General features: G+C 72.1%; 53 protein-coding genes and 3 tRNA genes (1 of these 56 running past the window's edge). 31 read left to right on the top strand and 25 right to left on the bottom strand.

The genetic code is table 11. The features are described 5' to 3' along the window. Nucleotides 1–1,851, top strand: partial view of a bifunctional diguanylate cyclase/phosphodiesterase gene (locus ACIBSW_RS28535; protein WP_354718848.1) — the 3' portion only. It extends 927 nt beyond the left edge of the window; 1,851 of the gene's 2,778 nt are visible here — the last part of the coding sequence; the start codon falls outside the window, past its left edge; the stop codon is at nt 1,849–1,851. Between the two features lie 6 nt (nt 1,852–1,857). On the opposite strand, the gene ACIBSW_RS28530 is transcribed toward ACIBSW_RS28535, so the two are convergent. Then, on the bottom strand, nt 1,858–2,673 hold the full coding sequence (locus tag ACIBSW_RS28530; protein WP_354718961.1) for a DUF72 domain-containing protein: 816 nt from the start codon (nt 2,671–2,673) through the stop codon (nt 1,858–1,860). Between the two features lie 89 nt (nt 2,674–2,762). On the opposite strand from ACIBSW_RS28530, the gene ACIBSW_RS28525 reads away from it, so the two are divergent. The 7 genes from ACIBSW_RS28525 to ACIBSW_RS28495 all read left to right on the top strand — a co-directional run bounded on the left by ACIBSW_RS28525 (nt 2,763) and on the right by ACIBSW_RS28495 (nt 10,349). Continuing rightward, entirely contained in the window at nt 2,763–3,833 is a 1,071-nt protein-coding gene (locus ACIBSW_RS28525; protein WP_354718850.1) for a DUF3616 domain-containing protein, read from the top strand. 300 nt (nt 3,834–4,133) lie between these two features. Continuing rightward, the gene (locus ACIBSW_RS28520; RefSeq protein ID WP_354718852.1) at nt 4,134–5,879 is read left to right on the top strand and encodes a discoidin domain-containing protein; all 1,746 of its coding nucleotides are present in this window, start codon (nt 4,134–4,136) and stop codon (nt 5,877–5,879) included. 95 nt (nt 5,880–5,974) lie between these two features. Next, nucleotides 5,975–7,246 carry a DUF1996 domain-containing protein gene (locus ACIBSW_RS28515; protein WP_354718854.1) on the top strand — a complete coding sequence of 424 codons (1,272 nt, stop codon included), beginning with the start codon at nt 5,975–5,977 and terminating at the stop codon, nt 7,244–7,246. Between the two features lie 115 nt (nt 7,247–7,361). Then, nucleotides 7,362–8,408 carry a LacI family DNA-binding transcriptional regulator gene (locus ACIBSW_RS28510; RefSeq protein WP_354718856.1) on the top strand — a complete coding sequence of 349 codons (1,047 nt, stop codon included), beginning with the start codon at nt 7,362–7,364 and terminating at the stop codon, nt 8,406–8,408. A 42-nt stretch (nt 8,409–8,450) separates the two neighbouring features. Beyond that, nucleotides 8,451–9,200, top strand: a complete 750-nt coding sequence (locus tag ACIBSW_RS28505; RefSeq protein WP_354718858.1) for a hypothetical protein — start codon at nt 8,451–8,453, stop codon at nt 9,198–9,200. Between the two features lie 10 nt (nt 9,201–9,210). Next, nucleotides 9,211–9,918: a tetratricopeptide repeat protein gene (locus ACIBSW_RS28500; protein WP_354718860.1), complete on the top strand. Its 708-nt coding sequence runs from the start codon at nt 9,211–9,213 to the stop codon at nt 9,916–9,918. Next, on the top strand, nt 9,915–10,349 hold the full coding sequence (locus ACIBSW_RS28495; protein WP_354718862.1) for a TIGR03618 family F420-dependent PPOX class oxidoreductase: 435 nt from the start codon (nt 9,915–9,917) through the stop codon (nt 10,347–10,349). Before ACIBSW_RS28500 ends, ACIBSW_RS28495 begins: the two co-directional genes overlap by 4 nt. A 9-nt stretch (nt 10,350–10,358) precedes the next feature. Here the strand turns inward: ACIBSW_RS28495 and ACIBSW_RS28490 are convergent, their stop codons facing one another. Beyond that, nucleotides 10,359–11,306 (bottom strand): GNAT family N-acetyltransferase, encoded by a 948-nt coding sequence (locus ACIBSW_RS28490; protein WP_354718864.1) that lies wholly within the window; start codon nt 11,304–11,306, stop codon nt 10,359–10,361. Between the two features lie 217 nt (nt 11,307–11,523). On the opposite strand from ACIBSW_RS28490, the gene ACIBSW_RS28485 reads away from it, so the two are divergent. The 5 genes from ACIBSW_RS28485 (at nt 11,524) to dinB (ending at nt 15,906) form a co-directional block, all read left to right on the top strand. After that, complete coding sequence (locus tag ACIBSW_RS28485) at nt 11,524–12,384, top strand: hypothetical protein (protein ID WP_354718866.1); 861 nt, start codon at nt 11,524–11,526, stop codon at nt 12,382–12,384. A gap of 68 nt (nt 12,385–12,452) precedes the next feature. Beyond that, entirely contained in the window at nt 12,453–13,358 is a 906-nt protein-coding gene (locus ACIBSW_RS28480; protein WP_354718868.1) for a TIGR03619 family F420-dependent LLM class oxidoreductase, read from the top strand. A gap of 85 nt (nt 13,359–13,443) precedes the next feature. Beyond that, nucleotides 13,444–13,980 (top strand): DUF3558 family protein, encoded by a 537-nt coding sequence (locus tag ACIBSW_RS28475; protein WP_354718869.1) that lies wholly within the window; start codon nt 13,444–13,446, stop codon nt 13,978–13,980. A gap of 47 nt (nt 13,981–14,027) precedes the next feature. Beyond that, nucleotides 14,028–14,681, top strand: a complete 654-nt coding sequence (locus ACIBSW_RS28470; protein ID WP_354718871.1) for a carbohydrate-binding protein — start codon at nt 14,028–14,030, stop codon at nt 14,679–14,681. 34 nt (nt 14,682–14,715) lie between these two features. Beyond that, nucleotides 14,716–15,906 carry a DNA polymerase IV gene (dinB, locus tag ACIBSW_RS28465; RefSeq protein WP_354718873.1) on the top strand — a complete coding sequence of 397 codons (1,191 nt, stop codon included), beginning with the start codon at nt 14,716–14,718 and terminating at the stop codon, nt 15,904–15,906. Between the two features lie 43 nt (nt 15,907–15,949). Here the strand turns inward: dinB and ACIBSW_RS28460 are convergent, their stop codons facing one another. Further along, nucleotides 15,950–17,191 carry a YbiU family protein gene (locus ACIBSW_RS28460; RefSeq protein WP_354718875.1) on the bottom strand — a complete coding sequence of 414 codons (1,242 nt, stop codon included), beginning with the start codon at nt 17,189–17,191 and terminating at the stop codon, nt 15,950–15,952. A gap of 100 nt (nt 17,192–17,291) precedes the next feature. Here ACIBSW_RS28460 and ACIBSW_RS28455 point away from each other — a divergent pair, with 100 nt between their 5' ends. The 3 genes from ACIBSW_RS28455 to cobF all read left to right on the top strand — a co-directional run bounded on the left by ACIBSW_RS28455 (nt 17,292) and on the right by cobF (nt 20,010). Further along, nucleotides 17,292–18,398 (top strand): ROK family transcriptional regulator, encoded by a 1,107-nt coding sequence (locus tag ACIBSW_RS28455; protein WP_354718877.1) that lies wholly within the window; start codon nt 17,292–17,294, stop codon nt 18,396–18,398. Nucleotides 18,399–18,493: 95 nt separating this feature from the next. Continuing rightward, the gene (locus tag ACIBSW_RS28450) at nt 18,494–19,231 is read left to right on the top strand and encodes a VOC family protein (protein WP_354718879.1); all 738 of its coding nucleotides are present in this window, start codon (nt 18,494–18,496) and stop codon (nt 19,229–19,231) included. Nucleotides 19,232–19,266: 35 nt separating this feature from the next. Continuing rightward, nucleotides 19,267–20,010: a precorrin-6A synthase (deacetylating) gene (cobF, locus tag ACIBSW_RS28445; RefSeq protein WP_354718881.1), complete on the top strand. Its 744-nt coding sequence runs from the start codon at nt 19,267–19,269 to the stop codon at nt 20,008–20,010. Nucleotides 20,011–20,518: 508 nt separating this feature from the next. On the opposite strand, the gene ACIBSW_RS28440 is transcribed toward cobF, so the two are convergent. Then, nucleotides 20,519–20,971 (bottom strand): hypothetical protein, encoded by a 453-nt coding sequence (locus ACIBSW_RS28440; RefSeq protein WP_354718883.1) that lies wholly within the window; start codon nt 20,969–20,971, stop codon nt 20,519–20,521. Between the two features lie 204 nt (nt 20,972–21,175). Between ACIBSW_RS28440 and ACIBSW_RS28435 the strand changes: the two genes are divergently transcribed. From ACIBSW_RS28435 to ACIBSW_RS28420, 4 genes are all read left to right on the top strand, one after another. Beyond that, complete coding sequence (locus ACIBSW_RS28435) at nt 21,176–22,369, top strand: phosphatidylinositol-specific phospholipase C (protein WP_354718885.1); 1,194 nt, start codon at nt 21,176–21,178, stop codon at nt 22,367–22,369. A gap of 135 nt (nt 22,370–22,504) precedes the next feature. After that, entirely contained in the window at nt 22,505–24,118 is a 1,614-nt protein-coding gene (locus ACIBSW_RS28430) for a ferredoxin reductase family protein (protein ID WP_354718887.1), read from the top strand. An 89-nt stretch (nt 24,119–24,207) separates the two neighbouring features. Then, nucleotides 24,208–24,645, top strand: coding sequence for an FMN-binding protein (locus ACIBSW_RS28425; protein ID WP_354718889.1), 438 nt, complete (start codon nt 24,208–24,210; stop codon nt 24,643–24,645). A gap of 11 nt (nt 24,646–24,656) precedes the next feature. Beyond that, nucleotides 24,657–25,406 (top strand): FAD:protein FMN transferase, encoded by a 750-nt coding sequence (locus tag ACIBSW_RS28420; RefSeq protein WP_354718891.1) that lies wholly within the window; start codon nt 24,657–24,659, stop codon nt 25,404–25,406. 953 nt (nt 25,407–26,359) lie between these two features. On the opposite strand, the gene eis is transcribed toward ACIBSW_RS28420, so the two are convergent. After that, a complete protein-coding gene (eis, locus tag ACIBSW_RS28415; RefSeq protein ID WP_354718893.1) occupies nt 26,360–27,388 on the bottom strand; it encodes a GNAT family N-acetyltransferase in 1,029 nt (342 codons plus the stop codon). 156 nt (nt 27,389–27,544) lie between these two features. Here eis and ACIBSW_RS28410 point away from each other — a divergent pair. The 4 genes from ACIBSW_RS28410 (at nt 27,545) to ACIBSW_RS28395 (ending at nt 28,684) form a co-directional block, all read left to right on the top strand. Then, nucleotides 27,545–27,617 (top strand) — tRNA-Gly (locus tag ACIBSW_RS28410). A 37-nt stretch (nt 27,618–27,654) separates the two neighbouring features. Beyond that, nucleotides 27,655–27,725, top strand: a tRNA-Cys gene (locus ACIBSW_RS28405). A 15-nt stretch (nt 27,726–27,740) separates the two neighbouring features. Then, nucleotides 27,741–27,815: transfer RNA gene (locus ACIBSW_RS28400), tRNA-Val, on the top strand. Between the two features lie 377 nt (nt 27,816–28,192). Then, the gene (locus ACIBSW_RS28395; protein WP_354718895.1) at nt 28,193–28,684 is read left to right on the top strand and encodes a hypothetical protein; all 492 of its coding nucleotides are present in this window, start codon (nt 28,193–28,195) and stop codon (nt 28,682–28,684) included. 183 nt (nt 28,685–28,867) lie between these two features. On the opposite strand, the gene ACIBSW_RS28390 is transcribed toward ACIBSW_RS28395, so the two are convergent. Continuing rightward, complete coding sequence (locus ACIBSW_RS28390; protein WP_354718897.1) at nt 28,868–30,028, bottom strand: kelch repeat-containing protein; 1,161 nt, start codon at nt 30,026–30,028, stop codon at nt 28,868–28,870. An 86-nt stretch (nt 30,029–30,114) separates the two neighbouring features. Further along, nucleotides 30,115–30,729, bottom strand: a complete 615-nt coding sequence (locus tag ACIBSW_RS28385; protein ID WP_354718899.1) for a hypothetical protein — start codon at nt 30,727–30,729, stop codon at nt 30,115–30,117. 98 nt (nt 30,730–30,827) lie between these two features. Here ACIBSW_RS28385 and ACIBSW_RS28380 point away from each other — a divergent pair, with 98 nt between their 5' ends. Next, a complete protein-coding gene (locus ACIBSW_RS28380) occupies nt 30,828–31,772 on the top strand; it encodes an acyltransferase domain-containing protein (protein WP_354718901.1) in 945 nt (314 codons plus the stop codon). 3 nt (nt 31,773–31,775) lie between these two features. On the opposite strand, the gene ACIBSW_RS28375 is transcribed toward ACIBSW_RS28380, so the two are convergent. The 3 genes from ACIBSW_RS28375 to ACIBSW_RS28365 are packed head-to-tail and all read right to left on the bottom strand — an operon-like array spanning nt 31,776 to nt 34,740. Further along, nucleotides 31,776–33,281: a tripartite tricarboxylate transporter permease gene (locus tag ACIBSW_RS28375; protein WP_354718903.1), complete on the bottom strand. Its 1,506-nt coding sequence runs from the start codon at nt 33,279–33,281 to the stop codon at nt 31,776–31,778. A 3-nt stretch (nt 33,282–33,284) separates the two neighbouring features. Continuing rightward, nucleotides 33,285–33,734 (bottom strand): tripartite tricarboxylate transporter TctB family protein, encoded by a 450-nt coding sequence (locus ACIBSW_RS28370; RefSeq protein WP_354718905.1) that lies wholly within the window; start codon nt 33,732–33,734, stop codon nt 33,285–33,287. Between the two features lies 1 nt (nt 33,735). Then, nucleotides 33,736–34,740, bottom strand: coding sequence for a tripartite tricarboxylate transporter substrate-binding protein (locus ACIBSW_RS28365; protein ID WP_354718907.1), 1,005 nt, complete (start codon nt 34,738–34,740; stop codon nt 33,736–33,738). Nucleotides 34,741–34,838: 98 nt separating this feature from the next. Between ACIBSW_RS28365 and ACIBSW_RS28360 the strand changes: the two genes are divergently transcribed. Next, nucleotides 34,839–35,522, top strand: a complete 684-nt coding sequence (locus tag ACIBSW_RS28360) for a response regulator transcription factor (RefSeq protein ID WP_354718909.1) — start codon at nt 34,839–34,841, stop codon at nt 35,520–35,522. Between the two features lie 6 nt (nt 35,523–35,528). Continuing rightward, nucleotides 35,529–36,932: a HAMP domain-containing sensor histidine kinase gene (locus ACIBSW_RS28355; RefSeq protein WP_354718911.1), complete on the top strand. Its 1,404-nt coding sequence runs from the start codon at nt 35,529–35,531 to the stop codon at nt 36,930–36,932. 4 nt (nt 36,933–36,936) lie between these two features. On the opposite strand, the gene ACIBSW_RS28350 is transcribed toward ACIBSW_RS28355, so the two are convergent. The 4 genes from ACIBSW_RS28350 to ACIBSW_RS28335 are packed head-to-tail and all read right to left on the bottom strand — an operon-like array spanning nt 36,937 to nt 40,570. Next, entirely contained in the window at nt 36,937–37,884 is a 948-nt protein-coding gene (locus ACIBSW_RS28350) for a TAXI family TRAP transporter solute-binding subunit (protein ID WP_354718913.1), read from the bottom strand. Nucleotides 37,885–37,902: 18 nt separating this feature from the next. Beyond that, nucleotides 37,903–39,732, bottom strand: a complete 1,830-nt coding sequence (locus ACIBSW_RS28345) for an EAL domain-containing protein (protein ID WP_354718915.1) — start codon at nt 39,730–39,732, stop codon at nt 37,903–37,905. Continuing rightward, on the bottom strand, nt 39,729–40,304 hold the full coding sequence (locus tag ACIBSW_RS28340; protein WP_354718917.1) for an RNA polymerase sigma factor: 576 nt from the start codon (nt 40,302–40,304) through the stop codon (nt 39,729–39,731). The genes ACIBSW_RS28345 and ACIBSW_RS28340 overlap by 4 nt, the downstream gene beginning before the upstream one ends. Continuing rightward, on the bottom strand, nt 40,301–40,570 hold the full coding sequence (locus ACIBSW_RS28335; RefSeq protein WP_354718919.1) for a hypothetical protein: 270 nt from the start codon (nt 40,568–40,570) through the stop codon (nt 40,301–40,303). Before ACIBSW_RS28335 ends, ACIBSW_RS28340 begins: the two co-directional genes overlap by 4 nt. A gap of 306 nt (nt 40,571–40,876) precedes the next feature. Here ACIBSW_RS28335 and ACIBSW_RS28330 point away from each other — a divergent pair, with 306 nt between their 5' ends. Then, nucleotides 40,877–41,329, top strand: a complete 453-nt coding sequence (locus ACIBSW_RS28330) for a hypothetical protein (protein WP_354718921.1) — start codon at nt 40,877–40,879, stop codon at nt 41,327–41,329. A gap of 35 nt (nt 41,330–41,364) precedes the next feature. Here ACIBSW_RS28330 and ACIBSW_RS28325 read toward each other — a convergent pair whose 3' ends face one another. The 3 genes from ACIBSW_RS28325 to ACIBSW_RS28315 all read right to left on the bottom strand — a co-directional run bounded on the left by ACIBSW_RS28325 (nt 41,365) and on the right by ACIBSW_RS28315 (nt 45,618). Next, nucleotides 41,365–41,889 (bottom strand): hypothetical protein, encoded by a 525-nt coding sequence (locus ACIBSW_RS28325; RefSeq protein WP_354718923.1) that lies wholly within the window; start codon nt 41,887–41,889, stop codon nt 41,365–41,367. 110 nt (nt 41,890–41,999) lie between these two features. Next, nucleotides 42,000–44,837, bottom strand: a complete 2,838-nt coding sequence (locus ACIBSW_RS28320; RefSeq protein ID WP_354718925.1) for an AAA family ATPase — start codon at nt 44,835–44,837, stop codon at nt 42,000–42,002. Between the two features lie 193 nt (nt 44,838–45,030). Then, complete coding sequence (locus tag ACIBSW_RS28315) at nt 45,031–45,618, bottom strand: helix-turn-helix domain-containing protein (protein ID WP_354718927.1); 588 nt, start codon at nt 45,616–45,618, stop codon at nt 45,031–45,033. Between the two features lie 64 nt (nt 45,619–45,682). Between ACIBSW_RS28315 and ACIBSW_RS28310 the strand changes: the two genes are divergently transcribed. Further along, complete coding sequence (locus ACIBSW_RS28310; protein ID WP_354718929.1) at nt 45,683–46,633, top strand: LLM class F420-dependent oxidoreductase; 951 nt, start codon at nt 45,683–45,685, stop codon at nt 46,631–46,633. Here the strand turns inward: ACIBSW_RS28310 and ACIBSW_RS28305 are convergent. From ACIBSW_RS28305 to ACIBSW_RS28275, 7 genes are all read right to left on the bottom strand, one after another. Continuing rightward, the gene (locus tag ACIBSW_RS28305; RefSeq protein ID WP_354718931.1) at nt 46,617–47,678 is read right to left on the bottom strand and encodes a serine/threonine protein phosphatase; all 1,062 of its coding nucleotides are present in this window, start codon (nt 47,676–47,678) and stop codon (nt 46,617–46,619) included. The two genes, ACIBSW_RS28310 and ACIBSW_RS28305, sit on opposite strands and share 17 nt — an antisense overlap. A 22-nt stretch (nt 47,679–47,700) precedes the next feature. Beyond that, nucleotides 47,701–48,681, bottom strand: a complete 981-nt coding sequence (locus tag ACIBSW_RS28300) for an AraC family transcriptional regulator (protein WP_354718933.1) — start codon at nt 48,679–48,681, stop codon at nt 47,701–47,703. 246 nt (nt 48,682–48,927) lie between these two features. Then, complete coding sequence (locus tag ACIBSW_RS28295) at nt 48,928–49,311, bottom strand: STAS domain-containing protein (protein ID WP_354718935.1); 384 nt, start codon at nt 49,309–49,311, stop codon at nt 48,928–48,930. Between the two features lie 114 nt (nt 49,312–49,425). Next, a complete protein-coding gene (locus ACIBSW_RS28290; protein ID WP_354718937.1) occupies nt 49,426–50,259 on the bottom strand; it encodes a SigB/SigF/SigG family RNA polymerase sigma factor in 834 nt (277 codons plus the stop codon). A 72-nt stretch (nt 50,260–50,331) separates the two neighbouring features. After that, on the bottom strand, nt 50,332–51,039 hold the full coding sequence (locus ACIBSW_RS28285) for a GAF and ANTAR domain-containing protein (protein WP_354718939.1): 708 nt from the start codon (nt 51,037–51,039) through the stop codon (nt 50,332–50,334). A 214-nt stretch (nt 51,040–51,253) separates the two neighbouring features. Beyond that, a complete protein-coding gene (locus tag ACIBSW_RS28280; RefSeq protein ID WP_404799488.1) occupies nt 51,254–51,646 on the bottom strand; it encodes an STAS domain-containing protein in 393 nt (130 codons plus the stop codon). Between the two features lie 84 nt (nt 51,647–51,730). Beyond that, entirely contained in the window at nt 51,731–52,441 is a 711-nt protein-coding gene (locus ACIBSW_RS28275; protein ID WP_354718942.1) for a GAF and ANTAR domain-containing protein, read from the bottom strand. Between the two features lie 224 nt (nt 52,442–52,665). Between ACIBSW_RS28275 and ACIBSW_RS28270 the strand changes: the two genes are divergently transcribed. Both ACIBSW_RS28270 and ACIBSW_RS28265 read left to right on the top strand, forming a co-directional pair. After that, nucleotides 52,666–53,064, top strand: a complete 399-nt coding sequence (locus ACIBSW_RS28270) for a response regulator (RefSeq protein WP_354718944.1) — start codon at nt 52,666–52,668, stop codon at nt 53,062–53,064. Between the two features lie 76 nt (nt 53,065–53,140). Next, complete coding sequence (locus ACIBSW_RS28265) at nt 53,141–53,728, top strand: hypothetical protein (protein ID WP_354718946.1); 588 nt, start codon at nt 53,141–53,143, stop codon at nt 53,726–53,728. A gap of 52 nt (nt 53,729–53,780) precedes the next feature. On the opposite strand, the gene ACIBSW_RS28260 is transcribed toward ACIBSW_RS28265, so the two are convergent. Beyond that, nucleotides 53,781–55,595 (bottom strand): dynamin family protein, encoded by a 1,815-nt coding sequence (locus tag ACIBSW_RS28260; protein ID WP_354718948.1) that lies wholly within the window; start codon nt 55,593–55,595, stop codon nt 53,781–53,783. Between the last annotated feature and the right edge of the window lie 198 nt (nt 55,596–55,793).

The raw sequence follows: 55,793 nt of genomic DNA, 5'->3' as shown, positions 1-55,793 counted from the left end.
ACCGGGCAGAGCACGCCGTTCACCGCGTACGCCCGGTCGGCCCTGATCCTGCTGATCGTCGGCCGCCAGATGCTCACCCTGCTGGAGAACCGCAACCTCACCGGCAACCTGGAGGCCCGGGTGGCCGACCGCACCGCCGCGTTGTCCGCCAGCGAGCAGCGCTTCCACTCGCTGGTGCAGCACAGCTCGGACGTGGTGACCGTGGTCGGCACCGACGCCGAGGTGCTCTACCAGAGCGAGTCCGTGCAGCGGGTCTTCGGCTACTCGCCGGACGTGCTCACCGGGCGCCGGCTCATCAGCCTCCTCGACCCGGCCGCCGCCGGCCGGCTCTCCGACGCCCTGCGCTCGGTCAGCGACCAACCGCACTCGACCACGGTGATCGAGGTGACCCTGCCGCACAGCGACCGCCGGATGCGGCAGGCCGAGATCACCGTCACCAACCTGCTCGACGACCCGAACGTCGGCGGCCTGGTCCTGAACACCCGTGACATCAGCGAGCGCAAGGAGCTGCAGGATCAGCTGGTGCACGAGGCGTACCACGACGCGCTCACCCAGCTCGCCAACCGCGCCCTGTTCCGCGAGCGGGTCTCGACGGCCCTGGAACACCGCCGCGAGCAGGACGACGTCACCGTGCTCTTCCTCGACCTGGACGGGTTCAAGGAGGTCAACGACAGCCTCGGGCACCTGGCCGGCGACCGGCTCCTCGTGCAGGTCGCCGAGCGGCTGAAGACCTCGGTGCGCCAGGGCGACGTGGTGGCCCGCTTCGGCGGCGACGAGTTCGCCGTCCTGATCTCCTCGCCGCTCGGCGCGGGCGAGGCCGAGGTCGTCGCGCAGCGCATCGTCGACGGGCTGCACGACCCGTTCCTCGTCGACGAGCGCACCCTGCACGTGCGGGGCAGCATCGGGCTCGCCTCGTACACCACGCTCGCCGACGGCGAGGACGCCGGCAACGCCGAGCAGCTGATGCGCAACGCCGACCTCGCCATGTACAAGGCCAAGGCGACCGGGGGCAGCAGCTTCGCCAGCTACGACCCGCGGATGCTGGCCGGCCTGGTCGAGCGCCTCGAGCTCGAGGCCGACCTGCGCCTCGCGCTCGAGCGCGACGAGCTGCGGGTGCACTACCAGCCGACCATCGACATGACCGACAGCAGCATCGTCGGCTTCGAGGCGCTGGTGCGCTGGCAGCACCCGACCCGCGGCATGATCAGCCCGCTCGACTTCATCCCGATCGCCGAGGCGACCGGCCTCATCGTCCCGCTGGGCCGCTGGGTGCTCACCGAGGCGTGCCGGCAGGCCGTCGAGTGGGCCGAGCGCGACAACACGCGGCCGATCAAGATGGCCGTGAACGTCTCGGTGCGCCAGTTCGACCGCAGCGACCTGGCCACCGTCGTCCGCGAGGTGCTGACCGAGACCGGCATGCCGGCCGACCGGCTCTGCCTCGAGATGACCGAGAGCGTGCTGATGACCGACACCGAGGAGAACCTGGCCCAGCTGATCCGCCTCAAGGCGCTCGGCGTGACCCTGGCGATCGACGACTTCGGCACCGGCTACTCGTCGCTCGCCTACCTGCGCCGGTTCCCGGTCGACATGCTCAAGATCGACCGCTCGTTCATCGAGCGGCTCGGCGAGCAGACCGACGACACCGCGCTGGCCAGCACCATCGTCCAGCTCGGGCAGAGCCTCGGCATGACCACCGTCGCCGAGGGCATCGAGGAGTACGGCCAGCTCGCCGCGCTGCGCGAGATGGGCTGCACGTTCGCCCAGGGCTTCTACTTCTCCCGGCCGGTCGCGGCGGGCGAGGCCGGCCGGCTGATCCCGATCGCGCTGGCGGCCGACGCTCCGGTCGCCTGAGCGCCGTCAGAACAGAGTCGCGGGCCCGACCGGCTCCGGCTCGGGCAGCGGCTCGAGGCCGGGCACGCGCGCACGGACCTCCGCGTGGAAGCGGCGGGCGAGCGCGGGCGCGTCGGCGTTGTCCGGCGTGTGGATGAACATCGTCGGCGAGCGGCCCTCGGCCAGCCACCCGGCGACCACGTCCACCCAGTGCCGCCAGCCCTCGACCGTGCGCTCGGCGTCGTCGCGGCCGAGGTACCGCACGATCGGCCGCCGGGTCAGCGCGCGGGTTCTCAGCGGCAGGCGCGGCTTCTTGGTCCAGGCGTCCCGCTCGGCGTCGCTGGTCGGCGGGCTCGCGAAGAACGCGGTGGTGTCGAAGGGAATCCATTCGGCGTCCGCGGCGGCGAGCACGCCCTCCAGCTGCGCGGCCGCCCGGGGATCGTCGAAGAAAGCGGGATGGCGGACCTCGACGGCGTACGGGTGCGAGGCCGGCAGCCGGCGCAGGAAGCGGTCGAGCGCGGGCACGTCGGCGGGGCCGAACGATCCCGGCAGCTGGATCCAGAGGGCGTGCAGCCGCGGGCCGAGCGGCTCCATCGCGTGCAGGAAGGCCCGCAGCGCGTCGTCGACGTCGCCGAGGCGGCGCTCATGCGTGATCAATCGGGGCAGCTTCATCACGAACCGGAACTCATGCCCGGTCTGTGCCGCCCACGTCGCCACGGTGTCCCGGGCCGGCGTCGCGTAGAAGGTGGTGTTCCCCTCGACCGCGTCGCACCAGCCGGCGTAGGAGCGCAGGCGCTCGTCCGGCGCCAGCAAGCGCCCCGGCCAGGACTTGTGGGTCCACATGGCGCACCCCACGTGTAGACGCACCCCGCGAGGATAACCAACGCCTCAGCCGGTTCCCGATGCGGCGCCGGGGTGCCACGATGGTCGTCATGACCTTGGTACACACGGTCCGGCTGCGCTTCGGACAGCTCTCCCGGGCGGCGGCCACGCACACCAACCTGTCCGCGGTCCGCGTCGACGGCCGGGTGCTCTGGATCGCCGGCGACGAGACCGCGACCCTCGAACGGCTGGTGGCCGACGACCCGGCCGCGCCGTCGGAGTACTCCGACGAGCGCACGTTCCGGCTGGCCGACTTCGTCGACCTGCCCGGCGAGGACGCCGACGAGGAGGCCGACATCGAGGGGCTGGCCCGTACCGGGCACTTCCTCTGGGCGGTCGGCTCGCACAGCCTGCGGCGCAAGCAGATCAAGGAACGCCACGCGGGCGACAAGGCGCTGCGGCGGCTCGCCCGGGTGGAGGGCCAGGCCAACCGCCAGATCCTGGTACGGCTGCCGATCGTCGACGTGGACGGCCTGCCGACGCCCGTTGCTGAGATCGAGGTGGACGGCGAGCGGCACCGGGTGGCGCAGCTAGACCCCCGGGACAACCTGCGCGCGCTGCTGCGGCACGACGAACACCTGGCGCCGTTCCTGGCCATCCCCGGCAAGGACAACGGCCTGGACGTCGAGGGCATCGCGGTCAGCGGCGACCGGGTCTACCTGGGCCTGCGCGGCCCGGTGCTGCGCGGCTGGGCGTTCGTCATCGAGTTGCGGCCGTACGTGGACCCCGCCGACCCGGGCCGGCTGCGCCTGCGCGACTTCGAGGACGGCCGGCCCTACCGCAAGCACGTCCTCGACCTCGACGGTCTCGGGGTCCGCGACCTGTGCCCGTCCGGTGACGACCTGCTGGTGCTCGCCGGCCCGACGATGGACCTCGACGGCCCGGTGCGGATCTACCGCTGGCGCGGCGCCTTCCAGACGGGCATGCCGGCGATCGTGCGCGGCGAGCTGCTCTCCCGCGAGCTGGAGCTGACCTACGGCGAGGGCGACGACCACGCCGAGGGGCTCGGCCTGATCGGCCCGCCGGAGAACCGAACGGTGCTGGTGGTCTACGACAGCCCGGCCGCGGTCCGGCTGACCGACGACGGCGCCGTGGTCGCCGACGTGGTGCAGCTGCCCTGACCCTGCGCCGGGGTTAGTAAGCCCCGATGCCGAAGTTCCGGAACCGTGAGTTTGCGGCGTGGCCCTGATCGGGTGCCACGCCGCCCATCAGCGTGCCTACCTGCGGAGACGAGCGTCGATCTCCGGCGGATCCGCGTGCGCCCCCTGAGCGCGGGTTCGAGGAAGCGCTTCCCGGGCTCCTAGCAGGCATTGACACCTGTTAACCCGGGGTTCACAGTGACCTATCAAAGAGCGCTTTCTCGTCGCGTACATCCCCATCCCCTCCCCCACTTCTTGATTCCCCGCAAGGAGGACCCGTTCATGAGTTCAGCCGTTTTTCGAGGCGTCTCTCCGCCGAGGGCCGCCGCTCTCACGGCCGCGCTGCTCGGCCTGCTCGCCGCCTTCCTGGTCGTCACGGTCCGGGACGCCCGGGCGGCCGAGGTCATCGTCTCGCAGGGCAAGCCGACGACGGCCTCCTCAGTGGAGTGGGCCGGCACCCCCGCGTCGGCCGCCACCGACGGCAACACCGGCACCCGCTGGTCCAGCGCCTTCGCGCCCAGCCAGTGGCTACAGGTCGACCTCGGTGCCACCACGGCCGTCAGCAGCGTGAACCTGAACTGGGAGGCCGCGTACGCGACCGCCTTCACGGTGCAGTTCTCCACCAACGGCACGACCTTCACCAACGCCACCGGCACGCTGCGGGGCAACGTCGGCGCCCAGGCGGTCGCCGTCACGGGCAACGCCCGGTACGTGCGGCTCAACCTCACCGAGCGGGCGCTGTCGATCTACGGCTACTCGCTCTGGGAGTTCCAGGTCTTCTCCGGCGGAACCCCGCCGACGACGCCGCCGACAACGCCCCCGACGACGCCGCCCGGCGGCACCGCGACGCTGCTGTCGTACAACAAGCCGGGCGTGGCGTCGAGCGAGCAGAACGACGTCAACTGCAACCCGTGCACCGCCGGCAAGGCCTTCGACCTCGACCCGGCCAGCCGCTGGGCGACGAGCTCGACCACCGGCTGGGTGGACCCCGGCTGGATCTACGTCGACCTCGGCGCCACCGCGCAGATCAGCCGGGTGGAGTTGCAGTGGGACCCGGCGTACGCGACCGCGTACCGGATCCAGGTCTCCCCGAACGCGTCCGCCTGGACCGACATCTACTCGACCACGACCGGCCGGGGCTTCAAGGAGGTCCTGAACGTCTCCGGCACCGGCCGCTACGTCCGGATGTACGGCACCGCCCGCTCCGGCCCGTACGGCTACTCGCTGTACGACTTCAACGTCTACGGCACCGGCGGCGCGCCGAACACCCCGCCGGCCCAGCCCGCCGACCCGACGTTCCCGGCGACCAACCTGGTCTGGAGCGACGAGTTCAACGACCCGGCCGGCACCAAGCCGAGCACGGCCAAGTGGACCTACGACCCCGGCTTCCCGCAGAACGGCGAGATCCAGTACTACTCGGCGAACAGCAACAACGCGCAGATGGACGGCGGCGGCAACCTCGTCATCGAGGCGCGCAAGGAGGCCTCGAACGGCCGCGAGTACACCTCGGCCCGGATGAACACCGGCGGCAAGTTCACCGCGCAGTACGGCCGGGTCGAGGCCCGGATCAAGGTGCCGAAGGGCAACGGCCTCTGGCCCGCGTTCTGGATGATGGGCGCCGACTTCCTCACCGGCCGCCCGTGGCCGTACAACGGCGAGATCGACATCATGGAGGTCCTCGGCCGCAACACCACGGAGGGCTACTCGACCCTGCACGCGCCGCAGTACAACGGCGGCGGGGGCTACGGGCAGAAGTACACCGCGCCCGGCGCGGTCGACCTGTCCGCCGCGTTCCACGTCTGGACGGCCGAGTGGGACAGCAAGGGCATCCGGTTCCTGCTCGACGGCACACAGGTCTTCTACGCCAGCAAGGCGACCGTCGAGGCGACCCGCGGACCGTGGATCTTCGACCACCCGTTCTACATCATCCTCAACCTCGCGGTCGGCGGCGACTTCCCCGGCCCGATCGACGCCTCAACCCCGTTCCCCTCCCGGATGCTCGTCGACTACGTCCGCGTCTACAAGTGAGCTGACGGCCGCATCCAGCGCCGGGGCGGGGCCCCCATCCCCGCCCCGGCGCACCACCTCCCAGAAGTTCCACCGCCACTTTTGGAGGATCCCCGATGAAGAGAAGAACCCTGTCCATCGCGGCCGCGGTCGCGGCCGTCCTGACCACCTACGTCGTCGCCGCGCAGTCCAGCGCCAGCGCCGCGGACCCCCTGCTCTCGCAGGGCCGCCCGGCCACCGCGTCGTCGACCGAGTCCGCCGCCTTCCCCGCCGCCAACGCCGTCGACGGCAACGCGGGCACCCGCTGGTCCAGCGCGTTCAGCGACCCGCAGTGGCTGCAGGTCGACCTCGGCGGCACCGCGACGATCTCGTCGGTGGTGCTGGCCTGGGAGGCCGCGTACTCGAGGACGTTCAGCCTGCAGGTCTCCCCCAACGGCAGCGCGTGGACCACGATCAGAGCCAACATCGCCGGCACCGGCGGGCGGCAGACCGTCGCCGTCACCGGCTCCGGGCGCTACGTGCGCATGTTGTCGACGGCCCGCGCCACCCAGTGGGGCGTCTCGCTGACCGAGTTCGAGGTGTACGGCACCGGCGGCGGCCCGACCACCCCGCCGACCATCCCGCCGGGCGCCGTGCGGGTTGCCGAGTTCCTCGCCGACTGCCCGTACAGCCACCGGCTGCCGGACGACCCGATCGTGTTCCCCAACATGCCGGGCGCCTCGCACATGCACAGCTTCTTCGGCAGCACGGTGACCAACGCCCACTCGACCGTCAACGACCTGCTCAACGCGAACAGCAACTGCAATCCGTCGATCGACAAGTCCTCGTACTGGATCCCGACCTTCTACAACAACAACGTGCCGGTCGAGCCGACCACGGGCATCTTCTACTACCTGGGCGAGGGCGTCAGCGACGCGCTGATCGCGCAGACCCAGCCGCTGCCGCTCGGCCTGCGGATCGTGGCGGGCAACGCCAAGGCGACCGGGCCGGGCGACAACACCATCTCGCGCTGGTCCTGCCTGCACGCCGGGCAGGTCGGCTCGTCGCCGGACTTCGTGACCTGCCCGGCCGGCACGATGCTGGAGTCGTACCTCGACTTCCCGCACTGCTGGGACGGGGTGCACCTGGACTCGACCGATCACAAGAGCCATATGGCGTACCCGGTCGGCAACGCGTGCCCGACCAGCCACCCGGTGGTCGTGCCGAAGCTGCGCCAGGTCATGCGGTACCCGGTCAGCGGCAACCCGGCCGGCTTCCGGCTGGCGTCCGGGCCCGGCTATACGATGCACGGCGACTTCTTCAACGCCTGGCCGGAGGACGAGATGGCCCGCCGGGTCAACGACTGCATCCGGATCATCGTCAAGTGCGGCACCAACGGGCGGCCCTGAGATGACCGCCGCGGCCGCCGGGGCGCAAAAAGGCCCCGGCGGCCCGCGGAGACGGGCCAAATCGGTACAAGAAAGCGCTCTCAGACCGAAATATTCTGGTGCTATAACAGACGCCATGACAACCCGGCCCGCCCGCGGAGGGCAGCACCCGACGATGGACCAGGTCGCCGAGGCGGCCGGGGTCTCGCGGGCGACCGTATCCCGGGTGATCAACGGCGCACCCAGCGTAGATGCCAAGATCCGTGAGATCGTCCAGCGGGCCATCGCCGAGACCGGCTACGTGCCGAACGTCGCCGCCCGCTCGCTGGTCACCCGCAAGTCGAATTCGGTCGCGCTGGTCATCTCCGAGCCGGACCGGCCGTTCGACTCCTCGTTCCTCAACCGGATCTTCACGGACCCGTACTTCGGCCGGATCACCGCGGGCGCGACCGGCGCGCTGCGCCCGCACGACATCCACCTGGTGATCATTCCGACCGACTCGACGGACCACCACCACGTGCTCCGCTACCTGCGCCAGGGCCACGTCGACGGGGTGCTGCTGATCAGCAGCCACGAGCTGGACCCGCTGCCCCGCCAGGTGCACGAGCTGGGCATCCCCGCGGTCGTCTCGGCCCGGCCCGCCTCGCCGCTGGCCGTCAGCTTCGTCGACGTCGACCAGCGCCTCGGCGCCCGGCTCGCCGCCGAGCACCTGCTCGGCCGCGGCTGCCGCCGGCTCGCCACCATCAGCGGGCCGCTGGACATGCCCTCCAGCCAGGACCGGCTCGACGGCTTCCGGTCCTACCTGGCAGGCCGCGGCTTCGCGGACGTGCCCGCCGTCGAGGGCGACTTCACCCGGCACGGCGGCGAGTCGAGCGCCCGGCGGCTGCTCGGCGAGCACCCCGACGTCGACGGCCTCTTCGTCGCCAGCGACCTCATGGCCGAGGGCGCCCTGCTGGCGGTGCAGGACCTCGGCCGCCGGGTGCCCGACGACATCGCGGTGGTCGGCTTCGACGACAGCAGCGCCGCCCTCGACTGCCGGCCGCTGCTCACCACGATCCGCCAGCCGGTCGAGGAGATGGCCGCGGAGATGGCCGAGGTGCTGATGGCCCGCATCGCCGCGCCGAACCGGCTGCCGCGCTCGGTGACGTTCCAGCCGACCCTGGTGATCCGCGAATCCGCCTGATCCGCCGGGGCGACGGTCGACCCGATCGGCCATCATGACTGCGTGGGCGACCTCCTGATCAATCTTCTCGCCAGCGTCATCGCCGGCACCGCCGTCTGGCTCGCCGGGCACGTCCTGCGCCGCCGCCGGCTGGCCCGCGAACGCGCCTTCTTCGGCCTCACCGAGGGCGCGAGCTGCCTGCTCGTCGTCGCCCGGCACGCGTCGTCCCCGCGCGAGAACAGCGTCCACCGCCGCGACGTCGCGGCGCTGGTCGAGCTCGCCACGATCGCCCGCGAGTGCGGCGCCCGGGCCGACCGGGTCGGCGAGTCCGAACCCGCCGGGGAGATCGGCAGGCAGACGGAGTTCTGCGTCGGCGGGCCGCTCACCGCCAACCCCCGCAGCGGGGTGCACCTGCGCACGATCCTGCGCGGCGTGACCTTCGCGAGCGTCGATGCCGACGAGCCCCGGCTGGCCTTCACCGTCGGCGGCACGGAGTACGCCCGGACCCCGGACACGACCTATGTGGTGCTGGCGCGGTTCTGGGGGCCGGGCCGCGGCTGCCCCGTCTTCCTGCTCGGCGGCCTCACCGCGGGCGCCAATCTCGCGGCCGCCCGCTACCTCGCCGGCCGGCATCGGCAGCTCGAGCGCCAGTACGGCGCCGACCGGCCGTTCTGCCTGGTGCTGCGGATCGTCGAGCCGGCGGCGTACGGCACCGACTTCATCGACGTGGCGGCCGACGTGTCGGCCGTCGCGTTCGAGCCGGCGCCGGCCGCCGACCCGATCGGGCCGGCAGGGTCACCGCCCGGCCAGTAGCCTGCGAGGCATGGGGACGACGGGGCAGACACTGGCGGCGGGCAACGAGGCGATGCTCGAGGGCGCGTTCCGCACCGGCGACTACGGCGAGGCCGAGCAGACCTTCCAGGCTCTGCTGAGCCGGGCCCGGGCCGACGGCGACCGGGCCCTCGAGGCGGCCGCGCTGGACCGGCTCGGCATGCTCATGCATTTCCGGGCCCTGGAGGGCGACCTGGAGCAGGCCGACGCCGACGGCGAGGAGGCGCTCTTCCAGCAGGCCCTGGCGATCCGCCGCGACCTCGGCGACCCGGTGGGCACCGCCGAGTCGCTGTTCGGCGTCGGCCTGGTGCACCAGGTCCTGCGCCGGGACTGGGACGCCGCCATGCCGTGCTACCGGGAGGCCCTCGACCTGGCCGAGGCGCACGGCGACCTGCTGCTGCGCTCCGAGGTGCACCGGCACGTCGGCTTCTACTACGCGATGTCCGACCTGCGGTCCGACAAGGCGCTCGAGCACCTGCGGATCTCGCACGACCTGCGCGCCGAGCTGGGCGACCCGCGCTGGATCCCGGGCGGGACGATCGCGCTGGGCATCGCCGAGCTGGCCGACGGGCGGCGCGAGCGGGGGCTGGCCCGCGTCCGCGAGGCGGTGGCGCAGGCGCACGAGGCCGGCCTGGCCCCGCACCGCGTCGAGTGGATGGAGAACTTCCTGCGCGACGCCGAGGCCGAGGCCGCGCGGTGAGGCTCGACGAGGCCTGGAGCCTGGCCCGCGACGACAGCGGCCTGGCCATCGTGTCCACAGTGCGCACCGACGGGACGATCCAGTCGTCGCTGGTCAACACGGGCGTCCTGGCCCACCCGTCGACCGGGGAGCCGGTGCTGGGCTTCGTCACGTACGGGAAGGTCAAGATGGCCAACCTGCGGGCCCGGCCGCAGGTGACGGCGGCGTTCCGCAAGGGCTGGCAGTGGGCGGCCGTCGAGGGCCGCGCGGAGCTGGCCGGCCCGGGCGACCCGCGGCCCTGGCTGGACGCGGAGCGCCTGCGGCTGCTGCTGCGCGAGGTCTTCGCCGCCGCGGGCGGCACCCACGACGACTGGGCGGAGTACGACCGGGTGATGGCCGAGCAGGGGCGAACCGCGGTCCTGATCAGCCCGTCCCGGGTGTACGGCAGCTGACCGGCCGGATCACCGCAGGTCCTTGACCATCTGCTGGGCCAGCAGCCGGTAGCCCAGCCGCTCGACGAGGCGCCGGGCACCGTCGTTGCCGCCGTCGATGTTGAGGCCCAGGCTGTGCACCCCGCGGCGCGCCAGCTCGGCCTCGATCGCGGCGATCACCGCCGTGCCGTACCCCCGGCGGCGGAGGCCCTCGTCGATGCCGACGTGGTGCAGCCAGCCCAGGCCGGGCCGGGGCGGCGCCGGCATCGCGGCCCAGACCCAGCCGACCGGCCCACCCCGCGCGCACACCGTGCGCAGGATCGCGCCCTCGGTCCGGTCGCCCTGCGGTAGCAGCTCGGCCAGCCGCCGGGCCGAACGGGCTTCCGCCTCGCCGTGCCAGACGCCCTGCTGCCGCACCAGGCGCTGGGCGTACTCGGCGAAGTGCGCCTCGATGCGGCCCGCATAGTCGATCATCGGCACGAGCTCGATCCCGGCCGCGGGCGGCGGGCCGGCCGGCGAGCGGGACCACTGCTGCGCGGTCACGTCGAAGCCGAGCCGCTCGTAGAGGCGGCGGGCCGTGTCGTTGTCGCCGAAGACGTTCAGGCCGAGCCGCGACACGCCCAGCCCCGCCAGCTCGGCCTCGACGGCCTCGATGATCGCCGCGCCGTACCCCCGGCCGCGGCGGCCGGCGTCCACCTCGACGTCGCAGATCCAGGCCATGTCGGGCATGGTCGTGCCCGGCAGCGACACCCAGATCCAGCCGATCTCGGCACCGTCCACAACGGCCTTGCGCAGCAGCTGGCCTCGCGTCGCCGCGCCGCGCGGCAGCCGCTCGGCGATGTCGCGCTCGGACTCCGCCGCCGCGTCCCGCGCGGAGAGCTTGCGGGCGACGGCGATCGCCGTCGCGTAGCCGGTGACCATCAGCTCGCGCCGCGCCGCGAAGTCCCGGTCGTCCATTTCCAGCAGCGTCAATGCCATGAGGTGACCCTTTCACGACCGAGTGACACGGTCGCCCGGCATGTCCGGAGAAAACGGTGACCAGGGGCTGAATCGGAGCGGCCGTCCCTCGGTCGGGGTATACACACGCCCTCCGGAATCGGGCAATCATCTGACCAACCGGTCCGATAGGGACTGGACAGGAGAAAAGGCAGGATGTGGGGCCCCGATGGTGAAGTGGACCCTGGTGCCGTGTCTGGTGACTCTGCGCGATGAGTTCAACCGGCTGGCCCCGAAGCGCGACAAGGCGAGCGACGGATCCGTCGGCGACACCTCGCACGCGGGGAACTCCTCGGACCACAACCCCGACGAGACGGGCAGAACGCCGCAGGAGGACGGCGACGACAAGAACGAGGTGCACGCCATCGACGTCGATGACCACCTGCACAAGGCCGGCTGGACCATGGACCGGTGCGTGGAGATCATCGTCACCCGGCACCGCAAGGGCCACGACGACCGGCTGCAGAACGTCATCTACAACCGTCGCATCTGGTCTCGGTCGTGGGGCTGGACGGCCCGGCCGTACACCGGCGCCAGCGCACACACCGAACACGCGCACTTCTCGGCCCGTTACACCACCGCGCAGGAGCGCGACACGAGTCCCTGGGGACTGCTGGAGGAAGACGTGACGAAGACCGAATTCAACGCCTGGATGACCGAGTGGGCGCGCAGCCCGGTGGGGCGCGAGGCCCTGGCCGTGGCGGTCCTGGCCTGGGACCCCGGCGTCGACGCGAGCGGCCACGTCCGTCCCGGCGGCGTACCGAACCCGGACCCGGTCGGATTCAAGAGCAACCCGACCTTCGGGCCGAACTACGCGCTGCACCGCGCGGTGGTCGCCGCGACCCTGGGCCACGAGATCCGCGAGCGGGTGGACAAGGTGCAGGCGGCGGTCGACGCCCTGGCCAAGAGTCATTCGGGCGCGCCGGTCGGCGCGCAGGTGAACCCGCAGACGGCGCTGGACGCGCTCGGCAACGGTCTGTCCAACCAGGAGGCCGCGGCGGCGCTGCGCGCGGCGCTCGGCGACCGGGCGGCGGAGGTCGGCCGGCTGCTGGCGGGCTAGTTTTCTCGGGAGGCGAAATGCCGGGCTTCGGTGGTACCCCTCCGGAGCCCGGCAGTAACGTGAACCGCATGTTGATCAGCTGCGGGTGCCCGGTGTCCGGCGTGTGGGCGGACCCGATGTCGTTGACCGGCTTCGCGATGCGCGCGGAGGAGCTCGGCTACCACGGCCTGTGGTCGTTCCAGCGCCTGCTCATCGGCGCGGGCCAGGAGCTCGAACCGGTCTACCGCAGCGTCCTGGACCCGCTGCTGGCGCTCACCTACGCCGCGGCCCGCACCACCCAGATCCGGCTCGGCGTCGCCGTGATCAACCTGCCGTACCTCTCCCCGACCTACCTCGCCAAGCAGGCAAGCACCCTCGACGTGCTCTGCGGCGGCCGCTTCGACCTGGGCCTGGGCACCGGTTGGTCCGAGGTGGAGTTCACCGCGACCGGCTCCGACCCGAACCCCCGCGGGCGCCGCACCGCGGAGTACCTCGCCGTCCTGCGCACCCTGTTCCGGGGCGAACCCGCGCGCTTCGACGGCGAGTTCTACACCGTGCCGCCGAGCGTGATGGCGCCCCGGCCGGTGCAGGCCGGCGGCCCGCCGATCCTGCTGGGCGGCAGCGCGGACGTCGCGCTGCGCCGGGCCGGGCGGATCGCCGACGGCTGGGTCAGCAGCAGCCGCGCCAGCCTCGACGACATCACCCGCGGCGCCCAGACCGTCCGGCGCGCGGCGCAGGAGGCGGGCCGGGACCCCGATTCGGTACGCATCGTCGTGCGCGGCGTGGTCCGGGCCGGCCTGCGCGACGACAACGTGCCATTGTCGGGCACCTGGGACCAGATCCGGGACGGCGCACAGCGGTACGCGCAGGCCGGCGTCACCGAGCTCTTCTACGACCTCAACTGGGACCCGTTCATCGGCGGGCCGGACGGTGACCCGCGCGCGGCGGGCGAGCGGGCCGAGGAGATTCTGACCGCGCTCGCACCGAACGGCTGAAGTTCCCCCCGCAGACCTTCCCGGTGCCCCTCGCGTACCGGCAACCTGGGCAGACGCCGCACGCAGCGCCTAACCAGGGAGAGCCATGTTCCGCCGCCCGCTCGTCGCCGTCGCCGCCGTCGCCGCCCTGACCCTCCCGGCCGGATGCGGGACGCTCGGCGACTCGCCGACCTCCGCCGCGGGCGACGCCCCGACGCCGGCCGCCTCCGCGACACCCCGCTCCGACAGTGGTTTCGGCGACTCCGTGAAGGACGCCGGAACCATCCCCGACCCGTGCACGCTGCTGAGCCGGGCCGAGGTCACGCGCCTGACCGGGCGCGACATCAGCCAGATCGACGAGGACGGGCTCCCGGACGGCGACGAGAACCGGTACTGCCAGTGGCAGCAGTCCGGCGGCCAGCTGGCGGTCTTCCTGGGCCGGACGACCGCTGACGACTTCAAGATCAAGATCGCGGAGGCGACCCCGGTGGACGGCGTCGGCGAGGACGCCTTCGCGCTGGCCGGCCACCTCTACGTGCTCTACGGCACGGTGTCGATCGACGTGTACAGCCGCGGCGACGACGACGCGGAGAACCTGGCCAAGGCCGCGACGATCGCCGAGGTCCTGATCCCGAGGATCTGAGGCACGGGCTTAACGCGCGGGCCGTGCTCGGCTAGTCTGCTGAGCCGATGACTACGCCCACGCTCCCGCCGCCCGGCACGTACCGCTCCCGCTCGCGGGTCACCCGCAACCGGGTCGGACTCGCCGCGGCCGGGCTGGCGCTCACGCTGCTCGGGTACCTGATCGGGCGCCTACAGGGCGGCACCGAAGCGCCCGCCGTCGCCGCGCCGCCGCCGCCGCCCTCCGCGTCGGCCTCGCCGGCGCCGGAACCCTCGACCGAGCCGCCCACGACCGAGCCGGCGACGCCCGGACTGGACGCGTACTCCGTGCTTCAGGCCGAGGCGGCGTCCGGGCGGCAGGGCACCGAGGTCGAGGAGACCGAGGACGAGGGCGGCGGGCAGAACGTCGGCTGGATCAGCAACGGCGACTGGCTGCGCTTCGACGACGTCGAGTTCGGCGACACCCCGGCGACCGGGTTCGCCGCCCGGATCGCCTCCGACGCCGACGACGACAGCCGCGGCCGGATCGAGATCCGGATCGACAGCCCGGCCAACCCGCCAGCGGGCACCCTGATCACGGGCGAAACGGGCGGCTGGCAGGACTGGACGAGCCGGAGCACCGAGATCCAGCCGACCACCGGGCGGCACACGGTCTTCCTCGTCTTCGCCGCCGACGACGGCGACGAGTTCCTCAACATCAACTACTTCGCGTTCCGGCACTGATACCGCATTCGAACATGTGTGCGAAGATGGCCGCGTGTCCGACCAGGCGACCATCCTGCACGCCGACCTCGACTCCTTCTACGCCTCGGTCGAGCAGCGCGACGACCCCGGGCTGCGCGGCCGGCCGGTGCTCGTCGGCGGCGGCGTGGTGCTGGCGGCGAGCTACGAGGCCAAGGCCTTCGGGGTGCGCACCCCGATGGGCATCGCGCAGGCGCGGGCGCTCTGCCCGCACGCGCTGATCGTGCCGCCGCGGATGTCGGCGTACTCGGCGGCGAGCAAGGCGGTGTTCGAGGTCTTCCGCGACACCACGCCGATCGTCGAGGGCGTCTCCATCGACGAGGCATTCCTGGAGGTCGGCGGCCTGCACCGGATCCGCGGCACGCCGGCCGCGATCGCCGCACGGCTGCGCGCCGACGTCCGCGAACGGGTCGGGCTGCCGATCACGGTCGGGGTGGCCCGCACGAAGTTCCTGGCCAAGGTCGCCAGCGGGGTCGGGAAGCCGGACGGTCTGCTGGTCGTCGCGCCCGGAGAGGAGCTGGAGTTCCTGCACCCGCTGCCGATCGAGCGGCTCTGGGGCGTCGGCCCGGTCACCGCCGGCAAGCTGCGCGAGCGGCACATCCTGACGGTCGGCCACGTCGCCCGCATCGGCGAGGCCGCCCTGGTCGCCATGCTCGGCGCGCACGCCGGCCGGCACCTGCACGCGCTGGCGCACAACCGCGACCCGCGCCGGGTGCGCACCGGCCACCGGCGCGGGTCGATCGGTTCGCAGTGCGCGCTCGGCCGGCGGCAGCGCCCGTTCGCGGAGGTCGAGGCGACCCTGGCCGCGCTGGTCGACCGGGTCACCCGCCGGATGCGCAAGGCCCGCCGGGCCGGCCGCACGATCACGCTGCGCCTGCGCTTCGGCGACTTCACCCGGGCGACCCGCTCGCGCAGCCTGCTCAAGGCGACGATGCAGACCCAGGCGATCCTCGAGACCGCCCGGCAGCTGCTGCGCGAGGCCCGGCCGCTGATCGACGAGCGCGGCCTGACCCTGGTCGGCGTCGCGGTCGGCAACCTCGACCGGGACGGCGCCGTTCAGCTGGAGCTGCCCTTCGACCTACCCGCCGAGGACAGCCTGGACACCGCCCTCGACGCGGTCCGCGACCGCTTCGGCTCGACGTCGGTCACCCGCGCGGCGTCGCTGGGCCGCGACCTGAACCCGTCCGTACCGATCCTGCCGGACTGATTCCCGGCCCGGCTACGGCCGGTCGGCCGGAGATCGCGACCGGCTACGGCTCGAGGCCGAGTTGGGCCCGGCCGGTGGCGTTGAGATCGTCGGCCATCGGGCGGCCGGCCCAGTCGATCTCGTAGTCCTCGGGCGCGAAGTCCGACGGGCTGATGCCCTTGATGAAGGCCTGCCCGCACTCGGCCGCGTATGCGGCGTTCTTCTCGCAGTACGGGCTCGCCGGGATGTACATGACGTTGCCCCAGCCCTGCTGGTTCTTCACCGCCCCGACGGAGTGGATCATGTCGCCGTGCCACCAGACGGTGTCGCCGGGCTCGACCGCGGGGATCGGGGTCAGCGCGGGCATCAGCGCCGGGTGCCAGCGCTCGCTGATCGGCAGCGCCTGCCCGTTCGCGGCGCCGCACAGGTCGTCGTCGGCGACGTCGTCCTGCAGGGCGCGCAGCAGCAGGTATGCCATCGCCGACGGGATCGGCACGACGTGCAGCACGCCCTCGGTCGGCGCCATGTCGGACAGCGCGGTCCAGCCCTGGAAGGTACGGAACGCCGAGCACATCACCGTCGACTCGTACTCGTGCACGTCGGTGCGGTAGGCGCCGTCCCACGGGTCGTAGGCGTCCGGGTCGCCGCGGAACACGTGCCGGAAGACGTTCTGATACGCCGGGAGCAGCCAGCGTTCGATCGAGCCGGAGTCGGTGTGCGCGGACAGGCCGGCCGAGTCGCTGCCCGGCTCGCGGCGGCGCACGCGGTCCGGGTACGCGGTGTCGCGGGTGGGGTCGAACCAGACCCGGCCCTGCGATTCGTGCTTCCAGAACGAGTTCAGGAAGCCCCGGACCGCGACCATGTTGTCGTCCTCGCGGGCCTGCATCTGCGGCCGCGACCAGTAGATCGGGAAGATCGACGGCCGGCTCGCGGCGAGGCCGCCGAAGACGCCGTCGTCGAGGTAGCGGTAAGTGCCGGCGAAGTCGTTGCGGTCCAGGTAGTCGACCAGCTCGGCGTCCCAGCGCTCAGCGCGTACGCGGGGGAAGGTGCCCTTGATGACCGCGCAGCCGCGGCGGCGGACGGCCTCGACCAGGTCGGCCGGGACGGTGCCGGCGGCGACGTCGGCGAATCGCACGACGGGCCAGACCTCCTCGCCCCGCCCGCGCTGGGCGACGATCTCGGCGACCTCGGCGCGGACGGCGGCCTCGGCCCGGGCGAAGGCCGCGGCGACGTCGCCGATCTGCGCCCGCAGCCGCGCCTTGGTCTCGCGGATCGCGGTGGGGATGTCGGCCGGTGCGGTGCTCATCGGTGTCTCCCTGCGTCGACTGGGTAGTATTTGATTAGGTGACCTAACTAGAATGTGTCTTAATGTAGGAGGTCGGCAGCAAAGATCGCAAGGGGGATCCGTGAACGAGGTCGCCCGGGCCCTGCCGCAGACGGTCCTGCGCGAGGCCACCGACCGCCGCCTGCTCGACGAGACCATCCGCCAGGGCCGGACCACGCGCGCCGAACTGGCCGACGTCACCGGCTACTCGCGGCCGACCGTCTCCGAGGCGGTCCGCCGCCTGGTCGAGGCCGGCCTGCTCGACGCGACCGGCCTGAAGGAGACCGGCCGGCGGGGCCGGGTCGGCACCTTCTACGAGCTGGGAGCGCAGTCCGGCTGGGTGCTCGGCCTCGAGCTGGACCAGTCCGGCGTGCACGCCCGCGCCGCCGACCTGGCCGGCCGCACCCGCGCCGAGCTGCGCCGACCGCCCACCCCGCCGGGCGACGCCGCGGCGCTGGTCGAGAGCGTGCGGGCCGCGGTGCGGACGATCGACGGCGGCGCGGGCCCGCTGCGCACGATCGGCGTCTCGATCGCGAACCCGGTCGACCCGGCCACCCACCAGACCGTTCCGCTGGCCGGCACGCCATTCCCGGAGGGCCTGCTCAGCCCGGTGGAGATGATCGGCGACCTGGCGGCGGCCCCGGTGCTGGTCGACAACGACGTCAACCTCGCCGCGCTGGCCGAACACCGCGCGGGCCGGGCGGTGGGCGAGGCCAGCTTCGCGTACGTCTACGTCGGCGCCGGCCTCGGCGTCGGGCTGTACATCGGCGACCAGCTCATCCGCGGCGCGCACGGGCTGGCCGGCGAGATCGGCTACCTGCCCGGCGCCTCGGCACCGACGCTCGCGGCGGACCTGGCGGCGGGCGGGCTGGGCCGCTCGGACGCGCCGTCCAACGACGTCGCGGCGGCGCTGGCGCTGCTCGACCGGGGGGACGAGACGGCGCTGCGGGTACTCGCGGAGGCGGTGGCCCGCGCGATCAACTCGGTCGCCGCCGTGGTCGACCCCGCGCTGGTCCTGCTCGGCGGCCCGGTGGGCACCCATCCGGCGCTGCTGCCCCGGGTACGCACGGCGATCTCCTTCCCCGGCCCGATCCGAGTGGAGCACGGCGCCCTCAGCACCGACGCGGCATTGCGCGGCGCCCTGGAGCTGGCCATCGAGCACGCCCGCGCGACGGCGGTGGCGGTCTAAGGTCCCGTTCCGACCGGGGTCGCGCGTCGTCTGGGTGTGCGCCGGGATTTCGCCGGCCAGGCACCCGGTCCGGAACAGGACCTAGGATCGCCGGTGTGGCATTGCGTCCTGCTCACATCAATATCAAGGCAGTCGATCACGCGGCGGTCGGCCGGTTCTGGGCGGAGGCGCTCGGCTGGAGCGCCTACCCGGGCGAGACGACCTACGTCGGGCCCGCCGGCGGCCCCGTCTGGCCGGACCCGGTCGTCCTCGGCATCGACGTCGTTCCGGTACCGGAACCCAAGACCGCGGCGAAGAACCGGGTGCACCTCGATCTCGCCACCGCCTCCGCGGCACACCAGGCCGAGCTGGTCGCGCGCCTGCTGGCGCTCGGCGCGACGCCCGCCGACGTGGGCCAGGGCGAGGTGCCGTGGGCGGTGCTCGCCGACCCGGAGGGCAACGAGTTCTGCGTGCTGGAGCCCCGGGAGGTCTACCGGGACACCGGGCCGATCGCCGCCGTCGTGGTCGACTGCGTGGATCCGCGGGCCATGGCCCGGTTCTGGGGCGAGGCGACGGACTGGGCCGTGCGCGAGGCGACCGACGAGTTCGCGTCGTTGCGCTCCGCCGGCGCCGTCGGCCCGTACCTCGAGTTCCTCCGCATCCCCGGCACCCGGCCCGCGCCGGACCGCGTCCATCTCGACCTGCTGCCGCACCCCGGCGACGACAAGGCGGCCGAGGTGGCCCGGCTGCGGGCCCTCGGCGCCGCCGACCTCGACATCGGCCAGGGCGCCGCGCCGTGGACGTGCCTGTCCGACCCGGAGGGCCACGAGTTCTGCGTCCTGGCCCGGTCCTGACGGCTGGCCGCGGCCGGTACGGCAGACTTGCCGGTGTGCGGAAGATCTACGTCATCGGGATCGGCTCGGGCGATCCCGACCAGCTGACCCTGCAGGCAGCCAAGGCGATCGGCCGGACCGACGTGTTCTTCCTCCTCGACGAGGGCGAGGCCAAGGAGAGCATGGTCGAGCTCCGCCGCCGGCTGCTGAAGGCGTACGGCCGGCCGAGCCGGCGCATCGCGGAGGGCCGCGACCCGACGCCGGCCGACAGCGAGGCCACGATCGGCGACTGGCAGCGGCGGCGCTCCGAGGTCGCCGAGGCGCTGATCGGCGAGCACCTGCTCGACGGCGAGACCGGCGCGTTCCTGGTCTGGGGCGACCCGTCGCTCTACGACTCGACGATCGCCGTCCTCGACGAGATCCTGGCCCGCGGCCAGAGCAGCTTCGAGTACGAGGTCATCCCCGGCATCAGCAGCGTCTCCACCCTGGCCGCCAAGCACCGGATCGGCCTGAACCGGGTCGGGCGGCCGTTCCACGTGACGACGGGGCGCCGGCTCGCGCAGGGGTGGCCGGACGGCGCTGAAGACGTGGTCGTGATGCTGGACGCGCAGCAGAGCTTCGGCACGGTGGACGGCGAGAACGTGGAGATCTTCTGGGGCGCGTATCTGGGTACCGGGGACGAGCTGTTGGTATCCGGGCCGCTCGACGAGGTGGCCGACGAGATCCGCCGGGTGCGGGCGGAGGCCAGCGAGCGGCACGGCTGGATCATGGATACCTACCTGCTGCGCCGCCGGACCTGATCGACGGGTGCCGGTCTGCGCAGGGCTTGACCGCGATCGCCCGCCGTCCCGGTGGATGCGCATCCACTCCGTCGCGGTGCTGCCGGAGCCTATTTGCCGGTTCCCCGGGCCGGCGTCGAGGTTCGCGTCGCCGCCGGCGCGAGCTGCGAGTCGCCAGAGTTACGGCGCGGACCTCTCGTTTGGCTGGTTGACCGTCGCTCTCGGAGACCGTGTCGGGCAGGCCTGGTACCAGCGGCCGGGGCCCGGCAACGACCGCACCCCTGCGCCCATCATCCGTGCGGCCACAATCCGGATGGCGACCATCCGGGCAGCCGCCGTCCAAGTGCCCACCAGCTGACTGGCCACCATCCACGTAACCGGCACCTGGGCGACGACCTTCCATGTACCCGCCATCCACGTGCCCACCGTCCGGGTGCCTGACGTCCCGGCGGCCGCCATGCAAACGCCCTGCCTCCGGGTGCCCACCCTCCAGCTGGCTTGCAGCCACGTGCCCGTCCACGTGTCCGAATCAGCGTGCCCGAATCCACGTGCCCGACTCCACGTGCCCGGCATCCAGCTGCCCGGCATCCAAGTGGCCGCCGTCCGAGTGCCCGGTGTCCGGGTGGCCACCGTCCCAACAACCGATATCCGGGCCGCCGTTGTCGAAGTAACCGCCATCCACATGCCAACCGTCCGAATGGCGGCGTTCGGGCAGCCCACCGTCCCAGTGCCCGATATCCGGGCCGCGGTTGTCCGGGTAACCGCTATCCACATGCCCACCATCCGAGTGTCCGGCGGCCGGGCAGCCACCGTCCCAGTGCCCGAGATCCCAGCCGCCGGTATCCAGGTAGCCACCATCCACATGCCCACCGTCACAGTTGCCACCATGCAGACGCCCTGCATCCGGATGCCCGAGGTCCAACTGGCCGTCGTCCGAATGCCCGGCATCCGGGTGGCCGTCATCCGGATCCCCGGGGTCCAAGTGGCCCATCCACATGGCTGCCGTCCGGGCACCCGGCGGCGGCCGGCCGAGGTGAGCTTGTGGACGCGACGGCTCCGGTTGCACAGACGCCGCCGACGGCGTCGGCCACGGTGAGGGCGACAGGGTTGTCGGCCACGTCGTGACGTTGGCCGCCGGAATCCGGAGGGCTTCCACAGCCTCTTAGATATCGATAGGTTTCACTGCATGAAGGGCTCTCTCACCGCGCTCGCAGTCCTTGCCTCGCTGGTAGCGCCACCTGCCGCCGCGCACGCCACCTCCGCCGCCGCGCCAACACCCACAGCACTCGCCGCGCACGACGCCGCACTCCCGGCCGCACCCGCCGCACTCCCGAACGCGCCCGCCGCACTCGGCGCCGCACCCGCCGCACCCGCCGCACTCGGCGCTGCACCCGCTGCACCCGCCGCACTCGGCGCTGCGCCCGCCGCACCCGCCGCGGTCGGCACCGCACCCGCCGGCGCGCTCGCCGCCGATGCGTCCTATCGGACGCTCGGTTCGGCGAGCCATCCGGATTGGATGCGATCATTGCCCGATTCGACCGGTCTATCCGCGCTGTCCATCCCCGGCACGCACAACTCGATGTCGATCCACGGCGGCGCGCTGACCCAGACCCAGGAGAACTTCGGCGACAGCGCCGCGACGCTGGCCCGGCAGCTCGACGCCGGCATCCGAATGATCGACATCCGGGCCCGGGTGAACGGCGGGAACACCTTCACGATCCACCACGGCGCGGTCTATCAGAACGCCAATTTCGGCGATGTCCTGAATGCACTGCGCGCCTTCCTCTCGGCCCACCCGGGCGAGACCGTCGTCATGCGGCTCAAGCAGGAGTGCACGGGAGAAATCGGATCCTGTACCGACGTATCGGGCCAGAAGAGCTTTCCCGACATTTTCGACTCATACGTCTCGTCGCTGTTCTGGCAGCCGTCGGTGACCCGCGGGGCCGCCGCCGCGACGCCCACGCTGGGCGCGGTCCGGGGCAAGGTGGTGCTCGCCGTGCTGCACGGCGCGCACGGCAGCCCGATCGAGCACTACGGGCTGACCCAGTTCGAGCAGTGGCGCAACGGCTCGTCGACCTACGTGCAGGACAACTACTCGGTGCCCAACGTCGGCGCAATCGCCACAAAACGCGACCAGGTCAGGCGCCATCTCGACGCCACGAGCGCCGGCGAGGTCGCGAAGATGTATGTCAATTTCGGCAGCGGTTCCAGCATCTTCGCCCAGCCGCACCAGGTGGCCGGCGGCGCGTTCGGAGTGCAGGGCGTGGACCCGTTTCTGCTGGTCTACCTCAATGAGGGCCACGGCCTGACCCGTACCGGAATGGTCATGCTCGACTTCCCCGGCGGCGGCCTGATAGACAAGATCATCTCGTACAACTGACTTTTTCTTCTCAGGTTTGAGCCTTCACCCGCTGAACCGCGTAGTACCCGTCGACGGCCTGCCGAGAACCGGGCCGCCACGTCGGCCGCCGGGGGGCGGCGACGCCGAACGACGACTGCTGAGCGGGTGAGGTCGATGGCGCGAGCGAACGGCGACACTGCCGGCCGACCAGGGCCGACCGCGTTTCCATCCTTCGACGACCTGCGCGAGCCGGCGTTCCCGCAGACCGACCTGCGCGGGCCGGCATTCCCGCAGACCGACCAGCGCGAGCCGGCGTTCACGCAGACCCTCGCGCCCGAGCGTGAGTTCTGGCAGCAGCCGGACCTGAACGAGGGCGTGCCCCGCGGCGACATCATCGTCGAGGCGCCGACCGAGCCGTCCGGCTGGCAGGGCACCGGCCCGGCGATCGTCACCGACGACCGGCCGCCGGCCGAGGCCACCTCGGGCAACCGCCTGCTCATGGTGCTGCTGTTCTTCTCCGGGCTGGCGGCCAGCCTCGCGCTCTGGCTCTTCGACACCCAGGCCGGCGCGATCAACGACACCGCGACCCTGATGCTGGCGGTCGGCCGGATCACCGGCCTGGCCGGCGGCTACGTGCTCTTCATCCAGTTGCTGATGATGAGCCGGGTCTCCTGGCTCGAGGAGTGGGTCGGCGCCCGCGACCTGCTGCGCTGGCACCGCTGGCTGGGCACGTCGCTCGTGGTCCTGGTGCTCGCGCACGTCGTGTTCATCGTCTACGGCTACGCGCTGACGGCCGAGGCCGGCGTGGTCGACCAGGCCTGGACGATCATCACCACGCTCCCCGAGATGATCAGCGCGACGGTCGCCACCGGCCTGCTGGTGCTGATCAGCCTCATCTCGATCCGGGCGGCCCGCAGCAAACTGCCGTACGAGTTGTGGCACTTCATCCACCTCACCGCGTACCTCGTGCTTTTGCTGGGTTATGGCCACCAGGTCGCGGTAGGCGCGGACCTGTCCGGCCGCTTCGCTTCGATCTTCTGGCCCGGGTTGAGCGCGCTGGTGATCGCCGCCCTGGTCTGGGGCCGGCTGGTCGAGCCGCTCTGGCTGAACGTGCGGCACCGCTTCGAGGTCGCCGAGGTCGTCGCGGAGGGCACGAACACGTTCTCGATCTACATCGACGGCCGCAACCTCGACAAGCTGCCGGCCGTGGCGGGCCAGTTCATGCGCTGGCGGTTCCTGACCGCCAACGGCTGGTGGCAGTCGCACCCGTTCTCGCTCTCGGCGGCGCCGAACTCGCAGTGGCTGCGCCTGACCGTCGCGGCCGTCGGCGGGCACACCGCGAAGCTGGCGGAGATGGAGCCGGGCACGCCGATCTGGGCCGAGGGCCCGTTCGGCACGTTCACCGCCCAGCGCCGCACCCGCCGCCGCGCCCTGCTGATCGCGGGCGGCAGCGGCATCGCGCCGATCCGCGCCCTGCTCGAGGACATGCCGCCGGACACGATCGTGATCTACCGCGCCAGCCGCCCCGATGAACTGGTCTTCCGCGAGGAGCTGGAGGACTTGGCCGAGCGGCGCGACGCCTGGGTCCGCTACATCGTCGGCTCCCGCAACGACCCGGGCCCGAAGCGCCTCTTCACCGCGAACGGCCTGCTGGGGCTGGTGCCCGACGTCAACCGCCGGGATGTCTACCTGTGCGGCCCGCCCGGGCTGGTGGACGCCGCGGTGCAGACCCTGCGCGAGCTGGAAGTGCCAGACAGCCAGTTGCACCTCGACCCCTTCGAATTCTGATTTCCGGGAGTTTCCTCATGCGACGCAGCACCGCAGCAGCCATCGGGACGTTGACCGGCGCAGCTTTGATCGTCGGTGTCCGGCTGAGCGTGTCCGCACCTGTCATCCCCGCGGCCGCGCCGCCCGCGGTCGACCTGGCGGGCTCGGGTGAGGACGCGGACCCGACCGCCACGCCGTCGAAGAAGGCCTCGAAGAAGCCCGCCCCCGAGAAGTCAGCCGACGAGGCGTCGGGTGAGGCCGGTGGCGCCGGCCTCACCAACGGCGTCTTCAAGGGCTCGGCGGCGAAGAACCCGTACGGCACCGTCCAGGTCTCGATCAAGGTCACCGGCGGCAAGATCACCGCAGCGGACGCCACGTACCCGGTCACCGGCGACAGCGCGACGATCAACCCGCCGGCGATCGCCTCGCTCAAGCAGGCGACGGTCAAGGCACAGAGCGCCGAGGTGGACGCGGTCTCCGGCGCGACCTTCACGTCGGAGTCGTACGTGAAGTCACTGCAGGCCGCGATCGACGCCGCGTCCGCGTAGGGTCCGTCACCATGCACCACGCAGAACACGTCATGGGCACGGTCGTCAGCATCGACCTCGCGGACGACCTCCCGGAGGCGGACCTGCGGACGATGATCGACGACACCTGCGGCTGGCTGCACGAGGTCGACCGGCGCTTCAGCACGTACCGGGACGACAGCGAGGTCAGCCGCCTGCGCCGGCGAGAGATCACACCGGAGGACTTCTCGCCGGACATGCGCCACGTTTTGGAGGCGTGCGCCGACCTGTGGCGGAAGACCGACGGCTACTTCGACGCGTACGCGGCCGGCCCGCTGGACCCGTCCGGGTACGTCAAGGGCTGGTCGGTGGAGGTCGCGTCGGCCCGCCTGGCCGAGGCTGGTTCGGTGAACCACTGCGTGAACGCGGGCGGAGACATCAGGGCCCGAGGCCGATCCGCGGCCGGCGCGCCGTGGCGGGTCGGCGTCCGGCACCCGTGGGAGGCGGACAAGCTGAGCTGGGTGCTCACGCTGACCGACCAGGCGGTGGCGACTTCCGGTACCTATGAACGTGGTGATCATGTCTTCAATCCACGTACGGGCGGGCCTGCCCGGGGTCTACGGTCGGTGACCGTCGTCGGCCCCGACCTGGCACTCGCCGACGCCTACGCGACCGCCGCGCTGGCCATGGGCGAGGCGGGAATCGCCTGGCTCGCCAAGCGCGCCGCCGACGGCTACGACTCAGCGGTCGTGACAGACGACAGACGAGCGTTCAGCTCGGCGGGTCTACCGGCCGCAGTCTGATCCGCAGCCGCAGCCGCGACCACCGACCTGCTCACCTGCTCACCTGCTCACCTGCTCACCTGCTCACCTGCTCACCTGCTCACCTGCTCACCTGCTCACCTGCTCACCTGCTCATGAAACGCGCGACCCACCCGCGAGCCGACGCTCAGGTCGGCCAGGTTGCCGCAGTCGGATCCACCGCCAGGTTCACCGACCCGCCAGCAACGCGCAGTCTGCCCACGAGCCGATGTCCAGCTCGACCAGGTGCCCACCACAGCCAGATCCACCCCCAGGACCACCGACCCGCCGACAACGCGCAGCCCACTGACAACGCGCGGTCCGCCCACGAGCCGACGTTCAGCTCGACCAGGTCCCCGCCCCGCCCCCATGACCACTGACCTGCCGACAACGCCCAGCCCACCCACGAACCGGCGTTCAGCACAACCAAGTCCCCACCCCCAACCAGATCCACCCCCAGGACCACCAACCAGCCGGCAAACGCGCGACCCGGCCGACGAGCCAACAGTCAGCCCAGCCGGATTGGCACCCGCAGTCTGATCCACCCCCAGGACCACCGACCTGCCGACAACGCCGAGCCCACCCACGAACCGGCGTTCAGCACAACCAGGTCCCCACCCCCAGCCAGATCCACCCCCAGGATCACCAACCAGCCGGCAAACGCGCGACCCGGCCGACGAGCCGGCGGTCAGCTCAGCCGGATTGGTGCCCGCAGTCTGATCCGCCGTCAGGTGCGCCGACCCTGCGGCGGGTGCGGCCGGCCGGTCGCACCTGCGTGGGTTCGCCGTCGTGGGTGATCAGAAGTCAGCGAACATGTAAGGCATTCGCCTCGGGAAGAGTGCGGTCAGCGGGTCGATCGCCGCGGCGTCGACCTGGCCGAAGCCCCTCGTCATGACCTCGACCGGGTCGAGGACGCCGTAGGCGAGGGCCGAGATGCCGGAGCAGGTGAGCGTGGCCTACGGCTCGTCCTTGCCCTGTTCCACAACGAGCCGGCCGTCCTCGCCGGCCAGCCGGTAGCGCCCGCCGATGAACTCGTCGCCGGCCACCTCGACCGTCACGGCCCCGGTCGCCGACGTGGTGGTGCCGGTCAGCGCCTCCATCGAAAGCAGGCGACCCATCGGTCCGCCCCGGCGGGGAAACGCGACTCGCCCCTCGGTGAGCACCGCGAGGTCGGTCCCCCACAGCTCCGGCACCTCGTCCACCCCGACCTTCATGACGATCCGGGCGACCTGGTCGACGTGCCGTGCGAAGAACTGCAGCAGCAGCGCGCGGCCCAGCGGCCCCGTGACCAGCAGGTCGTCCGTGATCAGATCACCGCCGAACTCGTCGATCCGATAGGCCACGGCACCCACCACCTCGCCGTCGACCCGGGCGACCGCCACCCAGCGCGCCGGGCTCTCCCGGAACTCGGCGGTGCGCACCTCGTCGAACACCGAGAAGCCGTGCCGCTCGCCCAGCAGGCGCAGCGTCAGGGCGTTGTAGTCGTCGAAGGCCTCCCGCATGGGCAGCCGCTCCACGTCACCCCGCAGCTCGGCCCTCAGGAGATGCGAGAGGCCCTCCGGGGCGAAGGTCGCGGTCCGGAACCGTGGAAGGCCCACGAAGCCGAAGCGGCCGTAGAACGACGCACGGAACGGATAGAGGGTGCTCACCGTGCTCCCCCGGTCGTGCATCTCGTGCAGCAGCCGGCCCAGCAGCGCCCGGACGAAGCCGCGACGACGCGCGGCCGGATGGGTGGCGACGGACGCGACCCCGGCCATGTCGTGGACGACGCCACGCACGTTCTGCCGCATCGGGAAGGCGGCGACGCCGGCCAGCGCCTGCCCGTCCTCCTCGGCGATGAGGCTGACGGCGGTGTCGTAATACCGCATCCGGCCGGCGTAGGTGTCCCGATCGGCATCGGCGCAGGGTGAGGGCATGAAGGCATACGACTGCAGCGGAAACATGGTGTCGGTGCGCTCTGCGGCGGTGATCTGTCGGATCTCCATGAGGCCATCCAACCGGGAACGCGGGCTGGGCGCTCACCCGTTTCCTGGCCTGTGGATAACCGGCCCGCGACGCGCCGGGGGACCCCCGGTTTGGCAATGGGCCGGGGTACCCGCTAATGTTTCATCCGTCGCCGGGGAACGCCACCGGAGAGACAAGCGGACGTAGCGCAGCTGGTAGCGCATCACCTTGCCAAGGTGAGGGTCGCGGGTTCGAATCCCGTCGTCCGCTCGGAGAGGCCGCCACAGGTTACGTGCGGGGTCAGCTCGGTGGAGTGGCCGAGAGGCGAGGCAACGGCCTGCAAAGCCGTGTACACGGGTTCAAATCCCGTCTCCACCTCGGCATTTCGATCGAGGGCGATTGGCGCAGCGGGAGCGCGCTTCCTTGACACGGAAGAGGTCACTGGTTCGATCCCAGTATCGCCCACCAAGCAGTACAGCAGGTCAGAGCGGGTTTCGCCCTCACGGTGCGGAGCCCGTTTCTCGTTGGTGGCCAAGATCTGGAGAGATCTTGGAGACGATCTTGATGACGTCACCTTGGTCATTCCCCCGCTCCCGTCAGCAATCAATTGAGTATCGCGACCGGGGAACGAGCACCCAGCCGTCGGCGTGGGGCCACCGCCTCCTCCCACATCCGGGTCAGCCCGTCGAGTAGCTCGCCAATCATTCCGTCGGTGATATGCGAGTACAGCGCCGGTACTGAGCCGTCCGCATGGCCGGCGGTGGCTCCTCCTGGTGCGCTTGACGGGAGCTTTGATCTTGGCAATCATCTGTCTCCCTGCTCACAGAAGCCGAGGCCGCCCAACAGTGAAGCGATATTCCGGGCCGTTCACCGCCCTCGTGCTGACCGTGGCGACTCCGGTCGCGGCGATCTGGTTGATCCCCGACCAGACCAACGACGAGGCCAAGCAACTCGCCGCGCAGGGTGTGGACCTGGACTACGGGATCGAGCCGCTGAGTTTCGGGCCGTTGGCCGACACCGTGATCGGCATCGGGGCGTGCGCCGTGGTCGTGGCGTGCCTGGCTCTGCTGGTCTTCGGCACGGCCCGTCGGACGATCGCCCCGGCCTGGTGGTGGGTGACCGCATCGATCCTGGCCATCGGCTACTTCCTTGGCTTCTGCTGGCGAGTGTGGACCGCCGGCGGCATCGGCGCCAATATCGGTGCCGGCTTCGTGGTGCTGATTAGCCCGTTCTGCATCGTGTGGGGCTCGCTGCCCGGGATCGTCGGAGCGGTGTATCTCTACCGCGCCCGCAAGCAGCGCCTGACCAGCGCCTCCGTGGGGGAAACGGCGTCTTGACCGGGTCGCGCGGCCGGGAGCTTTGCCTCACGACAGCCGCAGCGGCGGATACCGAGATACCTCCAGCTTCGATCGTCGGCCCGGAGCATTCCGCTGTCGACTTCGCCTGCGCCCTTGCGACCGAGTACTCCTTGATGCGGGCCGAGTGCCGCGCCGGAAGACGTCCAGATCGCGGGCAGAGGATTACGGCTGGACTACGACGGCGGTTGCCGTGAGATAGGTGCGGTCGTCGTAGCCGCCGGTGATCAGGACGCGGCCGGCCGGGAGCGCGGCCGCCGCCGGGAACTGCCGTTCCGGGCCGGAGACGGTTCCCAGTGCACGCAGCGCGCCGTCGGCGTAGGTATCGACGCCGTAGCCGCCCGCGATGACGACCCGGCCGTCGGCCAGGGTGACCACCGCATCGGAGATCTTGTAGCGCGGCTCGGACATCTGTGGGCCCGGCCGGAACGTGCCGGAGCGTGGGTCGAAGCGTTCGGTGCGGGCGAGTCGGGCCTGGCGGTCGTCGGCGGTCTGGCCGCCCACGACCAGGGCGCCGCCGTCCGGCAGAGCGGCGACGGCCAGCTTGTACTTCGGCGCGTCGAGCCGGCCGGCCGCGCGCCAGGAGTCGGTGGCCGGGTCGTAGATCGCCGCTGTGTCGAGCAACGTGCCGCGAGCGGACTGGCCGCCCGCGACGAGGACCCGACCGCCTGCGAGCAGGGTCGCGCCGTGCATCGATCGCGGCCCGGGTAGCGCCGGGGCGGCGCTGAACCGGCCGGTCGCCGGGTCGTAGATCTCCGCGCCGGCGAGGATGTTCGTGCCGTTCGCGCCGCCGGCGATGAGGACCCGCCCGTCCCGCAGGCGGGTGGCCGTGTGCTCCGCGCGGCGCACCGACATCGCACCGGTCGGCTCGAACCGGGCGGTCGCCGGGTCGTACACCTCGGCGCTGACCAGCGGCGGCAGCCGTTCGCCCGAGAACCCGCCGACCACCAGGACGCGGCCGTCCGCCAGAGCCGTCGCGGTGTGACCTGCCCGCGGCACGGACATCGGTGCGCCGGGCGTGAACCGGCCGGTCGCCGGGTCGAACAGTTCGCTGTCGGCTCCGGCGGTGCCGTCGCAGTGGTCCACCACGCATCCACCCACGATCAGCACGCGGCCGCCGGGCAGCGGCGTCGCGGTATGGGAAGCCCGCGGAACCGCCATCACCAGCCCACCCGGTGCGGGTGAGGTGACCTGCGGCGGCGGGATCGGCAGCGGCTGGGGATCGTCGGCGGTGCAGCCGGCGGTGAGCGTACCGGCCGTCAGAATCAGACACACCACGAGTGGACCGCGCAACGTCCACCTCCCGAAGCCACGGATCGAGGTCATGACGTAGACAGGACTGGAGGCCCCGAACCGATTCTGCACCGGAATTGAGCCCGGTGCCCCCAGGCGGAGACACCGGGCGGAGACGGTCAGGCCGCCGCGTATTTCCGGGTACGGCTCAGCGACGTGATCAGCGAATGCTCGGCCGGGAACGACTCGCCGAACGCGGTGGCCACCACGGCGGCGGTCCGTCGCCGCGTGACGTAGCGGGCGCCCTCCTCGTCACTCCAGCGTTCCTTCACCACCTCGCCGGTCCCGGTCCAGGTGATCTTCACGCTGGTCGTACCCTCGGTCGCCGGGGCGTCCGTGCACGACTCCGGGCGTTCGCCCTCTTCGTTGACCGGCCCGAACGTGCACGTCCGCACGGTCTGCGAGTAGGTCACCACCCCGGTGGCCGAGGCACCTTTCAGCGACATCCTGACCCGTGACGGCGTCTGGTCGTACGCGTTCCGGAAGATCGTCTCGCAGGTCTCCAGGCCGGCGGATTCGGTGCAGGAGCGGGACCAGTATTCGACGTCCAGCTGGGCCACCCCGTCGATGCGGTCGAGGTCGACGGTCAGGGTCCGGCTGGCGTTCGGGTCGTCGAAGCCGACGTGCGCGCCCTCGAAAAGCGTCGAGGCCGGCGCAGCCGTCGCGGGTGTGGCGAGTGCTGCCGTGACGAGAGCGGCACCGATCGGCACGAGGACACGGCGGAGCAGGGTCATGCGATCTCCTTTTCGGAGTAATCAAGGAGACCCGAATGCTAATCGCCGGGTACGACGGGCGCTGCCCCGGATCGACGCCGGCCAGTAAGGTCGTCCGCGTGGATCTGGACGACATCGCCGCGCGGCTCGGGGTACCCGTCGAGGACGTCGACCGCGTGAGCCGGCTCGCCGGCGACCGGCCGTCGGCTCCGCTGCCGGCCAAGGCCGACGCGCCCGCGATCCTCGACCGGCTCGGGGTACGGCCGGAGGGCGCCGCGGAAATCCTGGCGGGCTGGCCCGACCCCGTGTCCCCAATGTGGACTCCGGAGCTGCGCTGGCTGCTCGACCGCTCGATCGCCCTCGTCCGCGCCGACCTCGGCGGCCACGACTGGCTGGCGCCCGGCCCGGAGCTACCGCGCGACCGGGGCCTCGCCTGGCGGCATCTCTACGTGTACGCCTACCTGGCGCTGATCGACGTCGTCACGGAATACCACCGCGACCATGGCATCGCCGACGCCGTGTCCTGGGCGACCCTCGCGGACCTGGGCCGCAACCTGGCGATCGACCGGCGGATGCACGGCGAGGGCTGGCCGGTCATGCAGAGCTGGCTGACGCTGCACGCCCGCGGCGGCCTCTACGAGCTGGGCCGGCTGCAGCACCATCGCGGCGACACCGCCATCAGCCTGCACATCCCCGACTCCGGGCCGCTGACGCCGGAGGCCGTGGACGCGTCGCTCGACGAGGCCCGCGCGTTCTTCCCGCGCCACTTCCCCGACGAGCCCTACACGGCCTTCACCTGCGGCTCGTGGCTGCTCGACCCGCAGCTGCTGCGGTACCTGCCCTGCGATTCCAACATCGCCCGGTTCCAGCGGAGGTTCGAGCTGGAGCCCTACGAGGAGCCGGAGGGGCTGGACGCCGACGTCGAGATGCTGCGGTTCGTGTTCCGCACCCTGAGCACGCCACTCGATCAGCTGCCGCGCCGCACCGCGCTGCAGCGCGCGACCATCGACCACCTGAAAGCGGGCGGCCACTGGCACTGGCGCCGCGGCAGCTTCCCGATCTAGCTCCTACTCCTCCTCGGCGAACACGACCTCGCGGCGCCGGCGGATCGCCGGGAGGACGGTGATGATGAGTGCCGCCGCGGCCAGGGCCAGCAGCACCGCGGAGATCGGCCGGGTCAGGAAGACCGACGTGTCGCCGTGGGAGATGATCAGCGCTCGCCGCAGGTTCTTCTCGAGCAGTGGCCCGAGTACGAAGCCGAGCAGCAGCGGCGCCGGCTCGCAGCCGCATTTGATCAGGACGTAGCCCAGGATCCCGAACAGCGCGATCGCGTACACGTCGTACGCGTTGAAGCCCAGCGAGTACGTGCCGATCGCGGCGAACAGGATGATCATCGGGAACAGCACCTCGTACGGGATGCGCAGCATGCGTACCCAGATGCCGATCAGTGGCAGGTTCAGCAGCACGAGTAGCACGTTGCCGATCCACATCGACGCGATCAGGCCCCAGAACAGTGCCGGCTCGTCGTTGATGACGTTCGGCCCGGGGGTGATGCCGTGCACGATGAAGGCGCCGACCATCAGCGCCATGACCGGGTGCGCGGGCAGGCCGAGGGTGAGCAGCGGAATGAACGACGTCTGCGCGGCGGCGTTGTTCGCCGACTCGGGACCGGCAACGCCCTCGATCGCGCCGTGCCCGAACTCCTGCGGGCGCCTCGAGATGCGCTTCTCCACGGCGTACGAGGTGAAGGATGCCAGCACGTGGCCGCCGCCGGGCAGCACGCCGAGGGCGGAGCCGAGGCCGGTGCCCCGGGCGATCGGGCCGACCATCCGGCGGCGGTCCTCGGCCGTCGGCCAGAGGTTGCGCACCTTGTCGACGATGGCCGTGCGGGTCTGCCCGCTCTCCAGGTTGCGCAGGATCTCGGCCACCCCGAACATGCCGACGGCGACCGACACGAAGTCGATGCCGCCGTAGAGCTCGCGCTGGTCGAAGACGAACCGCGGCGTACCGGTGTAGATGTCCTGTCCGACCGTGCCGAACAGGATGCCGAGCGCGATCATCGCCAGCGCCTTGAGCGCCGAGCCGCGGGCCAGGGCGATCGACACGATCAGGCCGAGCAGCACCAGCGAGAAGTATTCGGCCGGGCCGAACCGCAGCGCGACGCCGGCCAGCGGCGGGGCCGCGACGGCCAGCACGATCGTCGCCACGGTGCCCGCGATGAAGGAGCCGATCGCGGCGACGGCCAGGGCCGGGCCGGCCCGGCCCTGGCGGGCCATCTCGTGGCCGTCGAGGGCGGTGACCGCGGCCGACGACTCGCCGGGGAGGTTGATCAGGATGGCGGTCGTCGAGCCGCCGTACTGTGCGCCGTAGTAGATGCCGGCCAGCATGATCAGCGCCGTGACCGGCTCGAAGTTGAACGTGATCGGCAGCAGCATCGCCACCGTCGCCGTCGGCCCGATGCCGGGCAGCACGCCGACGGCGGTGCCGAGCAGCACGCCGAGGAAGCAGTAGAGGACGTTCTCGATCAGCAGCGCCGTCGAGAAGCCCAGCACGAGGTTGTCGAAGAGGTCCATGCCTCACGAGCCCCACAGCGGGATGCGCAGCTGGAGCCCGACGACGAAGATGAGGGTTGCGGCGACGGTCAGCCCGGCGGCGACGGCGACGGCCGCCAGAGGCCGCACCCGCGAGCTGGCCAGCGTGGCGAGCAGGGCGGTCACCGCCGAGGTCGGCACGAACCCGAGGCGCCGGATGGCGAATCCGAAGAACAGGATCGCGCACACGATGGCGACGATCGCGCGCCAGGGCACCGGCCCGAACTTCAGGATCTCGCCGGCGATCAGGCCCTTGACGATGATCGCCAGGCCGAGCGCGGCGACGATCACCCCGACCAGCAGCGGGAAGTAGCCGGGGCCCATCCGTACGGGGTCGCCCAGCCGGTAGCCGAGCGACCCCACCACGAAGGCGCCGCCGATCACGAGGAAGAGGCTCCCGGCGAGGATGTCCGGGAGGGACCGTCGGCGCTCCACCTCAGGAGGCCTTGACCCCGGCGTCGGAAATGATCTTCGCCCAGGTGCCGAGCTGCTCCTCCAGCTGCGCCTGGTGCGCCTGCGGGGTCGCGTCCCCGGCCGGGACCGGCGCGGTGCCGAGCTTCGCCATCTGATCGATGACCGCCTGGTCGGCCAGCGCGGCCTTCAGCGCGTCGGACAGCTTCTGTACGACCTCCGGCGGCGTCTCGGCCGGGACGTAGAGGCCGTGCCAGACGCTGACCTGCAGCTGGGGCATCCCGGCCTCGGTCGTGGTCGGCAGGTCGGGCAGGCTCTTCACCCGCTCCGGGGTGGTGACCGCGTACGCCTTGACGGCGCCGGCGGTGATCTGGCCGGTGGTGTTGGTCGTCTGGTCGCACATGAAGTCGACCTGGCCGCCGACGAGATCGGTCAGCGCGGGACCGGTCCCCTCGTACGGGACCTCCTGGAGCTTGACGCCGGCTGCGGACTGGAACAGCAGGCCGCACAGGTGCGACGCGGCGCCGATGCCGGCGTTGGCCAGGGTGACCTTGGCGGCGTTGGCCTTCACGTACGTCACGAGTTCCTGGAACGTGGCGGGCTGGAAGTCCTTGCGGGCGACGATCGTCATCGGCACCTCGGTGACGAGCCCGACCGTCTCGAAGTCCTCGATCGGCTGGTAGCCCAGGTCCTTGTAGAGGGCGGGCGCCGTCGACATGCCGATGTGGTGCATCAGCACGGTGTAGCCGTCGGGTTCGGCCCGCGCGACCTCGCCGGCGCCGACCGTGCCGCCCGCGCCCTCGACGTTCTGGACGACGATCTTGCCGCCGAGCGCCTTCGCCATCGGCTCGGAGATCATCCGGGTGACGGTGTCCGTCGGGCCGCCGGCGCTGAAGGGCACGACGATGGTGATGTTCTGGTCCGGATAACCGCCCGCGCCGCCGTCGCCCCCGCCGCCGCCGTCGTCGGAACAGGCGGCGACGAGTGAGACGACGCCGATCGCGGCGACCAGCCTGCTGATCCTTCTCATGGTGCGGCCTCCTAGCGTCGATGCGGGCATCGCCTCAGTCTCGAACGGCGCGGGCGAGGATGGTGTCAGAGGAATCCCAAGAACTAGAATCTTCCGTTATGCGGATTACCGTCATCGAGGATGACGACCGCGTGGCGCGAGGTCTGGTGACCGTTCTGTCCCAGGCCGGCTTCGAGGTGCACCGCGCCGCCACCGCCGCGGAGGCCGCGGCGGCCGCGCCGTCCGAAGTGGTGCTCGTCGATCTCGGCCTGCCCGACGGCGACGGCCTCGACGTGATCCGCCGGCTGCGCGACCGCCCGGAGACCGCCGTCATCGTGGTGACCGCGCGGTCGGAGGAGCACGAGCGGGTCCGCGGCCTGCGCGCCGGCGCCGACGACTACATAGTCAAGCCGTTCGGCGTCGCCGAGCTGCTGGCCCGGATCGACGCCGTCCTGCGGCGCACCCGGGGCGCCCGCGCCGCGTGCCACCCGGGCGAGCCGCTCACCCTCGGCCCGATGCGGATCGGCGTCGGCACCCGCGAGGTCACCGTCGACGGCGCGCCGGTCGCGCTCACCCGCAAGGAGTTCGAGCTGCTCCTGCTGCTGGCCCGGCGGGCGCCGAACGTGGTCAGCCGCGACGTCATCATCGACCAGATCTGGGGCGCGACCTGGGAGTCCACCACCCGCACCCTGGACACCCACATCGCGGCGCTGCGGCACAAGCTCGGCCGGGGCGCTCCGATCCGGACCGTACACGGGGTGGGCTATCGGCTGCTGGCCGACCAGCCGGAGCTGATCGGCTAGGCCGGCGTGCACCGCCGCCTGCTCGTCGTCCTGGTGCCGCTCGCGGTGCTGCTCGTCGCGGCGCTCGGGATGCCGCTCGGCGTCGCCGTCGCCGAGCGGGAGATGCAGGAGGTCTACGTCGACCGGCTGGGTGACATCGACCGGTTCGCGTCGCTGGCCGAGACCGCGCTGTCGACCGGGCGGACCGAGGCGCTCGACCAGGAGCTGACCCGCTATCACGAGCTGTACGACATACCGGTCGCGGTCATCGACACCTCCGGAACGGTGCTGCTCGGGCCGGCCGGCGCGTACCGGGAGGCGGCGCGCTCCGAGCCGGCGCTGCCCCGGACCGTGACCGCGGCGCTGGCCGGCGCGAGGTCCGAGCCGTACGGGGAATGGGCGCCGTGGCGCGACTCAGCGCTGGTCGTCGCGGAGCCGGTCGGCCGCGACAGCGAGGTCGTCGGCGCCGTCGTGACGATCTCCGACCTGTCGCGGACCCGCGAGCGCATCCTGGTGCGCTGGGCGCAGCTCGCCGGGCTCGGGCTGCTGCCGCTGATCGCCCTGGTGGCCGTCGCCTGGCCGGTGTCCGCGTGGGTGCTCCGGCCGGTGCGGGAGCTGGACGCGGCGACCTCGCGGATCTCCCGGGGCGACCTCACGACCCGCGCCGACGCGGAGGCCGGCCCGGCCGAGCTGCGCCGGCTGGCGGGCTCGTTCAACACCATGATGGACGCGGTCGAGAACGCCGCGCAGCGCCAGCGTGCCTTCGTCTCCGACGCGTCGCACCAGCTGCGCAACCCGCTGACCAGCCTCCGGCTCGCGGTGGAGAGCCTCGAACCGCACCTGTCCCCCGCCGGCGACGGCCGTCAGGTGTACGACGTCGCCGTCGACGAGATGACGGCGATGCAGCGGCTGCTCAACGCGCTGCAGGCCAGTGCGCGGATAGAGAGCATGCGGACGGCCTCGCCGGTGGAGCTGGACGCGGTGCTGGCCACCCGGCTGGAGCGATGGCGGGCGTTGACGACGACGAAGGGCAAGACGCTGACGGTCGACGTCACGCCCGGGCTGCGGCTGCTGGAGCCGCCGGGCGGGCTGGGCAGCGTCCTGGACGAGCTGATCAGCAACGCGCTGCGGCTGTCGGACGCGCGGACCATCGAGGTGAGCGCCCGGGCCGCCGGGAGCGTCGTCATCGCGGTCCGGGACGACGGCCGGGGGCTCGACGCGTCCGAGCGGGCGCAGGCGCTCTGGCGGTTCTGGCGCTCGCCGCGGCACCAGAACGTGTCCGGGACCGGCCTCGGGCTGGCGATCTGCGCCGACCTGATCGGCACGGCCGGCGGCAAGCTGCGGCTGGAGGAGGGACTGCCGCGTCCGGACGGCTCCGGGCACGGGTTCGCGGCCGTGATCACGCTGCCCGCCGTCCCGGCCGCGCCGTAGCCGGTCAGCGCTTGCGGTCCCGGAACCAGGCGGCCGCGCCCGGATGCAGCGGAATCCCCCCGGTGGATATCCCGGTACGCACATTGATCTGCCAGGCCTCCGGTACGGCCTCGGCGCCGGAGGCGATCGAGCCGGTGTGCACGAAGATGGTCTCGGTGATGGCGTAGATCAGGTCGTGGGGCAGATCGTTGCGCACGAGAAGCACGTTCGGCACGGCGACGGTGCGGGTGGCCGGCACCCCGGCGTAGGCGGTCGCCGAGATCGTCGCCGGGGTGTACGAGCTGGGATACACCGAGACGAGCGCGTCCGCCTGGCCGCCCAGCGGGATCAGCCGGATCGGATGCCGCAGCGCCAGGTCCGCGATCGCCGGCGTCGGCACGCCGGTCAGGGAGAACATCGCGTCGAGCCCGCCGTCGCGCAGCGCCGCCGCCGACTCGGCCTGGCTCAGGTACCGGCCGTCGACGGTCACGCGCCCGAGCCGGAGCGCCCGCAGCGACGTGAACTCCGTGCCCGAGTCCCGCGCGCCGAGCGACACCCGCCGGCCCGCGAGATCCCCGAACCCGTCGATGGCCGAGCCGGCCATGACCACGAGGTGCAGGTGGCTGTCGTAGAGCCGGCACACCGCGGACAGCCCCGCGGGCACGCTGCCGTCGGCCGCGACCGCCGCGTCCAGGCTGGACAGCCCGAGGTGCACCTCGCCGGCCCGCAGCATCCGGATGTTGTCGGTGGACGCCCCGCTCGGCACGGTGGTCACCGTGACGCCCGGCACCCGCTCGGTGATGCGCTCGGCCAGCGCACCGCCGATGCGCCGGTACACCGCACCCGCCGGGCCGGTGGCCAGCCGCAGCTGGACCTCGCCGGCCGCGGGCCGCCGGGAGCAGCCGGCGAGCGACCCTGCCGCGGCCAGCAGCACCGCCCGCCGGCTGAGCGTTGGTTCCCGGCCCAGCGCCATCCCCAGATGGTAAGGGGCTCAGCCGGCGGCCAGCTCCGCCGCCGCGGCCGGGGTCGCCGCCATCGGCAGCGGCCGCGCGATGGCGTACCCCTGCGCGAAGTCGAGACCCATGTCGCGCAGCAGCTCCACCGTCGCGGCGTCCTCGGCGAACTCCGCGGCCGTCCGTACGCCGAGCTCCCGGCACAGCTGCACCACATGCCGGACGGCGATGCGGTCGAACGCCGAGTCGCGCAGCCCGGTCACGAAGACGCCATCGATCTTGACCAGGTCGATCGGCAGGTACTTGAGCAGCATCAGCGACGAGTGCCCGGTGCCGAAGTCGTCGAGGGCGAGGCCGCAGCCGCGGCTGCGCACCCCGGCCGCGAACTCGGCCGCGGCGGCGAGGTTGTCGACGGCCGCCGACTCGGTGATCTCGAAGGTGATCGTCCGAGGGTCGACGCCGTGGCGGTCGAGGGCGTCGATCACGAACTCGGCGAGCCCCGGCCGGGACAGCGTGCGGCCGGAGAGATTGATCTGGTGGTGCGACGTCTGCGGACCCTGCCCGATCAGCGCCAGGCTCTGCTCGACCACCCACCGGTCGACGGCCCCGATCTGGTCGAAGCGTTCCGCGACGGCCAGGAAGGCCGCCGGCAGCTCCGGGCGCCCGTGCTCGTCGAGGACCCGGACCAGGACCTCGTGCCGGGTGATCTCGTTGAGGGTCAGGTCGAGGATGGCCTGGGCGTGCAGGCAGAGGCGATCGTCGCCGACCATCGCCGCGATCATCCGGCGGGTGGCGGCCTCCCGCGTGCCGGCCTCCCGGGGGCCGGGCAGCTCCTTCAGCATGTCGCCGTCGCGCCGCCCCTCCCGCCAGGCCCAGCTCGCGTCGAGCAGGAGGTCCTGGCCGCCGGCCCGGTCCGCGCGGGCGAACGGCACCAGCGCGGCCCAGGCGCGCAGCCGTACCCCGGCGGAGATCGCCAGGGTCCGGCGCTGATGCAGGCAGCCCAGCACCGCGCCGGCCACCTCCCGCGCGTGCCCGACGTCGCCCAGCACCATGCCGAACTCCCCGGAGCCCAGGGCACCGCAGAGACTGTCGGTGATCTCGTCGAGGATGCCCGTGACCGTCCGGGTCACCTGCTCGCTCTGTGCCTCGGACAGCTCACGATCGGGCTCGACGGCCACGACCAGCAGCGTGCCCTGCCCGCCGCGGGCCGCCCGGTCCAGCTCGTCGGCGAACCGGTCACGGCCGAGCATGCCGCTGACGGTGTCGCGGCCGGGCAGGTCGGTCTCGGTCACCCGCCGCCGGCGGCGCCGGTCGATCTCCTGCCGTTCGAGCTCCTGGCGGGTGATGTCCCGGACGGTCGCCACGATGCCGGTCGGCTCCCGGCCGTCGTCGCCGAGCAGCTCGACCAGGCAGCCGGCGTACCGCATGGCGCCGTCCGCGCGCAGCACCCGGAAGCTGAACTCCTGCGGGATCTGGTGCCGCCAGCCCTGCTCGACCAGCTCCTTGACCCGGGTGAAGTCCTCCTGGTGCACGCCCTTGATCAGCGTTTCGACCGGGACGTGCGTGGTCACGGCCGGATAGCCGAACAGCCGCGACATCTCGTCCGACCAGGTCAGCTCGCCGGTCGCCGCGGTCCACTTGATCCAGCCGGTCTTGGCCGACTGCGCCACCCGGGTGATCCGGGTCGCCTCGTCGGCGTCGGGGGCCAGCACGTCCTCCACGTCCAGGTCGCCGAGCAGGTTGCGGCCCTCGGCGGTCGCCTCGGCGTACTCCCGCAGCACCCGCTCGGCGGCGCGGCGGGCCCGGGCCCGGTCCAGGGACGACGGCGTACGGGCGGCCGCGAGCTCGAGGATGTCGTCGAGGTTCATGTGCGCCTCCGCCCCGCCGGAGTGATGAATCCGTCCGCCTCCGCGAGCTGCTGGAGCTTCTCGCGGGCCTTCTTCTTGGTGTCGCGGACGGTGTTGTACGAGATGCCGAGCTCCAGGGCGATGGTCCGGTCCGGCAGGCCCGCGAGCGACATGCTCATCACCTCGCCCATCCTGGTGGGCAGCAGCTGGATCCAGCCGGCGAGCCGCTCGTCGGCCTCCTCCGGGTCGGTCGGTGCGGGCAGCTCGGGCATGCTGAGGTCGTCGAAGAAGAGGACCCGGCGCCGGCCGCGAGTGCGCTGGTGGTCCCGCAGGATGTTGCGGGCGACCCGCAGGGTCCAGGCCCGCGGATCCCGGTAGCCCTGCACGTCCGCCCACTTCTCCCGGACCGCCATCAGGGCCTCCTGACTCACGTCCTCCACCATCCCGCCGTCCGCCTCCAGGCGGCGCAGGAAGCGCTTGACCGTCAGGTGGTGCTCGTGGACGAAGCAGGTGAACGTCGCGTCCAGCCCCGCCGTGCGAAGCTTCTCGTCGGTGGCGGCGTCGTCGCCGGCCCGCGAGTGCAGGATGCTCACGCCGCCTCCTCCCGGGAGCCGCGGGCCGGGCCGCGCATCTCCACCACGCGGTGGCCGTCCTGGTCCTTCTCGTCGATGAGAACCGTCTCGTGCCGCCTGGCGATCCGGGCCAGGCCCGTGGCGCGCGCGACGGCCCGGGCCGACCGCTCGCGTTCCACCTGAAGTCTTGTGCGGTGGCGGATCCAGGCGCGTACCAGGCCGCTGAGGCCGAGCCCGCCGACTACCGCTACGGCTGCGCTGAGCAGCTCTCCGCTGATGTGCTCCACCGGTTCTCCCGCTTGTGGTCCGGCCCTCCTTGAGGGGCCGCTGATCACTACTCTCTGTGGGTGTACCGGATGTAGGGGTGCGACCGCGTGCCAGGTTCCGGCGAAGATCGCCAGTGCGGGGCTGACCTGGGGTACGGCGGATGATCGTGCATTCCAAACTGGACGAATGGGGGAAGAATTCAACCGGCGAGTACGGTGATCAGAATTTGACTCAACGTAATCAGCTGGCCCTCGACCGGCCGCGGTAGGGGTGCCGGGCCGCTCTACAGTTGTGGATCTCAGACCGCCCGGCGGAGGGAATGCCCCATGGAGGTGGCGATCGCGCGACGCAGCGTCGCGCATCGACGCTCGGACGACTATGCGCTCACCTCCGTCCGGGGTCCCCGGCCGGAGACCGGCCGGACCACCACCCTGGTCGAGTGCGAGCACTGCGGGCAGGCGGTGGAGTGCCGGGTCTACAGCGTGGCGGACACCCAACGGATGCGCGCCCGCTGGCGGCTGGTCACGGTCCTCAGCGCCGTCGCGGTCGTCGCCATGCTCGTCGCGGTCACCATCAGGATCGCCGGCAAGGTACCGAACGAACCGACACCGCAACCGGAGGCGACCCTGCTCGGCCTCTCCGGCCTCGCGATGGCCGGCGGCGTCCTGCTGAGCATCCGCGCCCGCCGCCTCGCGCGGCAGGAGGACGGCGTCCGCCTAGCGGCCTGGTTCGGCAAGCACCGCCTGCGCTGGAGCTCGATCATCCGGGACGACCAATAGGTTGTCCCGGCCCGTCGCCGGGCCGGGACACCTGACTAAACAGCGGAGTACTGGCTGTACAGCGCCTGGAGCGCGGCCTGGGTCACCACGCCGCCGCCGGCGGTACCGGATCCGGACAGTTGGCTGTCGAACGTCAGCCGGGAGACCGGATTGTCCTGGTCCCGGTTCGGGCCGGCGATCATCTTGTCGGCCAGGCCGGCGGCCTGGTCGGCGGTCAGCGACGAGTCGGCCTCGGTCAGGGCCGCGGTCAGGGTGGTCCGCAGCGTGTCCGCGTCCATCCCGTACGCGGCCGCGACGTCGGTCAGGCTCGTGCCGCTCTGCAGTTCGGACGTGAGGTCGTCCTCGTCGACGCCGAGGGTCTCGGCCAGCGACTTCATGGCGGCGCCGACCGCGGGCGGCGGACCGCCGTGGCCTCCGGGCGGCGGACCGGCCGGGCCACCGGGCGGCGGCCCGCCCTGCGTCCCGAGCGTCTCCGCCGCGGTGTCGATCGCCTTGCCGGACCGCTGTGCCGGCCAGCTCGCACCGCTCTGGCCGGTGCCGCTCAACGCGGTGATGGTCATGTTCACTCCTGGTTCGCCGTTCGTGTCGGACGCCGCTCCCATCGGTGCGGCCGCCCGCGCCGGCGAGCGATTCACAGGCACGCACAGCAAGACACAGGCTGCTGACAGCCTCAGCGGGCCAGCCGGCTGACCGCGGCGGCGCGGCCGGTGACGCCGAGCTTCGTGTAGATCCGCGACACGTGCGTCTCGACGGTGCGCACGCTCACGTACAGCTCGGCGGCGATCTCGGCGTTGGTCATGCCCGCCGCGATCAGCACCGCGATCTCGCCCTCGCGCCGGGTGAAGTCCGCCGCGCCGGGCGCGGCCGGCGGCGGCGCGTCCGGCCGCAGCCGCCGGCACAGGCGCCGGATCGCCGCGTGCAGGTCCTCGGCGTCGGCCTCCTCGCCGATCTCCTCGGCTCGGGCGAGGGCTGCCAGCGCCGCCGGCTCGTCGCCCGCGGCCAGGCGCAGGGTGCCCGCCGTGAGCCAGGCCCGGCCGGCCACCAGCGGCAGCTCCGCCTCGGCCAGCAGGGCGGCGGCCCGCTCGGCGAGCTCGGCACCCCGGGCCCGGTCGTCGGCGCCGACCGGGTGCGCCCGCGCCAGCAGCGCCAGCGCCGGGCCCGCCCGGTGACCGGAGGCGGCGATCCGGTCGGCCAGGTCCGCCCAGTGCAGCGGCGACTCGGGCTCGCCGGTCCTCGCGGCGATCTCGCTGAGCACGGTGCAGGCGATCAGCCGGTTGTGCGGGTACAGCGCGGTCAGCTCGGGTCCGCCGCCGGCGGCCATCAGGTCGGCCGCGCCGCGCCGCACGTCACCGGCCGCGACCCGGCTGAACGCCAGGATCGCCTTGGCGGTGGCGAGCCAGCCGCGGCTCACCGACGCCGCCGCGACCGCCTGCTCGCCCGTCGCGATCGCCGCCGCGTAGTCGCCGGCGCAGCGGTGCAGCCAGCTCTGGGTCAGCAGCGCGAGCGCCAGCGGCTCGGCGGCGGCCAGCAGCCGCGAGATGGCGAGCGCCTCCTCGGCGGCTCGCTTCGCGTCGCCGATCCGGCCCAGCCGGGCCTGCATCAGCGCCTGCATGGCCAGCAGGTACGGGAGCACGAAGCTCTGTCCGGCCTGTACGGCGATCTGCCGGCAGCGCAGCAGCCGGCGCAGCGAGTCCCGGGGCCCCTGCGCCTCGAGCCCGGTCCAGCAGAGCCAGGCGACGACCTCGAACCGGCAGGCGATGTCCTCGTCGCTCAGCGTGTCCAGCAGGTCGACCGCCGAGCGCGGCTCGCCGGAGCGGTCCGCCGGCCCGGTCGCGTACCCGGTCAACGGCCGCATGGCGCGCGCGATCGCGACGGCAGTGCCGCCCGGTGCGCGCGCGATGATCTGGCACAGGCGCTCGTCGGCCTCGCCGAGGCGGCCGCGCATCAGCGCATAGGTGGCGATCTGCAGCAGCACATCGGAGTTGTCCGCGTCGGGCCGGTGGTCCAGCTCCGCGGTGAGCAGCGCCTGCGCCTCGTCGTGCCGGCCGAGCAGCCGGATCAGCACGGCGGTGTACGCCACGGCGGTCGCCCGGGCGGGATGACCGGCCGGCAGCAGCTCGTCGAGGACGACGACCATCGCCTGCCGCGCCTCGGCGAGGTTTCCACTGGCCGCGTGCCGTTCGGCCAGGTAGGTGAGCAGCTCGGCGCGGGCCGGGAGGCCGGCGCCGGCGGTGTCGCCGGGCACCAGGCGCAGCGCGGTCCGCAGCCACTCGGCCGCGGTGGCGGGCGCCTGCGCGCCGACCGCCCGGGCGGCCGAGACCAGGGTGACCGCCGCGGCGGCGTCACCGATCGCCGCCGACCGGGCGACGTGGTGCGCCCGGGCCCGCGGCGGCGCGCCGACCCGCTCCAGGTACGCCGCGGCCCGCGCGTGCGCGCCGAGCCGCCACCCGGCGGCGGCCGACGCGTACACGACATGCCGGACCAGCGGATGGCGGAAGCGGAACCGGCCGGTGCCGGCCACCACCTGGACGAGGTCGCGGGCCACCAGCTCGTCGAGGCAGCGCAGCACGGCCGGCATCGGCAGCTCGGCCACCTCGGCGAGCAGGGCCGGCTCGCACTCGTCGCCGCCGACGGCGGCGGCCGAGGCCAGCAGGCGGCTGTCCGGCCCGACGGACTCCCACTCCGCGCCGAGCGCGGCCCGCACCTCGGCGGGCAGGGACGCCAGCGCGGGGTCGGGGTCGTCGCGGGTACGGGCGGTGCCGAGCGCGGTGGTGCCGCAGCGGCGCAGCGCGTCCAGGTAGAGCGGGTTCCCGCCGCTCAGGCGGTACAGGTAGGCCGCGTCGCGGGCGTCCGCGCCGGGCCCGAGCAGCAGGGTCGCGTCCGCCTGGTGCAACGGCGCCAGCGCCAGCCGGCGGTGCGGCCGGCCGGCGTGACCGGCGGCGAGCGCGGCGGCCAGCCGGGGCGGCGCCTGCGCCGGCCGGTAGGCGAGCGCCAGCACCACCGGGCCGGCGGGCGGGCGGCGCAGCAGGTAGTCGATGAGGTCTGTGGTCGCCGGGTCGCACCAGTGCACGTCGTCGAGGATCAGCAGCAGCCCGTCCGGCTCGGCGATGGTCTCGAGCAGGCGGCGCAGCGCCCGCAGCGACCGGTAACGCTCGGCGGCGCCGCCCGACGCCGGCGGCGCGGCCGGCCCGGCCCGCAGGCCGTCGAGGATCTCGCCGAGCCGGCTCACGTCATCGGCGGAGAGCCGGGCGCGCAAGGTCTCGCCGTGCAGGCGTACGTGGTCGTCCAGCGCCTCGGTCAGCAGCGCGAACGGCATCTCGGACTCGAACTCGGTGGCGCGGCCGGTGAGCGTCAGCAGCTTGCTCTCCCGGGCGTACCCGGCCAGCTCGGCGAGCAGGCGGGTCTTGCCGATGCCGGGCTCGCCGACGACCTCGATCACCTGTGCGCCGTCGCCGAGGGAGTCCAGCGCCTCGGTGACGGTGCGCCACTCGGCCTCCCGGCCGATCATCGACTGCACCCTGGCCGCCCTCCTCTCCACGTAACGGGCCGCCATTCTTGCAGTAGCGTGCCAATGCCCGGGCGAGGGGGCGCATATTCGGGAAGAAATGATGAGAGGGAAAGGGAACGACAAACGACAATGTCGGACCGGTTATTTCAGGTTCGGCGCCGGTTCAACTTCGCGAAACGACAGGTAACGCAGATCAAATGATAAGGGTCCGGGCGGCCGCGCAGGCCCGGGCGGCGACATCGTCGACGTTGTTGGACTTGCGGGCGAAGAAGCCCTCGGCGTACAGCGACGTGTAGCCGTGCGCGACGGCGAGGGTCGCCTCGATCAGCAGGACGGCCGCCTCGTACGACCGCGGGCCGGTCGCCGCGGCCAGGTCCAGCAGCGTGGTCATCAGCGCGCGGGCCTGCTCGCGGCGGGCGTCGTCCGCGAGGCCGTACAGCTCGGCGGCGTAGATGACGTGGATGCCGGCGCCGGTGCGGGCCACGTACCGGACATAGGCGCCCGCCGCCGCGGCCAGGCGGTCGGCCGGGTCGGGACCCGCCGCCTCGGCGGCGGCGGCGATCGCGGCGCGCAGGTCGCGGGCGGCGGCGGCCGAGACCGCGCCGAGCAGGTGGATGCGGTCCGGGAAGTGCCGGTACGGCGCGGCCGAGCTGACGCCGAGCCGACGGGCGACCGCGGCGACCGAGAAGCGCTCGAGTCCCTGCTCGGCGAGCAGGGCGAAGCTGGTGTCGATGAGCGCCGCGCGGAGATCGCCATGGTGGTAGCCCCGATCCGCCGACATCCCCGCCTCCCCGCTTGCCGCCGTGTAAGTTACCTCTTACATTAGCAAGTGATAGCCCTCTTACATGACGGAGGCACCCGTGAGCATCCGGCTCGGTTACCAGATTCCGAACTTCACCTATCCGGGCGTCGAGGTGGGCGACCTCTTCGACACCGTCGCCGCGCAGGCCCGGGAGGCCGAGGGCGCGGGCTTCGACACCGTGCTGGTGATGGACCACTTCTATCAGCTGCCCGGCATCGGCGCGCCGGAGAACGCGATGCTCGAGGCGTACACCACGCTCGGGGCGCTCGCCGGGGTCACCTCGACGATCCAGCTGTCCGCGCTGGTCACCGGGAACACGTACCGTAATCCCGCCCTGCTGGCGAAGACCGTGACCACCCTCGACGTGGTCTCCAAGGGCCGGGCGATCCTCGGGATCGGCGCCGGCTGGTTCGAGCGGGAGCACCACGACTACGGCTTCGAGTTCGGCACCTTCGGGCAGCGCTTCGAGCGGCTCGAGGAGGCGCTGAACATCATCGCGCCGATGCTGAAGGGCGAGCCGGCGACGCTCGACGGCAAGTGGTACACCGCACGCGGCGCCATGAACAACCCGCGGCTGCGCCCGACCATCCCGATCATGCTGGGCGGCAGTGGCGAGCAGAAGACGTTCCGGCTCGCCGCCCGCTTCGCCGACCACATGAACATCATCTGCGACGTCGCGGAGCTGCCACGCAAGGTCGCCGTGCTGCGGCAGCGCTGCGAGGAGATCGGCCGGGACCCCGCGACGCTGGCGACCAGCTACCTGAGCATGGGCCTGGTCGGCGAGACGGAGCAGGAGGTGAAGGAGCTCGGTGAGATCGTTCCCGACGACCGTCGCAACCGGGTCTTCCTCGGCACGCCGGAGCAGGTCGCCGAGCAGCTGCACGAGCGGGTGCTCGGCGCGGGGATCGACGGGATCACCATCAACCTGGTCCGCAACGGCCACCGGCCCGGCTTCGTCACCCAGGTGGGCGCCGCGCTCAGGCCCCTGGTCTGACGCCCGCGAGCACCCCGCCGAGCTCCTCGGCGGGGTACGGCGTGCGCTTGCTGACATTCACGACGGCGTCGAAGAACCGTTCGGTGACCGCCGCGACGGGCGTGTGCCGCGCCACGATCCGGCCGGCGCACGCCGAGGCCGGGATGTCCGCGGGGTCGCCGGCCTGATCGCGGATGTAGGCGGGGCAGTCCTGCCAGGGGATCTTCAGCAGGTTGCTCACCAGCCAGACGGTCAGGTGGGTGGCCGTGTAGCAGCGGTCGTAGCTGCGGTGCCGCCGGACGAAGGCGGACTCCTCGGCGCTGAGGTCGAACCGCTCATGCACGGCCAGGCCGAAGTCCGCGAAGTAGACGCGGCGGCCGTCGGTCAGCAGGTTACGGAAGTGCGCGTCGAAATGCAGGAGCCCGTGGGACTCCAGGAAGTCCACGCCCGCAAGCAGGGCGGCGTCGACGAACGCGTACGCGGCCTCGGCGGCCTCGCCGCCGGCGGCCGTTCGCGCGGCCAGCCAGGCGTCCACCGTGTACGGGATGTGCTCCAGGAACAGGACCACCGCGGCCGAGGCCGAGCCGATCGCCCGCAGCCGGGCGCGCACCTCCTCGGCGCCGTCCCAGTGGGCCACCCAGCGTTCCAGCTCGTCGTCCGGCATCGGATCCGGATCCCGGGGCAGGACGCGCCGGTGGTACAGCAGCGGAAAGCCGTCGAAGCGATCCTCCAGAACCCAGCGGGTCGTCAGGTCGTGCACGGCGACCTCGCGCCACGCGCCGAAGCCGGTCGAGCCGATGCCGTACTGGTAGAACAGCGGAAGCCGGAAGAGGTTCGCCGTCGAGCCGGCGTTCTCCGGACGCCGCTCCAGGTCGGTCAGGGGCACCCGCTTCACGAAGACCGGCAGGCCGCCGACCGTTACCGTCTGCGTCGTGCCGCCGATGCCCGCGGTGGACGCCTCGGCCCCGGCGAGCAGCGCCTCGACCTCGCGGTCGCTGAGCGCGGCAAGCCTCTCGGACAGTTCGGTGTGGCGGTCCACGCGGTCGGACCAGGCGTCTGCGGGCACCCGGCAACCCTGCCACAGAGGATCAGGTACGCAGGGTACGGCTGGGGCTGTTGCCGTAGGCGGCGCGATAGTCGGTGCTGAATCGTCCGAGGTGGGTGAAGCCCCACCGGTTGGCGATCATCGCGACGGTGACGCCGGTGGTCGGGTCCGAGGCCTGCAGGTCGCGGTGCGCCCGCTCCATGCGGACCGTGCGGGCGTATTGCGTCGGCGTGGTGTCGCGGTGGCGGCGGAACGCGAGCTGAAGCGCGCGGGGGCGCACGCCGGCCGCGGCGGCGATCTCCGCCACCGTGAGCGACCGGTCGATGTTCGCCTCGACGTAGGCCATCGCCCGGCGCAACACCTGCGACGAGACCGTGCCCGCGTGGCGCGGCCGCACGTCGAGGCCGGTGTTGGGGAACACCGAGAGCGCGGTCGAGGCGAGTAGCTGGCACGCCTGCCCGGCGATCAGCGGGTTCGCCATGAGCGCGGGGTCGGACAGCACGGTGCGCGTGAGGTACGCGACGGTGTGCACCCAATGGCGGCCCAGCGCCGGGGAGATCGGCCGGGGGGTGTCGAAGCGCAGGTCCGCGCCGCTGATGCCGGTCTGCGCGTCCGCGACCTCCTCGAGCAGCCTGCGGGGCAGCCGGACGTTCAGCGAGTCGACGTCGCTGAAGTCGACCTCGAGGGGCTGGTCCGGCAGGATCAGCACCACGTCGCCCGGCCGCAGCGGATACTCGTCCTTGCCGCGGGTCGCGAGGTAGTACCCGGTTATCAGGTGGGTGATGATCAGGTCCCCGGCGGGCGCCGTGCCGAGCTGGGTGCGCGTCGACCAGTGCAGCCGGTTCACCCTGACGTCGTCGAGCTCGGTGAAGACGGTACGCAGGCCGGAACCGCCCGGGCCCTCGCCGGCGAACCGCACGTTGACGTCGACCAGGGAACGCCGGATGAAGGCGTGCGCCTGATCGGAGTCGGCGGTGGCGAAGCGCTGCCACTGCGGGCCGGAAAAGAGCGTGCCGGCGGTCATACCGACCACCTCCTCCTCGAGGATGCACCCACGCCCCGTACCGGGACAGGCACCTTTGTCCACGATACGCATCGCCTTCGCGGCCGACGTAGTCCACACGACGAATCGCTGGCGGCGCGGCGCGGGCGGCCGCTATACAAGAGGTCGAACCTGCTCAGGCACCGACCTGAGTGGTCCGGCGGGTGCCCGAGGTCAAGTAGTCGGCCTGGGCATCCGCGCGTTTGGCCCGATATCCGCAACGCGGGCTCAGCCGCACCCGGGTAGCGGCCCGTCCGCGAGGCCGAAGTGTTCGGCCAGCCCGGTGATCTGCAGAATGCGGTGCGCCGTGGGGTGCGCGTCGGTCACCCTCAACTCGCAGTCCACGAGCCGGGCGTCGCTGTGGCACAGCAGCAGCACCCTGATCCCGGCGGAGTCGAGGAAGCCCACGCTGAACATGTTGATCTCGATGCGGCTGGGGCGGTACTTGCGCAGTACGCCGAGGACCACCTTGTGCAGCTGGCCGGCGTTGAGCGCATCGATCTCGCCGACCACGATGATGGTCTGCACGCTCCGGTCATCGCCCCGGTCGAGGGTGATGAAGAACGACCGCGACTCCGGTTGTTCGACGTCGAGCACGCGTTCATCGCACATGGTGCCTCCAGCGCAGTGGGTGGAACTTCCCTCACTGCTGAAGGCTCTAGGCGACACTACCCCCGGCCGGGGACCCGGCCATCACCCGGCGGGGCGACGACCCGCGGGCCGTAACTACCCCGGCACGACCAGCGCGGGAGCCCGGTCGGACCGGCCCTCCCAGGACGCCAGGCGCCGGCGCAGCTTGGCCAGGCTCATGGCTAGCAGCCGGGAGGCATGCATCGGAGAGACTCCGATCCGCTCGGCGATCTGCGCCAGCGTGTGGTTGCCGTAGAAGCGCAGCGAGACGACGCGTTGTTCGCGCTCCGTCAGCGTCGCCATCGCCGGGCCGAGGTCGATACCCAGTTCCGCGAGCGCGTAGCCGTACTCCGGCACGCCGAGCGTGTCGACGAGCTCGCACGATCCGTCGGGCCCGACCGGGGTCGACAGGGACCACGCCCGGTAGGCCCGGGATCCCTCGAGCCCCTCGATGATCTCCTCGTCCGAGACACTCAGGTACGCCGCCAGGTCGGCCACGGTCGGCGTGCGGCCGTACCGCGCCTGCCACAGGCTGTTCGCCTCGCTGATCGCCAGCCACAGTTCCTGAATCCGGCGCGGCACCCGGACGATCCAGGTTCGATCCCGGAAGTGCCGGCGGATCTCGCCCAGGATGGTCGGCACCGCGAAGGCGGCGAAGTCGTTGCCGCTGCCGGGATCGAACCGGTCGACGGCCTTGATCAGGCCGATGGCGGCGGTCTGCTGGAGATCATCGAACGGCTCGCCGCGGCCGGCGTAGCGGCGGGCGAGGCGGTCCGCCATGGGCGTCCAGGCCTCGATGGACCGGCGGCGAAGATCGGGCCGGGCCGGATGGCCGACCGGCAACGCGCCGAACGCGACGACCAGCCCGACGGCGTGTTCGTCCCGGCTGGTCGCGGCGACGACCGAAGTCTGCGCCGATGCTGTGCGCATGTGGTCCTCTCGGAACGCGTGCTCGAGGGTTGCCGCGGCGCTCTGTTTGACCGACGCACCCGACCCTAATCGCTATTCGTCCTGGCCGGTCGCCTTGGCGACGAGTGCCGCGGCGACCTCGCGGAGTTTGCGGTTTGTGTCCTGAGAGATGCTGGTCAGGATCGCGAAGGCCTCGTCGGCCGTGCACCGGCGCTCGCCCATGATGATGCCCTTGGCCTGCTCGATGACGGCCCGGTGTTCCATCGCCCGGCGCAGATGCTCGGCGAGGCTGGCGGACGAGTCATAGAGGTGTGCGTTGGCCAGCGCGACCGCGGCATAACCGGCGAGCATCTTGGCGCGGGCGACGCTGTCACCGGCGAAGGCGCTGGGCGTGCCGCTGTAGACGGTGAGCGCTCCGCTGTATGAGTCGTGCATGGGCAGGCCGACCGAGAGCGCGGCGCGCACTCCGGCCGCGGTGGCATGCGCGGCCCACTCGGCCCAGCGAGGATCCGCGGCCGCGTCGGCGATGACCACGGGCAGGTCGCCGGCGGCCGCGTCGACGGACGGTCCCGCGCGCCGTTGATGCTGCCATTCCTCGAGACGCTGAGCGAGATCGCCGGTGGCGACCGTACGCGAAACGAACTCACTGATAATGGTGACCGCCGCCGCGTCGGCGCCGGGCAGGCTACGCCGGGCAAGGTCGGCCACTCGTTCGAAAACGCCGTTCAAATCGGTTTCGCTGAACTTGATCTGGCCGATCTCCGAGAAGGTGCAGAGGGACTCCACCGGCTGGTCCGTCAACGTCAGTTTCCCTGCAGCGGGCGCACGGCCTCCGCCAGGCGACCGTGCGGTACGGGTGTCTTACTGCCCGAAAGTGGCGGACACTCACGGACCCGCGCCGCTGCTTGACGCTGGTGCACCGGCCGATTACTTCGACGGCCGGCCGCAGGATCGCCATGCTACTCGGCGACGAACAGCCGGGTCCTATCCGGATCGGACCCGCGCGTAGGCAAGATCAATTGTCCATTCGCAGAATGCCACTCAGTCCGGTGACATCGAGAACCTGCGCCGCGACCCCGTGCACGCCGCGAACCGAGAACGCGCCGCGGGCGTGCGCGGCGTGAATATGCGCGGTGGCAAGAACATTCGCGCCCTCGGCACCGAAGAAGTCGACGCCGCGCAGGTCGCAGCAGACGTGCGGGGTGACCTGGATCGCCGCGGACAGGGCGGCGGACAACGTGTGCGCCGTGTCGGCGTCGACGTCACCGGCGACCTTGACCACGAGGACCGGACCGCGCCGAACCTGCCTGATCCGCAGGCCGGGATTCCCCTGAGGGCGTGAATGTCGTCGAGTTGTGCGCGGCGAACGTTTGTCCGCAAACGACAGCCGCGCTCGTGGATACAGCATCCACCCACCTCTATCAACAGGCTCGGCGGGCACAGTGGCTTGACCCGCCTTCAGCATACGGAGGCCGGGAGGGTCAGGCCAGCGCTACGGGCCCGGCCGAATGGTCTGTTCGACCAGGGCGGCGGCGACGTCGCGGAGTTTGCGGTTGGTGTCCTGCGACAGCCGGCTCAGGATCGAGAACGCCTCGTCGGGCCCGCACCGCCGGTCCGCCATGACGATGCCCTTGGCCTGCTCGATGATCGCCCGGTGCACCATGGCGTCCCGCAGCTGCCTTGCCAGCGCCGCCGTCGCGTCGTACGCGTGCGCGTTGGCGAGCGCGACCGCCGCGTAGCCGGAGAACGTCGTCGCCAGCACGACCGCCTCGTCGTCGAACACGCCGGGCCGCCTGGCGTAGAGGTTCAGCGCTCCGGTGACGTCGTCGTGCACCGGCAGGCCGATCGAGAGCGAGCTGTGGATCCCCGCCTTGAGCGCCTGCCGGACGTAGGCCGGCCAGCGTTGCTCGCGGGTCAGGTCGGGCACCGAGAGGGTGGCCGCGGTCGCCGCGGCCTGCAGGCACGGGCCGCCGCCCTCGTACTGCCGCTCGTCCAGGCTCAGCGCGAGGTTCCCGGTGAACGCCGCGGTGTGCGCGTTCCGGACCCGTATCAAGGTCACGGACGCCTCGTCGACGGCGGCGACGGCGCGCTTGGCCAGCTCGGCGACCCGGTGCAGGACGCCTTCGAGGTCGGTGTCGCTGAGGTTGATCAGGCTGAGTTCCGCGAACGCGATGAGCGGGTCGAACGGCTGCTGTGCTTCCACGAGGGATCCCTTGAACGGGCGACGGACCCGCACGGTCGATGCTGCCGGGGCCTTCAGCCTAGGTGTGGCCCTGGGTTAACGGCACCCATCGGCGCCGGTCACCCGTGATGCCCGTCACTCTCGTTCGGGTGCCCGGCGTACCGGATTGTCGTGCGTTCTGCTCAAGAGAGCCCCGCCCCGGCCGATTGGATCCGGTTGCTCACCCCCCTTCGAAAGGCGACTGAATGCTGGCACTGGTGGTCGACGACTCGAACACGATGCGCCACATCCTGCAGCGCATCGTCGGCGGGCTAGGTTTCGCCTCGTACGAGGCGAGCAACGGGCGGGAGGCTCTCGACCTGCTGCTGGAGATCCCCACGGTCCCGGACGTGGCGCTGATCGACTGGAACATGCCGGTGATGGACGGCCTGGAGCTGATCCGCCACGTCCGCAAGATTCCACCGCTGCGGGACATGTGCATGATGATGGTGACGACCGAGGCCGAACACAGCCAGATGGTGCGCGCGCTCGCGGCGGGCGCACACGAGTACGTGCTCAAGCCGTTCACCCCGGAGATCATCCGGCAGAAGCTGGCCTATCTCGGTCTGGTCGCGCCCGAGACGCCGGTGCCGGCCCGGGTGTGACGCCCGGGAACCGTTAGGGGGCGGTCAGGGGATGTCCCCCTGCCGGTACCGGTGAGCCTGTTCCTACAGTAGTGACATGGCAGCGGCGCGATCCCTTCACGAGATCATCGCGGGGTTGACCGGCGGCGCCGGGACCTCGGGCGATCTCGCAGCCGTGCTGCACGCCGGCGGGCACCCGGACCTACCGGAGGAGCTGCTCGCCGAGGCCGTGGTCAGCTACGCCGGCACCGCGCCGGCCGAGGTCGCCGAGCATCTCGCCCCGTTCGTCATGGCGCACGGCCCGATCGCCGAGGGCGACGCCGGCGCGGGCGATATCGGTCAGCTGCCCGGTCTGCTCGCCACCGCCCCCGCGGGCGGGTTCGACGACGACCCGGACCTGGCGGCGGAGCTCGATCCGCCGGTCGAGGCCGGCGACGGGGAGGGCGACGCCCTCGACGACCTGGCCGCCGAGCCCGGCTGGGCGCCGCTGGACATGGCGTTCGGCCACGGCCACGCGGCCGCCCCGTTCGACGACGACGCCTCGATCGTGGAGGCGGAGCCGGCCGGTTACACCGAGCCGCACCAGCCGCCGATGCACGAGGAGCTGCCGTCGCCGGCCGACGAGCTGTGGGCGGCACCCTCGCTGCCGGACGAGGCACCGGAGATCGACGACATCGACGAGTAAGGCCGGGTCACCGGACCCGGCCTCGCTCGTCAGGAACACCCGCCCGGCCGGATCAGCCGACGATCGCCGCCGCGTGCTCCCGCAGCTGCCCCAGGCGCTCCAGCTCGGCCGTCAGATCGCGCAGCCGGCTCTCGCGCTCGGCCGCGCTGCGCTTGGCCGCCTCCGACGCGGCCGCCAGGGACTTGGCGTTGGACTGGGCCAGCTCCTCGGCCAGGCCGCTGTAGTGGTCCCGGAGCTGACGCTGGATCCGGCGCAGGGTGTCCCGGGAGTCCTTGGTCATCACGAAGGTGACCTCGTCGCAGTAGCGGCGGATCGCGTTCCGGGCCTGATTCTGCCGGTTCGTGCGCTGCCGCTTCTTCTCCTCGCGCAGGCCCTTGCGGCCCATCACCAGGCCGATACCGACGCCGATCGGGCCGAGGGCGATGCCGGCCAGCGTGCCGAGCATGGTGAACATCAGCGCGCCGCCGTACGCGCTCTTGAGCGCCACCATCGCCTGCTTGCCGACCTTCATCTTGGCCAGCTCGATCTTGTGGTCGACCTTGGCGGTGCCGGCCAGCGGCACCGGGTTGGCGATCGCGACCTGGCGGAGGATCTGGCCCGCGGCCTCCTGGAAGTGGGTGCCCACCTGGTCGCTGAGGACGATCGCCCGGTCCCGGAGCATCATGTAGTTGGCCAGCAGCTCGTGCGAGACCCGGGCCTGCAGCCACCGCTCGGTCTCGTCCCAGGTGTCGGCCGGGTCGTTCTCCTCGATCTCGGCGTCCGCCTCCTCCACCAGCCGGCGGATCCGGCCGCGCAGGTCGTGGTCGATGTCGGAGCTGAGGTCGGCGATGCCGTCGCCGAGGGTCTGCTGCCACTTCGCGGCGGCCGCCTTGAGCGCCTCGACGCGCTTCTTCAGCCCGGTCAGGTCGTCCATCACCCGGGCCGCGGCGGCCGGGTCCGCGAGCGCGGCCCGCTCGGCCTCGAACTGGCTCTCGATCTGCTCGCAGATCCCGACGACCGACGCGCCCGCCTGCGCCGCGGCCCGGGCGGCCGCCCCGCCGGAGACCCGCTGGGAGACGAACTTGACCAGGTCCGGGAAGCCGGACTCGACGTTGAGCTCCTTGTCGCCGCCGGCGACGGCGCGCAGCCGCAGGTCGGACGAGACCGGAATGATCGGCAGCTCCCCCGCGCCGCGCAGGTGCCCGGCGTTGAGGTCACGGATCTTGCGCCAGTACGGATAGAAGTCGGTCTTGGTGAGCACGCACACCGCCGTCGGGCACACCTCGCGGGCCTGGCGCAGGAACTCCAGCTCGCTGCGGGTGAGCTCCTGGGCGGCATCGGTGACGAACAGCAGCGCGTCGGCCATGGACGCCGCGGTCAGGCTGGCGGCCGAGTGCACCGAGCCGAGGCCGCCGACGCCGGGGGTGTCGACGATGACCAGGCCGCTGGAGAGCAGCTGGCGCGGCAGGCGGACCTCCACGCCGGTGGCGCCCTCGACCGCGCCGCCGGCCTCCTTCTCCAGGACGAACTCCCGCACCCGGTCGACGGGCACCGACTCGCGCCGCGGCGGCACCTCGTCGAGGAGCACCTGCGCGGACGGTTCCTTGCCGTAGCGGACATAGGTCGGCAGCGCGGTGGCGACGTCGTCGTTCACCGGGCAGACCTTCGTGCCGACCAGCGCGTTCACCAGCGAGCTCTTGCCCTGCTTGAACTCGCCGACGACGACGATGTGCACCACCGGGTCGGCCAGGGTCGTGCGGACGGCGGCGAGCCGTTCGCGCAGATCCGCACGCTCGTACGCCTCGCAGGCGCGCAGCGCGAGGTCGACGATCTCGGTCGCCCGGCGCAGCGTGGCGTCGGCGTCGGTGGGTGCGGTGTTCGCGGTCAACGTCGTTCCTTCCCGAGACGGTACGTTACGGCGATCCGGAGCCCGGTGGGTACGAGCGGGGGGGGGGGGGGGGGGCCCCCCCCCCCCCCCCCCGGGGGGGGCCCCCCCCCCCCCCCGGGGGGGCCCCCCGCCCCCGGGGGGCGGCGGGGGGGGGGGGGTTAAAGAGGGGGCGGGGGGGTAATATGCGGTGTGTGTTTT

The organism is Actinoplanes sp. NPDC049668 (assembly GCF_044465445.1).
Lineage (GTDB): Bacteria > Actinomycetota > Actinomycetes > Mycobacteriales > Micromonosporaceae > Actinoplanes.
The sequence above is the reverse complement of the archived record's forward strand: the minus strand, read 5'-3'. Positions and strand labels throughout refer to the sequence as shown.

Excerpts from the sequence above, each read along its gene's own strand:
- ACIBSW_RS28530 (WP_354718961.1), bottom strand. The coding sequence starts at position 2,673 with ATGTGGACCCACAAGTCCTGGCCGGGGCGCTTGCTGGCGCCGGACGAG.
- ACIBSW_RS28525 (WP_354718850.1), top strand. The coding sequence starts at position 2,763 with ATGACCTTGGTACACACGGTCCGGCTGCGCTTCGGACAGCTCTCCCGG.
- ACIBSW_RS28520 (WP_354718852.1), top strand. The coding sequence starts at position 4,134 with ATGAGTTCAGCCGTTTTTCGAGGCGTCTCTCCGCCGAGGGCCGCCGCT.
- ACIBSW_RS28515 (WP_354718854.1), top strand. The coding sequence starts at position 5,975 with ATGAAGAGAAGAACCCTGTCCATCGCGGCCGCGGTCGCGGCCGTCCTG.
- ACIBSW_RS28510 (WP_354718856.1), top strand. The coding sequence starts at position 7,362 with ATGACAACCCGGCCCGCCCGCGGAGGGCAGCACCCGACGATGGACCAG.
- ACIBSW_RS28500 (WP_354718860.1), top strand. The coding sequence starts at position 9,211 with ATGGGGACGACGGGGCAGACACTGGCGGCGGGCAACGAGGCGATGCTC.
- ACIBSW_RS28490 (WP_354718864.1), bottom strand. The coding sequence starts at position 11,306 with ATGGCATTGACGCTGCTGGAAATGGACGACCGGGACTTCGCGGCGCGG.
- ACIBSW_RS28480 (WP_354718868.1), top strand. The coding sequence starts at position 12,453 with ATGTTGATCAGCTGCGGGTGCCCGGTGTCCGGCGTGTGGGCGGACCCG.
- ACIBSW_RS28475 (WP_354718869.1), top strand. The coding sequence starts at position 13,444 with ATGTTCCGCCGCCCGCTCGTCGCCGTCGCCGCCGTCGCCGCCCTGACC.
- ACIBSW_RS28470 (WP_354718871.1), top strand. The coding sequence starts at position 14,028 with ATGACTACGCCCACGCTCCCGCCGCCCGGCACGTACCGCTCCCGCTCG.
- ACIBSW_RS28460 (WP_354718875.1), bottom strand. The coding sequence starts at position 17,191 with ATGAGCACCGCACCGGCCGACATCCCCACCGCGATCCGCGAGACCAAG.
- ACIBSW_RS28435 (WP_354718885.1), top strand. The coding sequence starts at position 21,176 with ATGAAGGGCTCTCTCACCGCGCTCGCAGTCCTTGCCTCGCTGGTAGCG.
- ACIBSW_RS28430 (WP_354718887.1), top strand. The coding sequence starts at position 22,505 with ATGGCGCGAGCGAACGGCGACACTGCCGGCCGACCAGGGCCGACCGCG.
- ACIBSW_RS28420 (WP_354718891.1), top strand. The coding sequence starts at position 24,657 with ATGCACCACGCAGAACACGTCATGGGCACGGTCGTCAGCATCGACCTC.
- eis (WP_354718893.1), bottom strand. The coding sequence starts at position 27,388 with ATGGAGATCCGACAGATCACCGCCGCAGAGCGCACCGACACCATGTTT.
- ACIBSW_RS28390 (WP_354718897.1), bottom strand. The coding sequence starts at position 30,028 with ATGACCTCGATCCGTGGCTTCGGGAGGTGGACGTTGCGCGGTCCACTC.
- ACIBSW_RS28385 (WP_354718899.1), bottom strand. The coding sequence starts at position 30,729 with ATGACCCTGCTCCGCCGTGTCCTCGTGCCGATCGGTGCCGCTCTCGTC.
- ACIBSW_RS28375 (WP_354718903.1), bottom strand. The coding sequence starts at position 33,281 with ATGGACCTCTTCGACAACCTCGTGCTGGGCTTCTCGACGGCGCTGCTG.
- ACIBSW_RS28365 (WP_354718907.1), bottom strand. The coding sequence starts at position 34,740 with ATGAGAAGGATCAGCAGGCTGGTCGCCGCGATCGGCGTCGTCTCACTC.
- ACIBSW_RS28360 (WP_354718909.1), top strand. The coding sequence starts at position 34,839 with ATGCGGATTACCGTCATCGAGGATGACGACCGCGTGGCGCGAGGTCTG.
- ACIBSW_RS28350 (WP_354718913.1), bottom strand. The coding sequence starts at position 37,884 with ATGGCGCTGGGCCGGGAACCAACGCTCAGCCGGCGGGCGGTGCTGCTG.
- ACIBSW_RS28345 (WP_354718915.1), bottom strand. The coding sequence starts at position 39,732 with ATGAACCTCGACGACATCCTCGAGCTCGCGGCCGCCCGTACGCCGTCG.
- ACIBSW_RS28330 (WP_354718921.1), top strand. The coding sequence starts at position 40,877 with ATGGAGGTGGCGATCGCGCGACGCAGCGTCGCGCATCGACGCTCGGAC.
- ACIBSW_RS28325 (WP_354718923.1), bottom strand. The coding sequence starts at position 41,889 with ATGACCATCACCGCGTTGAGCGGCACCGGCCAGAGCGGTGCGAGCTGG.
- ACIBSW_RS28320 (WP_354718925.1), bottom strand. The coding sequence starts at position 44,837 with ATGATCGGCCGGGAGGCCGAGTGGCGCACCGTCACCGAGGCGCTGGAC.
- ACIBSW_RS28315 (WP_354718927.1), bottom strand. The coding sequence starts at position 45,618 with ATGTCGGCGGATCGGGGCTACCACCATGGCGATCTCCGCGCGGCGCTC.
- ACIBSW_RS28310 (WP_354718929.1), top strand. The coding sequence starts at position 45,683 with ATGACGGAGGCACCCGTGAGCATCCGGCTCGGTTACCAGATTCCGAAC.
- ACIBSW_RS28300 (WP_354718933.1), bottom strand. The coding sequence starts at position 48,681 with ATGACCGCCGGCACGCTCTTTTCCGGCCCGCAGTGGCAGCGCTTCGCC.
- ACIBSW_RS28295 (WP_354718935.1), bottom strand. The coding sequence starts at position 49,311 with ATGTGCGATGAACGCGTGCTCGACGTCGAACAACCGGAGTCGCGGTCG.
- ACIBSW_RS28290 (WP_354718937.1), bottom strand. The coding sequence starts at position 50,259 with ATGCGCACAGCATCGGCGCAGACTTCGGTCGTCGCCGCGACCAGCCGG.
- ACIBSW_RS28280 (WP_404799488.1), bottom strand. The coding sequence starts at position 51,646 with ATGCTGTATCCACGAGCGCGGCTGTCGTTTGCGGACAAACGTTCGCCG.
- ACIBSW_RS28270 (WP_354718944.1), top strand. The coding sequence starts at position 52,666 with ATGCTGGCACTGGTGGTCGACGACTCGAACACGATGCGCCACATCCTG.
- ACIBSW_RS28265 (WP_354718946.1), top strand. The coding sequence starts at position 53,141 with ATGGCAGCGGCGCGATCCCTTCACGAGATCATCGCGGGGTTGACCGGC.